General features: G+C 68.3%; 44 protein-coding genes and 1 pseudogene (2 of these 45 only partly in view). 20 read left to right on the top strand and 25 right to left on the bottom strand.

The features are described 5' to 3' along the window. The 3 genes from ABZ345_RS00755 to ABZ345_RS00745 form a co-directional block, all read right to left on the bottom strand. Window positions 1-1090, bottom strand: the 5' portion of a protein-coding gene (locus ABZ345_RS00755) for a S8 family serine peptidase (protein ID WP_359841498.1). It extends 722 nt beyond the left edge of the window; only the first 1090 of its 1812 coding nucleotides appear in the window; its start codon is at window positions 1088-1090; its stop codon lies off the left edge, out of view. A 163-nt stretch (window positions 1091-1253) separates the two neighbouring features. Continuing rightward, the gene (locus ABZ345_RS00750) at window positions 1254-2192 is read right to left on the bottom strand and encodes a sigma-70 family RNA polymerase sigma factor (protein ID WP_359841496.1); all 939 of its coding nucleotides are present in this window, start codon (window positions 2190-2192) and stop codon (window positions 1254-1256) included. A gap of 78 nt (window positions 2193-2270) precedes the next feature. Further along, on the bottom strand, window positions 2271-3572 hold the full coding sequence (locus ABZ345_RS00745) for a hemolysin family protein (protein WP_359841494.1): 1302 nt from the start codon (window positions 3570-3572) through the stop codon (window positions 2271-2273). A gap of 93 nt (window positions 3573-3665) precedes the next feature. On the opposite strand from ABZ345_RS00745, the gene ABZ345_RS00740 reads away from it, so the two are divergent. From ABZ345_RS00740 to ABZ345_RS00720, 5 genes and pseudogenes are all read left to right on the top strand, one after another. Beyond that, window positions 3666-4061 (top strand): ATP-binding protein, encoded by a 396-nt coding sequence (locus tag ABZ345_RS00740; protein WP_359841492.1) that lies wholly within the window; start codon window positions 3666-3668, stop codon window positions 4059-4061. Window positions 4062-4140: 79 nt separating this feature from the next. After that, on the top strand, window positions 4141-4548 hold the full coding sequence (locus tag ABZ345_RS00735; RefSeq protein ID WP_359841490.1) for a hypothetical protein: 408 nt from the start codon (window positions 4141-4143) through the stop codon (window positions 4546-4548). Window positions 4549-4558: 10 nt separating this feature from the next. Beyond that, a complete protein-coding gene (locus ABZ345_RS00730; RefSeq protein ID WP_359841488.1) occupies window positions 4559-5620 on the top strand; it encodes a histidine kinase in 1062 nt (353 codons plus the stop codon). After that, complete coding sequence (locus ABZ345_RS00725) at window positions 5617-6222, top strand: response regulator transcription factor (protein ID WP_359841487.1); 606 nt, start codon at window positions 5617-5619, stop codon at window positions 6220-6222. The genes ABZ345_RS00730 and ABZ345_RS00725 overlap by 4 nt, the downstream gene beginning before the upstream one ends. A gap of 25 nt (window positions 6223-6247) precedes the next feature. Continuing rightward, window positions 6248-6394 (top strand): annotated as a pseudogene (locus ABZ345_RS00720) (LuxR C-terminal-related transcriptional regulator); the annotation flags it as partial. Between the two features lie 41 nt (window positions 6395-6435). Here the strand turns inward: ABZ345_RS00720 and ABZ345_RS00715 are convergent. Beyond that, window positions 6436-7083, bottom strand: coding sequence for a GntR family transcriptional regulator (locus tag ABZ345_RS00715; protein WP_359841485.1), 648 nt, complete (start codon window positions 7081-7083; stop codon window positions 6436-6438). Between the two features lie 80 nt (window positions 7084-7163). Here ABZ345_RS00715 and ABZ345_RS00710 point away from each other — a divergent pair, with 80 nt between their 5' ends. After that, window positions 7164-7595, top strand: coding sequence for a VOC family protein (locus ABZ345_RS00710; protein WP_359841483.1), 432 nt, complete (start codon window positions 7164-7166; stop codon window positions 7593-7595). Between the two features lie 167 nt (window positions 7596-7762). Beyond that, complete coding sequence (locus tag ABZ345_RS00705; protein ID WP_359841481.1) at window positions 7763-9004, top strand: cytochrome P450; 1242 nt, start codon at window positions 7763-7765, stop codon at window positions 9002-9004. Here ABZ345_RS00705 and ABZ345_RS00700 read toward each other — a convergent pair. Then, a complete protein-coding gene (locus ABZ345_RS00700) occupies window positions 8994-9584 on the bottom strand; it encodes a TetR family transcriptional regulator (protein WP_359841479.1) in 591 nt (196 codons plus the stop codon). The genes ABZ345_RS00705 and ABZ345_RS00700 overlap by 11 nt on opposite strands. A 137-nt stretch (window positions 9585-9721) precedes the next feature. Between ABZ345_RS00700 and ABZ345_RS00695 the strand changes: the two genes are divergently transcribed. The 3 genes from ABZ345_RS00695 (at window position 9722) to ABZ345_RS00685 (ending at window position 13870) form a co-directional block, all read left to right on the top strand. Continuing rightward, window positions 9722-12796, top strand: coding sequence for a S8 family peptidase (locus ABZ345_RS00695; RefSeq protein ID WP_359841477.1), 3075 nt, complete (start codon window positions 9722-9724; stop codon window positions 12794-12796). Window positions 12797-12864: 68 nt separating this feature from the next. After that, the gene (locus ABZ345_RS00690) at window positions 12865-13710 is read left to right on the top strand and encodes a helix-turn-helix transcriptional regulator (protein WP_359841475.1); all 846 of its coding nucleotides are present in this window, start codon (window positions 12865-12867) and stop codon (window positions 13708-13710) included. Then, a complete protein-coding gene (locus ABZ345_RS00685) occupies window positions 13685-13870 on the top strand; it encodes a DUF397 domain-containing protein (protein WP_359841473.1) in 186 nt (61 codons plus the stop codon). Before ABZ345_RS00690 ends, ABZ345_RS00685 begins: the two co-directional genes overlap by 26 nt. Here the strand turns inward: ABZ345_RS00685 and ABZ345_RS00680 are convergent. From ABZ345_RS00680 to ABZ345_RS00625, 12 genes are all read right to left on the bottom strand, one after another. Then, the gene (locus ABZ345_RS00680; protein WP_359841471.1) at window positions 13853-14509 is read right to left on the bottom strand and encodes a GntR family transcriptional regulator; all 657 of its coding nucleotides are present in this window, start codon (window positions 14507-14509) and stop codon (window positions 13853-13855) included. The two genes, ABZ345_RS00685 and ABZ345_RS00680, sit on opposite strands and share 18 nt — an antisense overlap. A 14-nt stretch (window positions 14510-14523) precedes the next feature. After that, on the bottom strand, window positions 14524-15840 hold the full coding sequence (locus tag ABZ345_RS00675; RefSeq protein ID WP_359842226.1) for a sugar ABC transporter substrate-binding protein: 1317 nt from the start codon (window positions 15838-15840) through the stop codon (window positions 14524-14526). A gap of 20 nt (window positions 15841-15860) precedes the next feature. Then, window positions 15861-16766, bottom strand: coding sequence for an acetylxylan esterase (locus ABZ345_RS00670; RefSeq protein ID WP_359841469.1), 906 nt, complete (start codon window positions 16764-16766; stop codon window positions 15861-15863). After that, window positions 16760-18916, bottom strand: coding sequence for a glycoside hydrolase N-terminal domain-containing protein (locus ABZ345_RS00665; RefSeq protein ID WP_359841467.1), 2157 nt, complete (start codon window positions 18914-18916; stop codon window positions 16760-16762). The genes ABZ345_RS00670 and ABZ345_RS00665 overlap by 7 nt, the downstream gene beginning before the upstream one ends. After that, window positions 18913-19794, bottom strand: a complete 882-nt coding sequence (locus tag ABZ345_RS00660) for a carbohydrate ABC transporter permease (protein ID WP_359841466.1) — start codon at window positions 19792-19794, stop codon at window positions 18913-18915. Before ABZ345_RS00660 ends, ABZ345_RS00665 begins: the two co-directional genes overlap by 4 nt. A 10-nt stretch (window positions 19795-19804) precedes the next feature. Continuing rightward, window positions 19805-20758 carry a sugar ABC transporter permease gene (locus ABZ345_RS00655; RefSeq protein ID WP_359841464.1) on the bottom strand — a complete coding sequence of 318 codons (954 nt, stop codon included), beginning with the start codon at window positions 20756-20758 and terminating at the stop codon, window positions 19805-19807. A gap of 33 nt (window positions 20759-20791) precedes the next feature. Beyond that, complete coding sequence (locus ABZ345_RS00650) at window positions 20792-22741, bottom strand: hypothetical protein (protein WP_359841462.1); 1950 nt, start codon at window positions 22739-22741, stop codon at window positions 20792-20794. Window positions 22742-22772: 31 nt separating this feature from the next. Further along, the gene (locus tag ABZ345_RS00645) at window positions 22773-23861 is read right to left on the bottom strand and encodes a mandelate racemase/muconate lactonizing enzyme family protein (RefSeq protein WP_359841460.1); all 1089 of its coding nucleotides are present in this window, start codon (window positions 23859-23861) and stop codon (window positions 22773-22775) included. A gap of 253 nt (window positions 23862-24114) precedes the next feature. Further along, window positions 24115-24570, bottom strand: a complete 456-nt coding sequence (locus ABZ345_RS00640) for an SRPBCC family protein (protein ID WP_359841458.1) — start codon at window positions 24568-24570, stop codon at window positions 24115-24117. Window positions 24571-24617: 47 nt separating this feature from the next. Next, the gene (locus ABZ345_RS00635; protein WP_359841456.1) at window positions 24618-35006 is read right to left on the bottom strand and encodes a calcium-binding protein; all 10389 of its coding nucleotides are present in this window, start codon (window positions 35004-35006) and stop codon (window positions 24618-24620) included. 176 nt (window positions 35007-35182) lie between these two features. Next, window positions 35183-36124 (bottom strand): D-2-hydroxyacid dehydrogenase family protein, encoded by a 942-nt coding sequence (locus tag ABZ345_RS00630; RefSeq protein WP_359841454.1) that lies wholly within the window; start codon window positions 36122-36124, stop codon window positions 35183-35185. 7 nt (window positions 36125-36131) lie between these two features. Further along, a complete protein-coding gene (locus ABZ345_RS00625) occupies window positions 36132-36671 on the bottom strand; it encodes a TetR family transcriptional regulator C-terminal domain-containing protein (RefSeq protein ID WP_359842224.1) in 540 nt (179 codons plus the stop codon). A 57-nt stretch (window positions 36672-36728) separates the two neighbouring features. On the opposite strand from ABZ345_RS00625, the gene ABZ345_RS00620 reads away from it, so the two are divergent. Continuing rightward, entirely contained in the window at window positions 36729-37121 is a 393-nt protein-coding gene (locus tag ABZ345_RS00620; RefSeq protein ID WP_359841452.1) for a hypothetical protein, read from the top strand. On the opposite strand, the gene ABZ345_RS00615 is transcribed toward ABZ345_RS00620, so the two are convergent. The 3 genes from ABZ345_RS00615 to ABZ345_RS00605 form a co-directional block, all read right to left on the bottom strand. Then, window positions 37111-38241 carry a lipase family protein gene (locus ABZ345_RS00615; protein ID WP_359841450.1) on the bottom strand — a complete coding sequence of 377 codons (1131 nt, stop codon included), beginning with the start codon at window positions 38239-38241 and terminating at the stop codon, window positions 37111-37113. The genes ABZ345_RS00620 and ABZ345_RS00615 overlap by 11 nt on opposite strands. A gap of 78 nt (window positions 38242-38319) precedes the next feature. Beyond that, entirely contained in the window at window positions 38320-39417 is a 1098-nt protein-coding gene (locus ABZ345_RS00610; protein ID WP_359841448.1) for an ionic transporter y4hA, read from the bottom strand. Window positions 39418-39536: 119 nt separating this feature from the next. Beyond that, window positions 39537-39926: an SSI family serine proteinase inhibitor gene (locus tag ABZ345_RS00605; protein WP_359841447.1), complete on the bottom strand. Its 390-nt coding sequence runs from the start codon at window positions 39924-39926 to the stop codon at window positions 39537-39539. 244 nt (window positions 39927-40170) lie between these two features. Between ABZ345_RS00605 and ABZ345_RS00600 the strand changes: the two genes are divergently transcribed. From ABZ345_RS00600 to ABZ345_RS00585, 4 genes are all read left to right on the top strand, one after another. Beyond that, window positions 40171-40758, top strand: a complete 588-nt coding sequence (locus ABZ345_RS00600) for a D-alanyl-D-alanine carboxypeptidase family protein (protein ID WP_359841445.1) — start codon at window positions 40171-40173, stop codon at window positions 40756-40758. A 91-nt stretch (window positions 40759-40849) separates the two neighbouring features. Beyond that, window positions 40850-41467: a TetR/AcrR family transcriptional regulator gene (locus ABZ345_RS00595; protein ID WP_359841443.1), complete on the top strand. Its 618-nt coding sequence runs from the start codon at window positions 40850-40852 to the stop codon at window positions 41465-41467. A 9-nt stretch (window positions 41468-41476) separates the two neighbouring features. Beyond that, on the top strand, window positions 41477-41935 hold the full coding sequence (locus ABZ345_RS00590) for a GNAT family N-acetyltransferase (RefSeq protein WP_359841441.1): 459 nt from the start codon (window positions 41477-41479) through the stop codon (window positions 41933-41935). Next, window positions 41932-43356 (top strand): hypothetical protein, encoded by a 1425-nt coding sequence (locus ABZ345_RS00585; RefSeq protein ID WP_359841439.1) that lies wholly within the window; start codon window positions 41932-41934, stop codon window positions 43354-43356. Before ABZ345_RS00590 ends, ABZ345_RS00585 begins: the two co-directional genes overlap by 4 nt. On the opposite strand, the gene ABZ345_RS00580 is transcribed toward ABZ345_RS00585, so the two are convergent. Next, window positions 43348-45273 (bottom strand): alpha-L-fucosidase, encoded by a 1926-nt coding sequence (locus tag ABZ345_RS00580; protein WP_359841438.1) that lies wholly within the window; start codon window positions 45271-45273, stop codon window positions 43348-43350. The two genes, ABZ345_RS00585 and ABZ345_RS00580, sit on opposite strands and share 9 nt — an antisense overlap. Continuing rightward, the gene (locus ABZ345_RS00575) at window positions 45270-47636 is read right to left on the bottom strand and encodes an RICIN domain-containing protein (protein WP_359841436.1); all 2367 of its coding nucleotides are present in this window, start codon (window positions 47634-47636) and stop codon (window positions 45270-45272) included. The genes ABZ345_RS00580 and ABZ345_RS00575 overlap by 4 nt, the downstream gene beginning before the upstream one ends. 322 nt (window positions 47637-47958) lie before the next feature. On the opposite strand from ABZ345_RS00575, the gene ABZ345_RS00570 reads away from it, so the two are divergent. Beyond that, window positions 47959-51048: a S8 family serine peptidase gene (locus ABZ345_RS00570; RefSeq protein ID WP_359841434.1), complete on the top strand. Its 3090-nt coding sequence runs from the start codon at window positions 47959-47961 to the stop codon at window positions 51046-51048. Here ABZ345_RS00570 and ABZ345_RS00565 read toward each other — a convergent pair. After that, a complete protein-coding gene (locus tag ABZ345_RS00565; protein WP_359841432.1) occupies window positions 51033-52439 on the bottom strand; it encodes an asparagine synthase-related protein in 1407 nt (468 codons plus the stop codon). The two genes, ABZ345_RS00570 and ABZ345_RS00565, sit on opposite strands and share 16 nt — an antisense overlap. A 63-nt stretch (window positions 52440-52502) precedes the next feature. Here ABZ345_RS00565 and ABZ345_RS00560 point away from each other — a divergent pair, with 63 nt between their 5' ends. After that, window positions 52503-53003: a hypothetical protein gene (locus tag ABZ345_RS00560; RefSeq protein ID WP_359841430.1), complete on the top strand. Its 501-nt coding sequence runs from the start codon at window positions 52503-52505 to the stop codon at window positions 53001-53003. Between the two features lie 396 nt (window positions 53004-53399). Here the strand turns inward: ABZ345_RS00560 and ABZ345_RS00555 are convergent, their stop codons facing one another. Next, window positions 53400-54041, bottom strand: coding sequence for a response regulator transcription factor (locus ABZ345_RS00555; protein WP_359841428.1), 642 nt, complete (start codon window positions 54039-54041; stop codon window positions 53400-53402). Next, complete coding sequence (locus ABZ345_RS00550; protein ID WP_359841426.1) at window positions 54038-55924, bottom strand: sensor histidine kinase; 1887 nt, start codon at window positions 55922-55924, stop codon at window positions 54038-54040. The genes ABZ345_RS00555 and ABZ345_RS00550 overlap by 4 nt, the downstream gene beginning before the upstream one ends. Before the next feature lie 151 nt (window positions 55925-56075). On the opposite strand from ABZ345_RS00550, the gene ABZ345_RS00545 reads away from it, so the two are divergent. The 3 genes from ABZ345_RS00545 to ABZ345_RS00535 all read left to right on the top strand — a co-directional run. Further along, window positions 56076-56414: a hypothetical protein gene (locus tag ABZ345_RS00545; RefSeq protein ID WP_359841424.1), complete on the top strand. Its 339-nt coding sequence runs from the start codon at window positions 56076-56078 to the stop codon at window positions 56412-56414. Next, window positions 56411-57040: a hypothetical protein gene (locus tag ABZ345_RS00540; protein ID WP_359841423.1), complete on the top strand. Its 630-nt coding sequence runs from the start codon at window positions 56411-56413 to the stop codon at window positions 57038-57040. Before ABZ345_RS00545 ends, ABZ345_RS00540 begins: the two co-directional genes overlap by 4 nt. A gap of 132 nt (window positions 57041-57172) precedes the next feature. Further along, on the top strand, window positions 57173-57671 hold the 5' portion of the coding sequence (locus ABZ345_RS00535) for a glycoside hydrolase family 3 N-terminal domain-containing protein (protein WP_359841421.1). It continues 1733 nt past the right edge of the window; 499 of the gene's 2232 nt are visible here — the first part of the coding sequence; its start codon is at window positions 57173-57175; the stop codon falls past the right edge of the window.

Genomic DNA, 57671 nt, shown 5'->3' with positions numbered 1-57671 from the left:
GGTTGTCCGCCAGGTACAACGCCGCCGCGCCCGCAACGTGCGGGGACGCCATCGACGTGCCGCTCATCGTGGCCGAGCCGGTGTTGTTGTTGTAGGACGCGGAAATGATGTCCTGTCCGGGAGCGAACAGGTCGCTGCACGTGCCGAACGAGGAGAACGACGCGCGGGCGTCGGTGCGAGCGGTCGCCATCACGTTGATCGTCTCGGTGACGCGCTGCGGCGAGTACTGGCACGAGTCGTCGTTGAAGTTGCCCGCTGCCACGACGTACGTGACACCACCGCGGATCGACGCGCGCACGGCGTCGTCCAGCACGCGGCTCGGCTCGTTCCTGGTGCCGGTGTAGAGGCTCATGTTCGCGACCGCCGGCAGGACGGCGTTCGCGGTCACCCAGTCCACACCCGCCGCCTCGGTGGCGACAGAGCCGCCACCGGCGCAGTTGAGCACGCGGACCGCCTTGAGCTTCACGTTCTTCGCCACGCCGAACGTCGCGCCGCCAACGGTTCCGGACACGTGGGTGCCGTGACCCATGCAGTCCTTGCCGTTCTGGCCGTCGGTGAACGCGTCGAACCCGAACGTCGCGCGCCCGCCGAAGTCCGTGTGGCTGTAGTTGATGCCGGTGTCGATCACGTACGCGGTGACGTTCGACGCGTCCGTGCTGTAGCTGTACTTGTTGTCCAGCGGCAGATTTGCCTGGTCGACGCGGTCCAGCCCCCACGACGGCGGGTTGGGCTGGTCGGCCAGGACCTGGACGGTCCGGTCCTGCTCCACGTAGGCCACGGCCGGGTCTGCGGCGAGGCGCTTGGCCTGCTTGGCCGACATCGTGGCGGAGAAACCCTTGAACGCGGCGCGGTAGGTGAACCCGATCTTGGCGCCGTACCGTCCCGACAGGTCACCGGCGCGGCCGCCGACCTCCGAGCGGGTCATGGTGTCCTTCAGGACCACGATGTAGCTGTCCTGGACGGCGTTCGGCGCGCTTTCCGCGACGATCGGTCCCTCCGGCTGCGCAACCGCGGCCTGTGGGAGCGCTATCACCGTGCCGACGGCGGCAATCGCCGCCACACCGAGCGTGCGCAGGGTGCGTTGTCTCATCACTGCTCCTTGATCGCAGGGAACCGCGCGCGAACGCGGGCCGGCCCTCGACGGCCCATGCAGGTGCGTTCACACGCGGTTGCGAAACAGCGTTAGTCCGTTATCGGACGTGATGAGTCTTTAGTTGCGACAACGATGAGTACAAGCGACTTTCGTACGGTCCTCAGCCCGCGAGCGCGAAAAGCTCGTCCGGCCGGCCAGACTGCTTCAGCACGGCCAGCGACTGCTTCTCGAGCTGACGGATCCGCTCACGGGTCAGGCCGAGCTCCTCCGCGACCTCCTGGAGCGTGCGCTCACGCCCGTCCTCCAGTCCGAAGCGCAGGCGCATGATCCGGCCCTGCCGCTCGGGCAGCACGTCCAGCAACGACCGGACGCCGTCGGTGAACTCCTGCTGCTCCACCATGTCCGGCGCCGACACGCCGTCCGAGTCCTGGATCAGGTCGCCCAGCACCGAACCGCCGTCGTCACCGACCGGCGTCTCCAGCGAGACGCAGGTGCGGGCGGCGTCGCGAAGATCCTGCACGCGCGTCGGCGAACACTTGGCCTCGGCGGCGATCTCCTCGATCGTCGCCTCGCGGCCCAGTGCGGCCGAGAGCTTCTGCCCGATCTTCTTGAGCTTGTTGACCTCTTCGACGACGTGCACCGGCAGACGGACCGTGCGGGTCTGTTCGGCCAGACCGCGTTCGATCGCCTGACGGATCCACCACATCGCGTAGGTGGAGAACTTGTAGCCCTTGGCGTAGTCGAACTTCTCGACCGCGCGGATCAGGCCGAGGTTGCCTTCCTGGACCACGTCGCCGAACGGCAGGCCGCGGAAGGAGTGCTTCTTCGCGACCGACACGACCAGACGCAGGTTCGCGCGGATCATGTGGTCCTTGGCGCGCTCGCCCTGAGCCGCGATCCTCCGCAGCGAGCGGCGATCACGGGTGGTGTCGCCGATCTGCAGGAGGTGCGCGGCGTAGACACCGGCCTCGATGCGCTTGGCCAGGTCGACCTCCTCGGACGCCGTGAGCAGCGGTGTGCGCCCGACGTCGCGCAGGTACTGGCCGACCGAGTCGGCGTCCTTCTGCCCGGACGCGCGGTTCTTCAGATCTGCAGGCATGACAAATCCCCCCGTTTCCGTTGGCAGGAGTGGCAGCTGGAACTAGCTGCACGTGGTGTAACGGTTCAGTGGTCCATTTCATTCCGCGGTTTCGCCTGTGACGTCAGCCTCATTCATCCGCGACTTCGCCTGAGACCTCAGCCTCACCTGCGTGATCGCGTGGTGCTCCACCGCCAGGACCTCGATCTCCCAGCCGGACACCTCGACCACGTCACCAGGTTCTTCCGGGATGCGGCCGAGCAGCACCAGCACCAGACCGGCGATCGTCGCGTACGACCCAGGCGGTCCCGTCAGCTCGACGCCCACGTCCACCAGGTCGTGCACCGGGAACGTGCCCGGCAGCTCGATCGACCCGTCGGCCTCGGCCTTGATGGCCACCACGTCCGAGTCGGTCTCGTCGTAGATCTCACCGACGACCTCCTCGAGCAGGTCCTCCAGCGTCACGATGCCGTCGACGGCGCCGTGCTCGTCGACCACCAGCGCCAACTGCTCGCGCTCGGCTTTCATGCGCCGCAACGCGTCCGTCACGCGCAGCGAGTCCGGCAGGAACATCGGCGCGCGACCGACTTCGGACAACCGCCGCTCATCGTCGAGCAGGTCCCGCAGGTGCACCACCCCGACCACGTCGTCGAGGTGACCGTCCTTCGTCACCGGCGCCCGCGAATGTCCGGACCTCGCCAGGATTTCCCGCGCGGCGGGGATGGTCAAACCTTCCTCCAGCACTGTGACCGACATCCGCGGCACCAGGACCTCGCGCAACCGTCGTTCGTGGATCTCCAGCGCGCCGGTCATGATCGTGCGCTGTTCCGGGTTCAGATGCTGTTGCACCTCAACGAGATCACGCAGCTCCTCCGGCGACATCTGTTCTTCGTCGACGTCCGGGTCGCCGCCGAAGATCCGCACCACGAGGTCGGTCGACTTGCTGAGCAACCACACCGCCGGCCTGGACACGGTGGACAGGAGGTCGAGCGGACGCGCGATGATCTTCGCCCAGTGCACCGCGTACTGCATCGCCAGCCGCTTCGGCGCCAGTTCCCCGAACACCAGCGTGAAAAACGTGAGAACTATCGTCACCAGCGCGATCGCGACCCCGTCGGCGGCACCGTCGAGAAACCCGAACAGCGGTACGAGCGGCTGCGCCAGCGAGACCGCCGCGGTGGCCGAAGCGAGGAACCCGGACAGCGTGATGCCGATCTGGATCGTCGCGAAAAACCTGTTCGGATCACGTGCGAGGCGGACGAGCGTGCGGTGCCCGTCGCGTTCCAGCGAACGCAGCTGACCCTCGCGCAACGACACCAAAGCCATCTCGCTGCCCGCGAAAGCCGCGTTGACCAACACCAGGACCGCGACCAGCGCGAGGTTGAAGCCGTACCCATCCACACGTTTGGGGTAGCACGTTGGGTGGTAATTCGCACCCTGACGGCCATCTTGAGCAGCCAGGAGGGCTTGAACCCGAACGAGGTGGGGATCCAGATGGACACTCCAGAGGTGCTCAGCGCCTCAGTGAGGACACAGCACACCCTGCCGGAGGATCAGCCTGATCTCGCGGCCATGCGGGCGTGGGTCGGCACGCTGGTGAGAGACCTACCTGACGACGTCAGGCTCGACGTGCTGCTCGTGTGCACAGAACTGGCCAGCAACGCCTACGAACACGCGATCGGTCCACGGGTCTTGCGGGTGCGACGGCACGATGACGTCATACGGGTCGAGGTCGAAGACCACACACCGGCGGACCTTCCGCATCTGGGTGAGTCACGGCTCGGAAGTTCACGAGGCCGGGGGCTGATGCTGATCGCCGCGCTGTCCCGGTGCTGGGGCACGCGGGAGATGGTGGGCGGCAAGACGGTCTGGGCCGAAGTCAGCGCATAGTTCGTCTGTGCGTTTCGCACAGAAATGTCGTGACACGGCACGGATGGGTTCTGCGGAGAGTTTCTTCGACTCTCGATGCATGACAACTTCGCAGACGCCGTCCGCAGCCGGAACAACACTGGTGCGGACCTTGGTCGATCGCTGGCCGATGGTGCTCGCACTGGTGGTGTCGTTCGACTTCTGGGAAGCACCGCTGGTGCCTCCCGTTTGGACGCTCCTGCTGTGCCAGGCGGCCTATCTCCTGTGGGGCTGGCGGGCGCCGCGGGTGCAGCTCGCGGTGTTCAGCCTGTACGCGGCGCTGGCCGTCGTGGTGATCATGGCGTCGCCTCGCGCCGGAGTCCTGATGATCGCGCTCGGGTGGGGCGCACACGCCGTGTGGGATCTCGTGCACCACCTCCGCAACGCTGTCGTGCCGCGGTGGTGGTCGGAGTTCTGCGGTGTGTTCGACCTGGTCATCGCCGTCACGATCCTGCTGAAGTGGTTCTAGGCTGATGGCGATGAACGATCTTCCGCACACCGCGCTGCGCGGCACCCTGCACCTGCTGTGGGTGGCCACGCTCGCCGTGCCGCTGATGTCGGTGCTGCGCGAGCCGTCCGCCACCCGCTGGCTCGGGGTACTGGGCCTGCTGATCGTGGCCGTGGCGTACGCGGTGGCGCTGCGGGAGGCCAAGCTGTGGGTGCTCGTGGCCGCGACCCTCGTGTCGATCCCGCTGGTGGCACCGGTCGGGCCGGACGAGCTGTCGACGTGGGCGTGGATCGGCGGCGGCGCGGCCGGGTTCGCCCCGCTGCTGCTCAGTGGCGTCTGGCGGTGGATGGCCGCTCTCGGCGCGGTGGTGCTGTCGGGGCTGGTCGGGTTCTTCGTGACCCGTGACCACACGACGTACCAGATGATCGCGGCCGCGGTGGGACTGACGATCGTCGCGATGGCCGGGCTGCCGATGTGGTTCGCCGGACTGCTGGCGCAGGCACGGGCCGGGCGCGAGGCACGGGCGGAGCTGGCGGTCAGCGAGGAACGGCTGCGGTTCGCCCGTGACGTCCACGACCTGCTCGGGCACCGGCTCACCGTGATCGCGCTGAAGGCCGAACTGGCCGGGCGGCTGGTGTCGTCGGATCCCGAACAGGCGGCTTCGGAGGCGTTCGAGGCCCAGCGGCTCGCGTCCTCGGCGCTGGAGGAGATCCGGGACGCCGTGCACGGCTACCGCTCGGTCGACTTCCCCGAGCAGCTCGAAGCGGTGCGGAACGTGCTCCAGGAGGCCGGCATCCGCTGCACCGTTTCGGACGTCCCCGTCGAGGGCGAGGGCGCCACCCAGCTCGCGCTGGCGTTGCGGGAGGCGTGCACCAACGTCCTGCGTCACAGCCACGCGACGTGGTGCATGATCGACATCAAGCGCGAGGACGGGGAGGTGCGGATGACCGTCACGAACGACGGCAACGAGAAGCCGTCCGGCGAGGGCAACGGCATCCGGGGCATGAGCGAACGACTGGCAGCGGTCGGCGGCCAGGTGACCGTCGAGCGCTCCGCCGACGTGTTCACCCTGGAGGTCGTGGTGCCCGCGTGATCAGAGTTCTGCTGGCCGACGACGAGGAGCTCATCCGCGACGCACTCGCGGCACTGCTCGACCTGGAACCGGACCTCGAGGTGGTGGCACGAGCCGGAGACGGCCGAGCCGCCGTCGAGGCCGCGCGGGCCCACCGCCCGGACGTGGCCGTCGTGGACCTGCAGATGCCCGAGCTGGACGGCCTGGAGGTGACCGAGGAGCTGGCGCGCGTGCTGCCGTCGTGCGCGGTCGTGATCCTGACCGGTCGTGGCCGTCCACCACACCTGCAGCAGGCGCTGCACGCGGGCGCGAAGGGCTTCCTGCCCAAGGGATCTCCCGGCGGCACGCTGGCCGACGTGATCCGCCGCGTGCACGGCGGTTCGCGCTGGGTCGACCCCGCACTGGCCGCCGACGCGCTGGCCGCTCCCCCGTGCCCGCTGACCCAGCGCGAGCTCGAAGTGTTGCGGCTGACCGAGTTCGGCACACCGGTCGCCGAGATCGCCTCCCGCACATCGCTGTCCGCTGGGACCGTGCGCAACCACCTGTCGGCCGCCGTGGCCAAGCTGGGGGTGGCTCACCGGGCCGAGGCCTTCCAGTTGGCGCACGAACACGGGTGGCTTTGAGGTTGCGACCGCCGAGCGGTTCGGGGTGCCCGTTGTGGACTTCCGCGCTGGGTCGGCGGCCTCGTGCCCACTGACCCAGCGCGAGCTCGAGGTGTTGCGGCTGACCGAGTTCGGCACACCGGTCACGGAGATCGCGTCCCGCACATCGCTGTCCGCCGGGACCGTGCGCAACCATCTGTCGGCCGCCGACCGCATCGTGCGGCCCGGGGTGGTTCAGTTCGAGGTCAGCACGTCGAACGCGTGCTTGCGGTGTTCCGCGAACAACTTCAGCGCACCGTCCACATTGGCCAGTCGCAGCGCCGCCACCAGGTCGCGGTGCTCGTGGCGGATCTGTTCCAGGTAGCCGTCGGTGCTGACGTTGACGCGCGTGATCAGGAACAGGTGCACCTGCGACCGGATCGCCTCCCACGCCTGAAGCAGCCGTGAGTGGTGCGCGGCGGCGTACACGGCGTCGTGGAACGCGATGTCGCAGCGCACCATCTCGTGCGGCGTCTCGGCGCGGTCCATCGAGGCGGCGATCTTCTCGATCGACGACAGGTCCGCGTCCGTCGCCTGGTCCACCACCTGGCGCACGGCCAGGACCTCCAGGGCACCGCGCAGGCTGTCGAGCTCGGCCACGTCCTGCGCTGACAACGCCGTCACCGTCGCGCCCCGGTGCCACTCGGTGTGGACGATGCCCTCGCGTTCGAGCTTCTGCAGCGCCTCGCGAACCGGGCCTCGACTGACCTCCAGAGCCTCCGACAGCTCCACCTCGCGCAGTGCCTCTCCCGGCGCGTACCGGCCGTCGAAGATCGCCTCGCGGATCGCGTCGGCCACCTCAGTGCTCAGACCCCGGCGGCGGGCAGGCCCCATCTTCGTCATGACGCAATGTTAACAAGCGCATTGTTAACAAGGACACAAGACGCAGCTGCCTCAGCTTGTCGCAATGTTAACATTCCTACATGCCTAACATCCCTCGCTTCCACCTCGCCATGCCGGTCGACGACCTCGACGCCGCCCGCCGCTTCTACGGCGAGACGCTCGGCCTCGAACAGGGCCGCAGCTCCGACACGTGGATCGACTGGAACCTGCACGGCCACCAGTTCGTCACGCACCTGGCGCCCCAGGAGTCGGCACAGAAGGCCGATCGGGTCCACAACCCCGTCGACGGCCACGACGTGCCGGTCCCCCACTTCGGCCTGGTCCTGACCGTCGGCGAGTTCGAGAAGCTGGCCGGAAAGCTCCAGGAGGCGGGCACGAAGTTCGTCATCGAGCCGTACGTGCGGTTCAAGGGTGAACCAGGCGAGCAGTGGACGATGTTCCTGCTGGACCCGGCCGGCAACGCGCTGGAGTTCAAGGCGTTCGCGGACGACTCCCAGGTGTTCGCGGTCTGACGACCCCAGGGCGTTCGCGGCCTGACGACCCTCATGCGCCCACGGTCCCAGGTGTTCGCGATCTAAAGCCCACCTAAAAATCTTGCACAACGCGCAAGTTTCGGTAGCGTGGAGGTGACCCCGAGCCACGACCCGGTCACACCGGGTCAGACAGGGAGAAGGCCACCATGACCACGGCAGAGCGGCAGCGCAGCGCTCAGGAGCTCATCCGTCCGCCACTGCCCGCCGAGCTCACGAAGCGCGGCGAGTGCCCGTTCGACCCGGCCGGCGGGCTGACCGAGTTGAGCGGGCAGGGGCGGATTCACCGCATCGACCACAACGGCGAGTCCGTCTGGCTCGTCACCGGGCACGACGAGGCGCGGGCGGTGCTCTCCGACCCGCGGATGAGCTCGGACCGGATCAACAGCCCGCGGGCGCGCAGGCTCATCTCGCCCGAGCTGCACGCGAAGATGTTCCCGCCGGAGCGGCAGGCCGGGTCGTTCATCTTCATGGACGCGCCCGAGCACACCCGCTACCGCAGGCTGCTGACCGGCCAGTTCACCGTGCGGCGGATGCGGGACCTGACGCCGCGCATCCACGAGATCGTCACCGCCCAGCTCGACGCGATGATCGAGAAAGGCCCGCCGGCGGACTTGGTGCGCGACTTCGCGTTGCCGGTGCCGTCACTGGTCATCTGCGAGCTGCTGGGCGTCGACTACGGCGACCGCGAGGAGTTCCAGCAGCGCACCGCCAAGCTGCTCAGCCTCAAGACGACGATCGACGAGCAGATCGAGGTGGGCACCGCGCTGCGGATGTTCATGCTGGGACTCGTGCGGGACAAGCAGCGCGATCCTGGCGACGACCTGCTGTCCGGCCTGGTCCGCGACACCGACCTGAACGAGCTGGAGCTCGCGGGCATCGCGAACCTGCTGCTCATCGCGGGCCACGAGACGACGGCGAACATGCTCGCGCTCGGCACGTTCGCGCTGCTCGAGCACCCGGAGGAGTTCACGAAGCTCCGCGAGCACCCCGAGCTGACCGAGAACGCGGTCGAGGAGCTGCTGCGCTACCTGTCGATCATCTCCATGGGCGTCTCGCGGCACGCGAAGGCGGACGTCGAGATCGGCGGCACCACCATCCGCGAGGGCGAGACCGTCGTGGTGTCGGTGCCGGCGGTCAACCGCGACGAGAGCCAGTACTCGGAGCCGCACGAGCTGCGCGTCGACCGTCCGCGCGGGCACCACGTGGCGTTCGGGCACGGCATCCACCAGTGCCTCGGTCAGCAGCTGGCCCGCGTCGAGATGACGGTGGCCTTCGCCGAGCTGCTGCGCAGGCTGCCCACCCTGAAGCTGGCCGTGCCCGCGGACGAAGTGCCGTTGCGCACCGACATGTCGATCTACGGCGTGCACTCGCTGCCAGTTACCTGGTGAAACCGGCGCCGAGCTGGTCGATCATCTTCCCGACCAGCTCGGCCGCCGTGTACTTCTCGGACGCGGACGGCGTGTCCAGCCACCACTGCACGACCGCGCGCAACGTCGCCAGGATCGTGGAGGCCGCGACCGCCGGGTACGGGTCCACCGAGGCGTCGAGCCCGCACCGGTCCGCGATCACCGCGGTCAGCTCCTGCTCACGGGCGGAGTAGGCGGCGAACACGTGCGGCAGCAGCGCCGGGTGCCGTCGCAGCTCGCGCGACTGACGAAGGCGCTCCAGGTCGACGTACTGCGGGTAGATCGACTTCAACGCCCCGCGCAACGCGACCAGCACCGGCTCGTCCGGCGGCCGGGCCGCGAAGGCCCGCACGAACGTCTCGGCCGTCTGCCGGTCGCCGGCCATGACCGCTTCCTCTTTCGAGGGGAAGTAGTTGAAGAACGTCCGCAGTGACACCCCGGCGGCCCGCGCGACCTGCTCGACCGTCACCCCGTCGTAGCCGCGCTCGACGCACAGGCTCCACGCGGCTTCCCCCAGTGCCGCCTTGGTCGCCGCTTTCTTGCGTTCGCGCAGGCCTGTCATGGCGCACAGGTTAATGCGCTGGTCCCGAACGCACGTGCTGAGACGCCCGGTACCGGAAATTGGTTTAGACCTTGCCACCTGGTGATCATCTCACTACGGTCCGTGAGAACGCTCTCACAGACCCCACGGAGGATCGGGTGCGTCTACTCGGAGTCGTCGTCCTGGCCGGTGCCCTGCTCACCACCGGACAGGCACATGCCTCTCCCCCACGAGCGGAGAACGCGCCCACCGTCACCCTCATCACGGGCGACCAGGTGCTCACCGGCCAGCGCGCCGTCAAACCGGCGCCGGGCCGCGAGCACGTCCTGTTCACCACCTACACCGCCCAGGGCCACGAGTACGTGGTGCCGCACGACGCCGTGCCGATGATCGCGGACGGCCGTCTCGACGAGCGCCTGTTCGACGTCACCGAGCTCGCCACGTACGGCGGCGCCCTGCCAGTGATCGTCACCTACCCCGCGGGCATCCTCAGCGCGCAGTCCGGCCTCCAACTGCACAGCATCAACGGCGTGGCCTTCGACGCCGCCAAGACGCCACTGCTGGGCGGCCTGTCGACCTCCGGCGCGCGGAAGATCTGGCTCGACGCCAAGCGCAAGGCGAACCTCGACCGCAGCGTCGTCCAGATCAACGCCCCCGCGGCGTACGAGGCGGGCTTCACCGGAAAGGGCGTCACGGTCGCCGTCCTCGACACGGGCGTCGACAACACCCACCCGGACTTGAAGGACCGCGAGATCGGCGAGCGCAACTTCACGAGCTCCCCGGACGCGGGCGATCACTACGGCCACGGCACGCACGTCGCGTCGATCATCGCAGGCACCGCCGCGAAGAGCGGTGGCAAGTACCACGGCGTCGCACCGGGCGCGAGCATCCTCGATGTGAAGGTGCTGGGAGACAACGGTTCCGGCCAGGACAGCGGCATCATCGCCGGCATGGAGTGGGCGGTCGAACAGGGCGCCCAGATCATCAACATGAGCCTCGGCGGCTACGACACCCCCGAGATCGAGCCCCTCGAGGAGGCCGTCAACCGGCTGTCCGCCGAGAAGGGCACGCTGTTCGTGATCGCGGCCGGCAACAGCGGCCCGAACGCGAGCACCATCGGCTCCCCCGGCACCGCCGACGCGGCGCTGACCGTCGGCGCTGTCGACCACGAGAACCGGATCGCGGACTTCTCGAGCCGCGGCCCGACCAAGGCCGGCACGCTCAAGCCCGACCTCACCGCGCCGGGCGTGGGCATCGTCGCCGCCCTGCACTCCGACGGCAGGATCGGCCCGCCGGTGGTCGAGGGCTACACCTCGCTGGACGGCACCTCGATGGCCACCCCGCACGTCGCGGGCGCGGCAGCACTTCTGCGCCAGCAACACCCGGAACTCAAGGGCAGCGAGCTCAAGGCCCGTCTCACCGGCAGCACCACGCCGACCGCGAAGCTGACCCCGTTCGAGCAGGGCTCCGGCCGCGTCGACGTCGCCAAGCTGATCAAGCAGAACGTGACGTCCTCACCGACCAGCCTCAGCTTCGGCTCGCACCAGTGGCCGCACACCGGCTCACCGGCGCTCACCAAGGAGATCACCTACTCCAACGCGGGCTCCGAGCCGGTCACCCTCGGCCTCACCACCGAGACGAACGGCTCGCTGTTCACCGTCTCGCCCGCCCGGCTGACCGTGCCCGCGGGTGGTTCCGCCACCGCCACGGTCACCGCGGACATCGCCCAGCAGCCGGGCGGTGGCGTCATGGGCGGCGCGATCGTCGCAAGTGGACTGCGCACCGCCGTCGTGGTCGACCTGGAGACCGAGAGCTACGACGTCAAGATCACCGGCACCGAACGGTCCGGCGCCTCGACCACCTCGACGTTCGCGTTTCTGATCAACGTCGACACCGGCGCCCGCGTGTGGCCCAGCTCCGAGACGGGCGTGGCACGCCTCGCCAAGGGCCGCTACATCCTCAACGGCAGCGTCATGTCGTCGTCCGGCGCCTACACCCACGACGTCGTCAACTACCCGAACCTGACCATCACCGGCGCGACGACCATCAACCTCAACGCGCGCCAGGCCAGGCCGGTCCAGGTGAAGCTGCCCGTCACCGCGCAACTCTCGTTGCTGCAGACCGGTTTCGAGCGGGTCGTCAACGGCACCGCCTACACCATCGGCAACTTCTCCGTCGGTGGCGTGATCGACCATCTCGGCGTCGCGAGCCTCGGCCCGGACTCTCCCGAGGTCACCGGCAAGACCGCCACGTTCTGGACCGCCGGCGCCGACTTCTACGGCCTCGCCTGGTACCAGAAGGGCCACGCGCCGAACGGCCTGACCAAGACCATCACCAGCAAGGACCTCGCCACCGTCAAGGTCGCCATGCCCGCCCTGAAGCCCGGCGAGAACGCCACGATCGGCCACACCTCGTCACCCGAGGGCCGCGCCGACTGGGGCTACGGCTCGCTGGACAACCTGGCCACCGGCCCGCGCACCGAGTACTACGGCGGCGAGGGCGGTGACTGGTCGCGCAGGTTCAACCTGTTCAACGAGAACGGATTCGCCAGCTCCCTCGTCACTCCCCTGCGGCACTACAAGCCGGGCAGGTCCTATGTGGAACAGCTCAACCACGCGGTGTTCGGCCCGGCGTTGCCCGAGACTCGCGACATCCCGCACACGTTCCGCACCGGCGACCTGATGCGCGTCACGGTTCCCCTGTTCGGCGACAACGCGGGCAACGAGGGCTACAGCCCTGTCACCTCCGCGCTCACCACGGTGTACCGCGACAACGTCAAGGCCTGCGAGACGGCGGAGGCGGGCTGGTGCCTGGCCGACGTCCAGCCCGGCGCCGCGAACTACCGCGTCGAGACCACGGCTACCCGTGACACCTCGTTGAGCACCAAGGTGTCCGGCGTCTGGACGTTCCGCAGCGACACAACACCGCGCCAGACCGCCCTGCCGCTGAGCGTCATCCGCTACACCCCGCAACTCGACGACGAAGGCTTCTCCGCGGCCGGCCGCATGATCGCCGTCCCGATCTCGACCCAGTCGCAGACCGGCTCGGTGCGCATCACGTCCGTCGAGGTCTCCTACGACGGCGGCACCACGTGGCGCCACACGCCCATGAGCAGTGGTCGCGTGCTGCTCGCCCACCCGCAGAACGCGAAGTCGGTCTCCTTGCGCGCCAAGGCGTCCGGCTACGGCCAGACCGTGGAGCAGACCATCCTCAACGCCTACCTGCTCCGCTGATGGGCCAGCTACGTTTTCACCCGAACGAGCAGGTTCGTGGACTGAGGCCAAGCTCTAGCTTCGAACGCATGACTTCCATACCCTCCACCGCTTACAGCAGGGACCTGGGCGACGAGCTGCGCCGGTTGCGCGAGACCTGCACCGGGCTGAACGGCAACGCGCTCGCCATCAAGCTCGGCTGGGACCCCAGCAAGGTGTCCACCATAGAGCACGGCAAAGCGCGCGCGAGTGAGATCGCCCTGGTCCAGTACATCTCGATGTGCGGAAAGGACATCGACTTCTACGAAGAGTTCAAGCAGCGCTACCGATACGCGTTCGACGAGTACATCGTCCAGGTGAACGGAAACCTGCGCACCGTCGCGATGGCTGAGTCGACGGCAACGATGATCACGAGTTACTCGCCGCAGTCCGTGCCGGGTTTGGTGCAGACGCCGGAGTACGCCGACGGCATCTACCGGATGACCGGCATGGTCACCGAGGAGCGCATCCCCGACCTCGTCCAGTTCCGGAACGACCGTCAGGCGATCCTGCGGCGGCACAATCGGCCGACTTGCTTGTTCTACGTCCATGAGCATGCGTTGGAGCTGCAGGTCGGCAACAGCCAGATCATGAAGGACCAGTACGCGCGGATGCTGCACAAGACGCACACCATCCGGATCGTGCCCGCGGACGCTCCGCTGGCCGCATCGGGCTGTGTGCTGTGGGAATTCGAGAAGGCGCACCCCGTCGCCTTTAGCGAGACCGATCTGACGCACGTGTTCGTGCAGGATCTGGGCGCCATCGCACGGACCAGGCTCCTCTTCGACCGTCTGGATCAGGTCGCGATGGATGCGGAACAATCGCGGAGCATGCTGACGGAGTACGTCGGCGCACCGCGAGAGGAACCTGATGATGCAGGACCGCACCTGGCGTAAGAGCAGCTACAGCAACGGGACGGAAGAGGGTGAGTGCGTCGAGGTGTCGCTTGGCCTCGACGCACTGGTGAGGGACTCGAAGAACGCGGGCGGCGACGTGCTCGCGTTCTCGACCCCGGCATGGCGTGCGCTGGTCAGCTGGCTACATCCGGTCCAGTAAGCGAGACCGCGCGACTTCCAGGTGAGCGGCCATGGCCGCGCTGGCCGCCACCTCGTCGCGAGCGATCAGCGCGTCCACGATCGCGCGGTGTTCGGTGATGGTCTGCACCCCGAACGGCTGCTGGAAGTTCAGCCGGAACAGGTGCAGGTGGCAGTGCGTCTTGGCGAACGACTGGAGCACGGCCTCGTTTCCGGCGATGCGCAGGATGAGCTCGTGCAGTCGTTGGTCGTGAGCGGTCAGGTTCTTGTAGTCGTCGTAGGCGTTATCGGCAGGAGCAGCCGGGCAGGTCGCCAGCTCCTCCTCGATGAGCCGGATGTTCTCAGGGGTCATACGGCCTGCCGCCAGAGCCGCAGAGGGCGGCTCCAGCAGCAGTCGCAGCGCGTACAGGTCGTCGACCTGCTTGCGGTTCAGCAGGTCCGTCACGCGGTAGCCGCGCAACGGGAGCCTGCTGACCAGCTCTTCTGACTCGAGGCGGGCCAGGGCCTCCCGGACCGGCGTTGGGGACACCTCGAGCTGGCGCGCCAGCTCGTCGATGTTGACTCGGGCGCCCGGTTTCATGCCGTCGCTCATGATCAGCGCGCGGATCTGCTCGTAGACGTCATCCGCGAGCACGCGCCTGGTCGGTATCCGCAACACCACTCCTGGGCTCCTGTTCAGTTCTTGGCCAGTATCTCCTGAGAGACGCGTTCCATCTCGGCGAACACGTCATCCTGCCGCTGTCCGCCGAAGTAGGCCTCCATGAGGGGCTGTTCGGCCGACTGCACCGCGGAGCCGTTGGCGTAGGCGCTGGACGGGTAGAGCACGCCGTCCTTCACGTACTGGTTGTAGACCGAGAGGTCGACGCCCTGCGACTTCATCGAGGTGACGGTGTTGTCCATGGCGGCGGGAATCGACGGGAAGAACGTACCGGTGGCGCCCGCCTTGGTCTGGCACTCCTCGCTGCCCATGTAGCTGACCCACTTCCAGGTCAGGTCCGGGTTCCTGGTGCCCGCCCAGATGTTGTTGCCGTTGGAGTTGGAGAGCACCGAACGCTTGCCGTTCGGGCCCAGAGGCGTCGGCGCGATGCCCACGGGCACGCCGGGGATCTTGCCGAACGACGGCGCGGACCAGGAGCCTCCGATGGTCATCGCGGTCTTGCCGGAGCCGACCAGGTCGATGTCGGAGATGGTCGACTGGTTGCCCGTGGTGAACGTGCCCAGCTTCGGGGAGAAGCCCTTCTCGGTCAGCGCCGTCACCCACTTCATCGTCTTCACGAACCGGGGGTCGGTGTAGTTGAACTTGGTGGGCCACTGGTCCTTGTCGCCCATCTTCCAGCCCAGCGTCGAGACGAGCGGGGCCCACGTGGTCTCGCCGATGAAGCTGCGGCCCGCGATGGCGCCGACGCCGTAGGTGGCGATCGCGTTCTTGTCGAAGCCGGGCTCGTCGCCGCGCTTGCCGTTCTTGTCGACGGTCAGCCGCGCCACGATCTTCTCGAAGGTGCCGCCGTCGTCGGGGTTCCAGGTCATCTTGGCGACGTCGGCCTCGGCGACACCGGCCTTGGTCAGGGCGTCCTTGCTGTAGTAGATGCCGGCGGCGGCCCAGTCGAGCGGCAGGGCGTACTGCTTGCCGTCGGTGAACTTCCAGGTGTCGACGCCGACCGAGTACTTCTTCAGGTCCACCGACGACTTCGCGATGAGGTCGTCCAGGGGCATGAGCTGGTGCTGTCCGGCGTAAGCCTGGAGGAACTGCACGGAGTTCTGGAACGCGTCGGGCGCGGTGCCCGCGACGAAACCGGCGGTGAGCTTGGTGAAGTAGTCGTCGACGTTGTAGCGGGTGATCTTCACGTCGGTGCCGGGGTTGGCGGCCTCGAACGCCTTCTCGCACTCGCCATACGCGACTGCCTGTTTGTCGTCCCAGGTCCACCAGTTCACGGTGTTGCTGCCGGAGCCCGAGTCGGAACTCCCGCAGCCCGCGACCACGAGCGCTGTCACTGCTGCCAAGGCGGCGATTTTCATGGCTTCTCCAGTAGACGGGAACGGAAGGCGTCGAGTGCGATGTCGAGGTCGTCGGAGCCGCCCGCCTCGTGGGCGCTGTGCTCCCAGACCTGGATCTGACGAGGGCCCGCGTAGGCGTGGTAGGCGCCGAACACGGTGGACGGCGGCACGATGTCGTCCATCAGGCCGATCGAGAACCAGGCCGGGGCCACGGCTCGAGCGGCGAACCCCACACCGTCGAAATAGGACAGTGTCGGGAAGATGTCAGAGCGGCGGTTCTCCGCGATGTAGGTCGTGAGCTCGGTGTAGGGCGGCTTGCCGCAGACGTTCAGGGCCCGGCGGAAGTCGCACAGGAACGGTGCCTGCGCGTGCACGGCGGCCAGGTCGGGGACGAGACCCGCGACCGCCAGGGCGATTCCGCCGCCCTGGCTGTTGCCGATCACGGCCACGTCCTTCGAACCCAGCGCTCGTGCGGCGTCGACCGCGCGCACGGCGTCGGTGAACACGCGGCGGTAGAAGTAGGTGTCGCGGTCGGCGATCCCGCGGGTCATGAACCCGGCGCCGCCGCGCTGGTCCCGCACCTCGACCTGCAGGTGCGCGAACCCGGCGCTGGCCCAGGTCAGGTTCTCGACCGCGCTCCCTCGGTTGCTGCCGTAGCCGTGGTACTGCACCACAGCGGGCAGGCCCGAGACACCGCGAGGAGTGCGCAGCCAGGCGCGGATCCGGTCGCCGCCGAAGCCCGAGAACGTCACGTCGTAGACGTCGAGGGTCTGCAACGGCGTGTCGACCGCGATGGCCTCGACCTTGATCGGAAGCGAGCGGGCCTCGGCCAGGGTCGCGTCCCAGAACGAGTCGAAGTCGCCCGGCCGGATGTAGGAACTGCGGTAGTCCCACAGGTCGTCCAGGCCCAGGTCCGTCAGCACGAAATCCTCCCGCGCACGTCCACGACGTCACTCACGACGACCTCGGTGACCTCTCCGCCGATGCTCACCGGCACGACCTCCGAGGCGTCACCGGACAACCGCCGCACCCGCACGAGGACCTCGCCGTCGTCCCAGGTGACGTCGACCGCGAGCCCGCCCCGGCAGCGCAGACCGCGTGCCGAGCCGCGTGACCAGCCCGAAGGCAGCGCGGGCAAGATGTCGATCACGCCCGTGTGGCTCTGCACGACGACTTCCGCGAGTGCCGCGGTGAAGCCGTAGTTGCCGTCGATCTGGAACGGCGGATGCGTGCTGAACAGGTTCGGCAGCAGGCCGCCCCACTCCGAGCCGTCGAACGGCGCGTCGCGGTGCCGGTCGCCGGTGAACGCCTGCGAGGCCTCGGACAGCAGTGACCGCACGGTCTCGCCGTCGCCCAAACGGGCCCGCAGCGCCATCTTCCAGGCCCACGACCAGCCCATCGCGCCGTTGCCGCGCCGGTCCATCGTGGCGATGGCCGCGTCGCCGAGCGGAGTGCCGGCGACGATCTGGCCGAGCGGGTAGACGGACACCATGTGCGACATGTGCCGGTGCGTCGGATCTTGCTCCGGCAGGTCGGAGACCCACTCGCCGATCCGGTCGCCGAACACCGGGACCGGGCGCAGGCGGGGCAGCGCGGCCGTGATCTCCGCGAGCAGCGGATCGACGCGGCCCGAGGCCAGTGCCAGCGCCAGCGTCCGTTCGAACACGGCACGGATCAGCATCACGTCCATGGTCACCGACCACGTCAGCGCCTGAGGCTCGCCGTCGACCAGGAACCAGTTCTCCGGCGAGGTCGACGGACACGTGTCGAGGTAGCCGTCCGGGCCCTCGACCAGCCAGTCGAGGCAGAACTCGGCACAGCCGCGCAGCAACGGCCACGCACGCTCCAAAGTGGACCAGGTGCGGGCGAAGTCGTAGTGGTCCCAGGCGTGCTGGACGAGCCAGGCGCCGCCCATCTGCCAGAGCGCCCAGGACACCGCGCCCTTGCCCATGCCGACCGGCAACGACCAGCCCCACGCGTCGGTGTTGTGGTGGGCCACCCAGCCGCGCGCGCCGTACAGCTCCCGAGCCACCTCGGCGCCCGTCGCGGAGAGCTTCTCCAGCAGTTCCAGCAACGGTTCGTGGCACTCGGCGAGCCCGGTGACCTCGGCCGCCCAGTAGTTCATCTGGGTGTTGATGTTGATCGTGTAGTTGGACGACCAGGCCGGGCGCAGTTCGCCGTTCCAGATGCCCTGCAGGTTCGCGGGCGGCGCACCGGGCCGCGACGACGACACCAGCAGGTAGCGCCCGAACGCGAACAACACCGAGGCGGTCAGCTGTTCGTCCTTACCGGCCAACAACTCCGGCACGTCGACCACGTCCGGCAGATCGCCGAACCGCACGTCACACGCGTCCATCAGCGTCATGTGGTTGCCGCGGCGCTTGCCGGTCCACCGCGACTCGGTCGTGGTGGAACTGGTCAACGTGAGCAGCCAGCGATCACCTTCGTCGATCTTGGCGGTCACCGTTCCGCGCTCGCCGGAGCCGTAGACCGGCGCGTCGACCTGCGGTTCGTGCCTGGGTGCCGAGTCGACCGGGATGTCGATCACGAGGAAGAGCCCGTCCCGCGACACTTCGCGCAACGGTGTCGTCAGTTCGACTTCCAGCGGCACGGCACCGGTGATCTCCACACACAGCGCGGTTTCCGACGCCCAGACCTTCCGGACGACCTCTGCGCCGTCGATGGTCAGCCGCTCGGTGACCACACCCGTGTTCAGGTCCAAGGTGCGGCCATGCGACTCGCCCTCGGGCAGCGTGATCCACAGGTCCACGTACGGCAGGAAGGTCTGGCTGTACGGGCCCTCGAACGACATCAGCAGGTCGGTCGCCCGCTGCAAATCGCCGCCGAAGATCGCCTCACGCACCTCGACGAGTCGCTCAGGACCGGCTCCGGCGGCCAGGACCTCCGCCAGGGCTTTCGAAGGCCCGTCCGCGGTCCCCGACCACACCGTCGCGTCGTTGACCTGCACGCGAGACCGGCCGGCCCCGCCGAACACCATCGCGCCGAGGCGTCCGTTGCCCACGGGCAAGGCCTCGGTCCACTCCGCCGCCTCGGACGGCCACTGCAGTTTCACTTGATCCCCGTGAAGCCGATGGAGTTGACCAGCCGCCGCCCGAAGACCACGAACAGCAGCAGCATCGGCAGCGCCGCGACCAGCGTCGCCGCCATCAGGCCGGCCCAGTCCAGCGACGCCTGCGGTGAGGACTGCTTGAACACCGCGAGCGCGAGGGTGAGCGGGCGGACCGACTCGTCGTTGGTGACGAGCAACGGCCAGAAGTAGTCGTTCCAGGTGGTGATGAACGTCAGCAGCGTCAACGTCGCCATCGGCGCGACGCTCATCGGCAGCACTATTCGGAAGCACACGCGCAACGGCCCGGCGCCGTCGATGATCGCGGCCTCCTCGACCTCGTTGCTGAGCCCGAGCATGAACTGCCGCAGGAAGAAGATGTTGAAGGCGGAGAAGAACGCGCCCGGCAGGATCATGCCGCCGAACGTGTTGAGCAGCCCCAGGTCCTTCATCAGCACGAAGTTCGGCAGCAGCGTGAACACCGACGGCACCATGAGCGCGGTCAGCAGGATGCCGAAGACGACGTCCCGGCCCTTCCACCGCAGCCGGGCGAACGCGTAAGCCGCCAGAGCCGAGAACACGACCGTGCAGAGCGTCAGAAGCCCCGCGTACACAATGGAGTTCCACAAAGCCAGTGCGAGGTCGATCTTGGCACCCGAACCACCCTCGGCAGCGGCTTCGGCGGGCGTCGCTAGACCCAGTGCCCGCTTGAACGGGCCCCACGTGAAGTGCACCGGCAGCAGCGAGGACGGGTCCGTGGACATCGCGAAGTTGTTGGACAGCGCGGTGCGCACGATCCAGTAGAACGGGAAGATCGTTACCAGCAGGACGACGATGATGTGGCCCCAGGCCACGCCTCGGCCGAGTCTCACGGAGAGATTCACCTACAGCTCCTCAGTTCGTGTCCGACTCGCCCGCACGTGCCATCCGCATCTGCGTGAAGGTCACCGTGACGAGCATCAGGAACAGGGCGAGCGACATGGTGGCGGCGTAGCCGAAGTCGAACTGGCCGAAAGCCTTGTCGTAGATGTACATCTGCAGCACGAGCGAGGCGTCCGCCGGGCCGCCCTTGGTGCTGACCTGGACGATGTCGAAGACCTGGGTCGCGCTGATCACGTTGAGGATCACGACCATCACCAGGATCGGCCGCAGCAACGGCAGGGTGAGCGAACGGAACATCTGCCACTCCGACGCGCCGTCGATCCGCCCCGCCTCGTAGATCGACGCGGGGATCGTCTGCAGGCCGGCGAACAGGAGAACCGCGTTGTAGCCCATGGACTTCCACACGTTCAGCGCGGCCAGCGTCGGCACGGCCCAGGCGTCGGAGCCGAAGAACTTGACCGGCTCGCCGGTGACCCACGTGATCAGCTGGTTCACGATGCCCAACTGCGGGTCGAGCATCCACGTCCACACCAGCGCCGTGACGACGCCGGAGATGAGGAACGGCAGGATCATCAGCCCGCGCACGGTCGTGTTGACGCCCAGGCGGTGCAGCACGACTGCGGTGATCAGCGAGACGCCGACACCCAGAACCGTGGACAGCACGACGAAGTACGCCGTGACGCCGAGCGAGTGCCAGAACCTGCCGTCGTTGACGAGCTCCTGGATGTTCTTCAGCCCGGTGAACACCGGCGGGGTGAGGATGTGGAACTCGGTGAAGCTGAGGTAGACGCCGCGCAGCATCGGGTAGGCGAAGAACACGCCGAACCCGAGGAGGGCGGGCGCGACGAGCAGCCACGCGACCCACGTGTCGTTGCGGCGCGAGGCGGGGCCCTTGCGCCGCCGGACTGTGGGTGGAGGCGCCGTGGTGGCAGGTCCACGCACGACATGGGCGCTGGAGTCTTGCATAGTTGCCACCACGACGCCTCCTGTTCTTGGGGGTTAGATGCGGATGCTGTCGATGTCGAACACGGAGTCGTCGGGGTTGCCGAAGCGAATCGTGTTGTTCCCGGCCAGCAGGTAGATCGGGACAGTGACCTTCTGCGGCAGGCTCCAGTTGTCGTCGTTCGCACCGGCGACGGGCAGCTTGAAGCTGGTGCCGTTCACCGTGACGATGCCGGTCCTGCTGGAGCTGGCGTCCACATAGGACAGCTCGACCAGGTAGGTGCCCTCCGTCGGCACGGTCACCGTCGGCATCGTGAGAACGCCACTACCGCCGACGAACCCGACCTTGTTGCCGCCTGAGCACTCGCAGCCGTAGACGGTCGCGCCGCCGCCGGTGCTGCCCTTCTCGGCCTCGTAGGTGACCGAATCCTTCGGCGTGACGTACGAGATCGGCTTCGAGCGGTTCCCGTTCTGCACCACGGTGAACTCGTAGGAGGTCGCCGGGGTGAGGCCGGTGACGGTCGCGTTGGTGTTCGTGGTCGTCGCGACCTTCTTGCTGCCCGCGTAGACGTCGTAGCGGACGCCGGTCTTGCCCTGCCACTTCAGCGAGACGCTGGTCGGCGTGGCGCCGGTGCCCTGCACGACGGCCGGTGAGACGGCGGAGCGCGGGGTGATCTTCAGCAGCTTCGTGCCGTGCACCGGCAGGTCGGCGCTGAACGAGCTCTTGGCCTGGCCGATGTCCTTGCGGTCCCACACGTCGCGGACCTTGGCGGTGCCGTTGATGCCGAGCTGCGCGAAGTCCGCCGTGACGGTGGCGGGCTTGGAGCCGAGGTTGAACAGCGCCACGGTGAAGCTGCCGTCGGCGTTGCGGGCGTACCAGACCTGCTGGTCGGAGAACTGGTCGACCGGTCGGGCGGGCACGCCGGCCTGGTTGATGCCGATGACCTCGTCGTTGGTGAGCAGCCGGTAGCCGTAGTCGTCGATCTTGGTGAGGTCGTCGCCCAGGTACAGCGGGGAGTTCGAGATCGCCCACAGCGTCATGTAGCTCTTGCGCTCGGCCTCGGTGATGCCGTCCATCTCGCCGACGCCGACGTTGAGGCTGTCGAGGTTGTTCCAGCGGCCGGGCCCGGCGTCGTCGATCCACTGCACGACGTCGTTGAACCGCTGTTTCACCGAGTTGTTCCAGGTGACGAGCGTCGGGCAGTAGCACTCGACGTCGGTGTCGACGCGCCAGCCGTTGGTGTTGGCCTTCCACACGTCGGCCTGGCGGTGGCTCAGCGCCCACGAGATCAGGAACTCGATCGGCCGGCCGGTGTTCTTGAGGGCGATGTTCCACGCCTTGACGTCGCTGGTGTTGTCGAACCGCTCGCCGCCCTTGAAGCTGCCGGGGCCGACGCCGTCGAGCTTGAGGAAGTCGACCCCGTAGCCCGCGATGACCTGCGCGATGGAGTCGATGTACTTCTGCGAGCACGGGTTGTCGAAGTTCATCTTGTAGGCCATCTCCCACCCGTTGGTCTTGCGCAGGTCCGGGTAGACGATGTCCTTGGTGGTGCAGCCAGGAGCGTTGTAGATCGGCGTCTTGCCGTCGTTGTAGGCCTTGAGGTCCAGCCCGACCGCGAGGTACGAGCCGTACTTCAGGCCCTTGCCGTGCACGTAGTCGCCGAGCCACTTCATGCCGTGCGGGAACTTCTTGGCGTCCGCGACCGGGCGGCCGTACTCGTCGAACGAACTGAGCCAGCCCGCGTCGACGTTGACGTGGTTGTAGCCGTGGCTCTTGAACCGCGCCGCGAGAACGTCCGTCTGCTGAAGGACGTTCTTCTCGTTGAGGAAGCTCGCGGGACCGTCCGGGTTCACGCCGGGGTAGTTGGTCGCCTGCAGGCTCCAGCTGCTCCAGCCCATGTACGGCTTGTCGGCGATCTTCTGGGCTTGTGCTTCCGGTGCTTGGGCTGACGCAGGGACCGCGATCAGCGACGCGAGCAGGCCGGCAACGACACCTAACGCTCTCAAGACCACTCCTTTGTGATTTCCGGCGGGTATTTCAGGCGACCCTGAGGTCTTCCATCGCATCGCGGTCCCAGTCGATACCGAGACCTGGCGTGTCAGGCGCGAGCGCGTGTCCGTTGTGGACGGTCATCTCGCCCTTGGTGATGGCGCGCAGCTGTGGGATGTGTTCCACGTACTTGCCGTTGGGCAGCGCGGCGGCGAGGCTGACGTGCAGCTCCATCAGGAAGTGCGGGCAGACGTCGGCGTTGAACGCCTCCGCGGTGTGCGCGACCTTGAGAAACGGCGTGATGCCGCCGATCCGCGCCGCGTCGACCTGGATGATCGAGGCGGCACCGCGTTCGAGGTACTCGCGGAACTGGGCCACCGAGTACAGCGACTCCCCCACCGCGATCGGGATCGTGGTCTTCCGGGCGAGCTTCACGTGCCCGCTCACGTCATCGGCGGGCAACGGTTCTTCCAGCCACGTCAGGTTGACGTTCCTGAACGCCTCCGCGCGCCTGATGGCCTCCGCCGCAGTCATGGACTGGTTGGCGTCGACCATGATCGCGAACCGCTCGCCAACGGCTTCCCGCACCGCTTCGAGCCGTTCGACGTCCTCGGTCAGGTCGGGCTTGCCGACCTTCATCTTGATGCCCTGCCAGCCCTGTTGAGCCGTCTCCTTGGCGCCCCTGACGAGCTCCTCGGTCGACAGGTGCAGCCAGCCACCCTCGGTGTCGTAGAGCGGCACCTCCTGCTTGTGGCCGCCTGCCATGCGCCACAACGGTTCCCCGGCCCTGATGCAGCGCAGGTCCCACAACGCGGTGTCCACACCGGCCAGCGCGAGCGAGGTGATGGCGCCGACCGTGGTGCTCCGCGTGCTCGCGAACAGGTCCTGCCAGACCTGCTCGATCCGACGCGTGTCCATGCTGATGAGGCGGGGCAGCAGGTGATCCTTCAGGAGAGCGAGGACCGAGCTGCCGCCCGTGCCGATCGTGTAGGCGTAGCCCAGCCCGGTGGCGCCGTCGTCGGTCGTGATCTCGACGAAAACGGTCTCCTGCTTGACGAACTGCTGGACCGCGTCCGTGCGCAACGTCTCGACGGGGACGTCCACCTGGAACGCCTCGGCACGCTGGACCTTTGCCACGCCAACTCCTCGGATCTCTGATCCTATAGGATATTTGACGGGCATTGAACGCGGCCGTTACGAGGGTGTCAACCGTCGTTCGGGCAGCGTCCCACGCTGGTGAGAGCGTTTACAACGGACTCGGAGGACCGGAACTAGTTCCGGTCCTCCGATGTTTGCAGCTCACGGACGTGGTGGCTGCTGTTCATGCCTGTTGGAGTGCGAGTGAAGACGTGAGCGTTTCTGTCCGGTTGTCAAACAGGACGACAACGGCTCACGCCGACTCGGCGGCCTCTTTGAGTCGCTGCAACGTGGCCTCGATGTTGGCCTGGTTCGTCACGGCGCGGTCCTTCACCCCGGTGGCCAGCACCGTGATCGGCTTGTACCAGGACGGTCGACGGTCCCACGTGGACTCGGTGACCCGGCAGCCCGAGGGCGTCTCCTCGATGTCGTACTGCCAGCGCGACACCGCCATGCCGAGCGACTTCACCTCGAACGCGAACCGCGAGGCCGAGCAGTCGGTGACCGTGGACGTCGTCGGCCACACCCGCCAGCCCCGGCGATTCAGACCGCGGAACCGGGCTCCAATGGCAGGGCCGGCGGCACCCAGCCACCGGCCTCCCGAGTACTCCTCGGCGACTCCGCTCAGCCCGCGCAGATCGCTGACCAGGTCGAACACTCGCTGCGGCGAGGCGGCGACGTCGATGTGCGCGGAGGCGTCAGGGGTCATGCCGCCGAACCTACTACGAGTAGGTTCGGCGATCCAGGGTGCTCCTCTCAGTCCGTGCAGGACACCGGCGAGTCGAAGTGACCCGGTGTCGTGGGATAGGCGGGGCCGACGCCGTGCTGGTTGTTGTCGGACGGGTAGACCAGTGCGAGCTCGCGGAATGCCGAGGTGCCGCTGGTCAGAGCGTCGTTCACGGTCTGGCCCGCACCCGAGCCCCAGGCCAGCTTCTGCAGGAAGGTCTGCATGCCCGGGCTGTGCTGGCGGATGTCGTTGAAGCCGCCGTACGACGCGGGACAGTGCGTGTACAGGTTGTACGCGCCGTTCCAGTCGATCAGGCGGTCACCGGGGTTCGGGCCGTTCTGCGCGCGGTCGGCTTGCAGGACGTCGCGGTCCCAGCCGCCGTAGATCCAGTCGGTGCCGTCGTGGTGCTGGTTGTCCGCGAGCGTCGAAGGCACCGCGGGGTTGTCGTTGGTCTTCTCGGTCATCTCGAACCACAGGCACGGGTCGATCGCGCCACTGCCGAGCGTCTGCGGCCACAGGCCCTGCGCGCAGTTGCCCGGGTAGGAGCCGCGCGGGTTGAAGTCGAGGACGTCGGAGCCGAGGATGCCCTGCTGCGAGGCCGGCGAGGTGCCGCCGACGCCGCCGAAGGTGTGGTCGACGAACCTGTCGTTCGTGCCGCGCGAGGAGGCGTCGAACGTGCCGTTCACCAAACAGTCCGGCGTTGCCGCGTTGACCACCTGGTCGCAGCCCTTGCCGCCCCACAGGACGTCCGCGCCGTCGCCGCCGAACGTCTGGTCGCCGCCGCTGTCGGCGTTGACCAGGTCGTCGCCGAAGCCGGCGTGGATGTTGTCGTTGCCCTGGCCGCCGCGCATGCGGTCGTTGCCACCTTCGGCGATGCCGTTGTGCGGCATCGAAGGCGTGGAAGGCCCGCCGGCGAACTGGTCGCCGTTGACGTCGTGCAGCAGGTCGATCCGGCGGTCGTAAGCACCCGCGCGGAAGCCCGTGTACGACTCCTGCGGCACCGAGCTCAAGCTCGTCGTGAAGCCCTTCGAGGCCACGTCGTTGGCGTTCATGTACTCGTTGACCACGCCACCGCGGTCGCCGAGCATCGCGTCCTCGCCGTCGCCGCCGAACATCACGTCGTCGCCGAGCTCGCCGTACATGTCGTCGTCGCCGTTCTGGCCGTACATGGTGTCGTTGCCGTCCTGACCCCACATACCGTCGTTGCCGTCGTCGCCGTACATCGTGTCGTTGCCGAACGCGCTAAGCACCTCACACGTGGCCTGGGCCGTGGTGCAGAAGCGAGTCGACGGACCGATGTCGGCCACACGCGAGACCGTTGCGTTCGAAGGAACCGCACCGGACTTGTAGCGCTCGGCGTAGACCTGCTCGGTCATCGACCCCGGCTGGCCCTGCAAAGTGCGCTTCAGGGACCCGTTGTCACCGAGCTGGACGTCGTCCTCGCCGTTGCCCTCGAACGCGTCACCACCGTCGCGGAAGCCCTGGATGGTGCTGCCGCCGATCATGTCGTCCTGGCCGTCGGGTGCGTCGCCCACGAGCTCGGCACTCGGCGTTCCAGGCCAGCCGGGATCGGCCAGCGGCACGACGGTGGTCTCGGACGACGGGGAGCCGAGCCCGCGGTCACCACGCAGCACGTCCGCGCCGCCGTTGCCCTCGAGGTAGTCGGCGTTGCCGTCGCCGGCGAGGAAGTCCACGCCGTCCTGGCCCCACAGCACGTCCACGCCGGCGCCACCGGACATCCGGTCGTCGCCGAAGCGGTCGGCCGGGCCGGACTGCAAGTCGTAGCGCTGCACGATCCGTTGTGCAGCAGGGTTTCCACCGGCGGACGACAGCCTGACCGTGGCGCGGGTCGGGGTCTCCCCCGCAGCCGGCCTGAGCACGACGCCGTTGTCACCGATGGCCACGTCGTCGCCACGGCCGCCGAACATCGCGTCGGCCGCGTCGAGCTGTCCGACGGTCGTGTCGCCTGTCCCGGACAACGGGGTGCTGTTGCCACCGACGAGATCGTCGTCGCCGTCGTCGCCCTCGATCCAGTCGACGCCCTGCGAACCTTCGACGTAGTCGTCGGAACCGTTGCCCTTCAAGCGGTCCGGTCCGGCCTGGCCGATGATCACGTCGTTGCCGTCGTCACCGTCGAGCTCGTCCGGGCCGGACGAGCCGGCGTGCGGGGTGAGACCGAGGTCGTAGAGGAAGATCGCGCGCCCGGTCATGCCGCGTTCCAGCGTGATCCGGTTGAGCGTTCCACCGCGCACGAGCCGGCCGTTGTCGCCGAGCACGACGTCCTGCGCTCCGTTGCCGTGGATGACGTCACCGACGTCGGGCTGGCCGACACCCGGTGAGTCCTCGGTCGACGAGCCACCGACCAGGTCGTCCTGGCCGTCGTTGCCGCCGATCTTGTCGCGCGCCGGGCCGCCCTCGGCGTAGTCGTCCGCGCCGTCACCGGTGATGGTGTCCTCGTCCCCCTGACCGTAGATCACGTCCGAGTCGTCGCCACCGCTGATCTTGTCGCCACCTGACGTGCCGGCCTTGGGCGTGTAGCCGAGGTCGAGCAGCTCGACCTTGTGCGCCTTGGCGAAGCCACGTCCGAGCGTGACCGGCGTGGCCTGCACTCCGTCCACAAGGGACAGCACCGCGTTGTCGCCGGCGATCAGGTCGTGACCCGCGTCGCCGAACAGGGTGTCACCGGCGTCCGGGCGTCCGGAACCGGCAGAGATCTCGGAGCTGCCGCCCACGATCCGGTCCTCGTCACCGTCACCGTGCACGAGGTCTGCGGCGTTGTTGCCCTCCAGGTAGTCGTCCTTCGGGCCACCGAACACCTCGTCGTGCGCGAGACCGCCGAACGCCCGGTCGTCGCCGTCGCCACCGAAGACGAAGTCCTCACCACCAGCGGCAGCGTTCGCGCCGTCGAGGTCGAACGGGCCGTCAACGCCGTTGTCGCCGATGACGATGTCGTTGCCCGCGTCGCCGTAGAGGACGTCGCCGACGTCAGGCTCACCGGCCTTGCGCGTGCCACCGATGACCCGGTCGTTGTCCGGGCCGCCGAACGCGTGGTCGACACCGTTGTTGCCCTCGATGATGTCGTCCTGAGAGCCACCGTAGAGAGTGTCGTCGTCGTTGTTGCCGTAGACGTTGTCGACACCGGCGTCACCGTAAGCAACGTCCTTGCCGCCACCGCCGTAGATGGTGTCGTCGTCGTTGCCACCGGCCAGCACGTCGTCACCGAGCTGACCGCACACGCGGTCCTTGCCGGACTTGGCGTCCACGTTGTCCGCGGCACCACCGGCGGCGACGATCTCCACCCCGGTACCACCGGTGATCAGGTCGCGGCCGTCCAGAGCGTCGAGCGGCTCGGCGGGCGGCATCGACGCCGGGTCGTTGCTCGGCGGCGTGCACGGGTTCGCGTTCTTGTCACCGAAGATCTCCGCGCCGCCGTCACCACCGATGACGTGGTCGTTGCCGTAGCCGCCGACCAGCAGCTTCGGTTGCGGGCTCACGCCGGCGGGCAGGACGCGGTGCGCGACGTTGCGGATCGGCCCGAAGACACCGGATCCAACGACGTCACCCACGTCCGACGGTTCCGCGATGACGTAGTCGTCGTCCGGACCGCCGTACACCTTGTCCTTGCCGTAGCCACCGGTCAGCACGTCGTTGGCGCTACCGCCGCGGATGTCGTCGACCTGGCTGAGCAGCGAGTGGCCGGTCACGAAGTCGACGCCCTTGCTGCCGTACACGGTGTCGGTGCCCGTGCCGGTGTCCACGACGTTGACCGCGATCTTGGTCAGGTCGCCGTTGACGCCGTTGTCGTCGGGGCCGTCCTCGTCGACGCCGGTCGCGACCTCGGTGCCGGTGTAGATGGTGTCGTCGCCGGAGCCACCGGAGATCCGGTCGCTGCCACCGCCACCGATGATCACGTTGGCCTGCGCCACGTACTCCGGCTTGCCCGGGTTGCTCGCCGCGAGCGGGCTGTCGGAGCCGATGCCGATGTTGTCGTCACCGTCGCCGCCGTCGATCCGGTTCTTGCCGAGCCCGGCGGCGATGCGGTCCTTGCCGCCGCCACCGGTCACGGTGTCGCCGGCCCCGCCAACGGTGATCGTGTCGTCGTCGTCCCCACCGTTGACCGTGGCGTTGCCCTTGCCACCAAAGGCAGCCGCGAGGTCGCCGGTCGTGATCTGGTCCTTGCCGGGACCGCCGTTCACCACGGACCTGCCGATGCCGGTCTTGATCGAGTCGTCGCCGGAACCACCGGTGACCTCGACCTCCTTGTCGAACGGCTTGGCCTCGGCCTTGGCGTCGTTCTTGGCACCGCTCTTGTCGCCGTCACCCTGGAACACCATGATCCGCTTGCCGGTGTCACCGGTGGCGTTGCCGTACACCTTGGTCAGGTTCGGGTCGCGGAACTCCTCGCGGAAGCCCAGCGCGCTCACGGCGAAGCCGTCGAACCTGCCGCCGTCCTTGACGAGCTGCGTGACCGTCCACTTCTCCTCGTTGCCCTGTCCGGTCCACGCGGAGTGGCCGCGCTTGCCGATGTCGCCGTTGCCCATGTGCAGCACCAGCGTCGAGCCGTCCTTGTGCGCGAGGACGGGTGGCGGCGGCGAGCAGTCGGGTTTCACGGAGAAGTCGAGCAACGTGATGTCGGCCAGCGTGAAGTCGAACGTGACGCTGAAGATCGAGAACCCGAGGGTGATGTACACCTTGAGGAACAGGCTCAGCCGTCCGTCCATGTTGAACAGACACATCGGGTTGTTCAGCGCCACCTTGGAGAACTCGAAGAACCGGAACTTGCCGTCGTTGTTCGGGTCCGCCCAGGTGAGGTTGATCGTCAGGGCGACGCCGCCCTTGATGCCGACCTCGATCAGCACCACGCTCACCGCGGCGCCCGCGGCCAGTTCACCGCGGAACGTCACGACGGGCAGCGGCTTGCCGGACTCGTCCTGGGTCACCAGGTAGATCGAGTCCAGAATGGACGCGGCCTTGCCCGACTCGATCGCCTTGCGGATGCCGAACGTGTCGAAGCCCGCGCGGAACCTGGCCTCCACCGACGCGCTGCCGGAGATCGTCACCAACACCGGCGGCGGCGCGTACACCGGGCCGAACGACTGGCTGTAGGAGAAGCCGAGGCGCAACGGGCCGGAGTCGAACCGGATCAGGTCCACGTCCTGGCCCATGATCAGGCCGAACAGCTGGGCGGGGTCCTTGAGGATCGGGAACGAGAAGCCCGCCTTGTTCCCCTCCTCGCCGTCGGACACGATCTTCCCGCCACCGGCCGAGGCGTCGATCTTCGACGCCAGGTCACCCGGTGCCAGTGTCTTCGTGCCGATCAGCGACGACGCGTTGTCCGGCGAGTTCGTCGTGGTCTTGGCCTTGTCGCCCAGCACCGCGAAGCTGCCGATGTCGATCGCCCCGCCGTTCTGGGTGATCTTGCCGATCAGCTGGATCGCCCGCAGGACCTTGTCCACGAACTCGAGGTCCGGGCCGCCCGCGATGGTCGAGAACTCCTTGGCGATCGTGACCAGGTTGACGTCACCGCCGCCCACTGCCCGCGAAAGATCCGAGAGCACCGGGATCGGCGCGTAGAGCTGGTCGATGATCGGCTGGATCGGCTTGGTGAACAGCGCGATCTTCTCGACGATCGGCTTGAGCACCTCGCCGAGGAACTTGCCCGCGTTGAGCTGGACGTTGTTGAACGCGATCTCCGGCGTCCCGTCACCGGGCTTGCCGCCGAACGCGTTCCACTCCCACTTGAGGTGGAACCAGCCGTTGATGCCCGGAAGCGGGCCGGCGGACACGTCGAAGTCCCAGTCGATGCCGACCTTGGCCTTCAGCGAGACGCTCGTGACCTGGCCGATGTCGGCGAGATCGGCCAGCGTGATCCGGTCGTCGTTGGCCGCGCCGCAGTTCTCGAAGCACGCCGCCTGCCCCTTCTTGTGCAGGTCGACGACGAACGTGCCGGCGAACAGGTCGGTCGCGCCGCCCGCGTGCTGCTTCAGGTCCACGTCGAGGAACGCCAGGCGTGCCTTCATCGCGTCGGGCAGCGTGAAGCTCAGCTTGACCCCGAGCTCGGGGTTCGCGCCGTCGTGGGTGGCGACGTAGAAGCCGCTGCTCTTGTCGACGCCCACCTTGACGTGCAGGTGATAACCCAGTGCTGCCTTCATCTTCGGCGCGCCCTCGGCGGCCTTCAACGAGAGACCCGGGATGCCGATGTCGAGCGGGCTCTCCAGTGCCAGCGTTTCCTTGGTGCAGTCGTCACCGAAGACGTCGCCGTCGCACACGTCGAACGTGAACGTGGCACCGGTGATGTCGACCAGCGACGCCGCCGCCGGGCAGTCCGTCAGCTTCGGGTTCGACGTGGCGGGCACGTAGGCCGCGCCGTTGGGTGTCGCCTTGTCGTCGAACTGCACGTCGTTCGCGGTCAGGTCACCCTTGATCACGACCCAGTTGTTCGCGTTCGGGTCGGTCTTGCGGATGATCTTGTACCCGGTGGCGTACTGCGACTTCGTCCACGTGATGCGGTTGAAGTTGCCGCCGGTCAACGGATCCGCGCCGGTGGTCACCTCGGCGACCGCGGGTGGCGCGTCCTTGTTCTGAGCAGTCGCGACCACGCCGTAGACGTACTTCTTCGTCCCGGCCGTGCCCTGGGTGACGGCTTTGGCGCTGGTCGCGGGCAGAAGCGTTGCGTCACAGGTGAATCCGACCGTGACAGCACTGCCGACCGCGTCCTTGAGGTGGTCGTTGACCCACGTCTGGAGCTCGCCGGTGTTGTTGACCCGGCCGCCGCCCGGCAGGTGGGTCATCGCTTCCTGGATCTTGGCTCGCAGCTGGCCGAACTTGTCGGCTCCCTGCTGGATGTCGTCGCCGACCAGCGGCAGCTTGCCGTCGAACGCGGCTGTTCTCAACGCGCGTTCGATCATCGCGAGGTACTTCTCGATGCCGTCACCGAACTGCGAGAAGTCCAGCAGCGCGTCGAGGATCTTCTGCCCGATGTCCGTGGGCATCTCGAACCGCTTGACGTTGTTCGGCAGGTCGGGGGTGAAAGAGAACGCCTCGTTGAGGTTGCCGACCTGTCGTGGCAGCCGGACGATGAACGAGTCACCGGGGCTGGCCAGCTTGGTCCAGTTCGTGTTGTCGGAGCTGACGAACACGGGCATGACCGCGCACAACGCGAGGTCGGTGCCCTGCGCCGGGTCGCCCTGGCACGTCACGGGCTGGTTGTCGCCGTTGAGAGTCAGCGACACGCCCTTGACGAAGTCGCTCAACGACACCGGGTTCTGCCCGGAATAGCCGAGATGCGCGTTGTAGTGCGCGTTCGCGACGGCCTTCTCCGGCCCCTTGGGATTGCCCAGCGCGATCGACAGCGGCCCGACCGACGACTTCACGACACCGGTGATCCCGCCGTGCGCGGTGATGTCCACAGTGGAGTCGGGCAGGACCTTGAGACCGCCGGCGTCGTTCGGCCCGTCGCCTGCCTCCAGCGGCAGCACGAACCCGATCTTGGTGGACCCGGTCAGCGCGAGGTCGGCGGTGGCCTCACCCTCGGCGCCGACCAGCGAGCGCGCCGTTCCCTTGTCGTCGGTGAACGAGAACCGGACCGGTTGCGAGGTCGCGACCTTCCGCTTCACGTCGATCTTGAGCACGACCGACGGCTTGCTGTCGACGACCTGGTAGCCGAACGAGAGGCCGCTGCCGGTGGGCAGCGCGGCGTTGAGCTGCGTGACCAGGTCCTGCAGGTAGTCCGGTGGCGCGGCGGTCAGCTTGTCGACCGCGTCCTCCAACGGGCTGCGGAACGCGTACGCCGTGCCGTCCGCGGGCACGTTGGCCCACGTCTCGGCCAGCAGCACCCGGTTGTTCGCCGGGTCGGCGGCAGCGACGACCATGACCTGGGTGCCGACCAGCACGGCCCGGCCGCGCAGGTCGGCACCGAACGCCTTGTCGCCGGTCCTGCTGTCGTCACGCAGGAAGCCGACGTTCACGCCGTTGACCGTGGTGTTGCCGTACTTGCCGGTGCCCGCGTCGGCACTGCCGAGCAGGTCGGTCAGCGACTTGCCGACGACCGGCAGCGGCGTGGTCAGCGCGGTCTTCACGGTGCCGTCGCCGTCGACGGTCTGCAGCGAGCTGTTGAGGACCTGCAGCGCCTTGATGATCTGGCCGAACATGGCGCGCGGGTTGTTCGGGTCGAAGTCGAACGCCTTGGCCTTGTCCAGCGCGTCGAGGCCGGTGAACTGGACGCCTCCGGGGTCGGTGATGTCGGGCATGGTGACGCCGACCTGCACCGGACCGCCGAAGAAGTCGGTGATGCCGGGGACGTCGAGCTTCACCGTCGCGGTGGCCTTGGCGCCGACGTCGACGGTGAGCAGGTTCTCCGGTTCCAGAGCGGCGGTGTCCGGGTTGTCGACGACCTTGGCGAAGACCTGCGACAGCGGCAGGTCGCCGTCCGCGTCACCGACCTTCTTCAGGCTGATCGACAGCATGTCCGCCGAGCCGTCCTTTGTGGACATGTGCAGGTCGCCGGACATGTGCACCTTGAGGTAGCCGACGCTGCCGTTCACGTCGACGTTCGTGTCGACAGCGGCGGAAGCCTTGAGCAGCTGGCCGCCGGTGCGCAGCAGGAATCGGTCGGGCGTGCGCGGCAGGCTGGACACCAGCGTCGTGGTGCCGTCGGGGTTCTTGTCCGCGAACGGGCAGCCGGTGGCCGCCGCGTCGGGGTCGAGCGGCTTGCACGCGTCACCCTTGATCGGGTCGCGCAGGTCCAGCACGAGCGTCGCCTTCGCCTCGTACGACGGTTTCACGGAAGCGGTGGCGTTCAAGGCGTTGGCGCCCTTGAGGCCCTTGCTCGAGAAGATGTCGCCAAACGTGACCTGGCCGGTCATCGGGTCCGGCGCGTTGACCTTGTACGGCGAGTGGTCGGCCGGTTTCCCGCCCTGCCAGCCTTCTTCGAGCGTGATCTCGTCAGCGGTGTTGCTCTTCACGACACCCTGCGAGGTGCCCGCGGACACGATGCGCCCCTTGAACCCGTCCACGGTCCACGGCTTGGCCTTGCCGACGTGCTTGAGCGTCGTGTCGGTGTAGGTGACGTTGTCGCCCTGGCCGGACGTCAACTCGGCGACGACATCGAGGGGTTTGCCGTCTTGGGGAGCGTCCTGCTTCATGGTCAGCGTGAACTCGAGCTTCTTGACGTCGTCGCGGTAGTTCACGCCCGTCACGGCGATCGGGCCGGCGTTGAGCTTGGTGAAGAGGTCCTGGATCGAGCTGAACTTCGGCAGCCCGGCCTTGGCCGGATCCTCCTCGGGCTTGAACACGTTGTCGTCGACGAACTTCGCGAGCGCGCTGCCCGCCTTGACCGCGTCGGCGACCGTGCCGCGCATGAACGGCAGGTTCACGTTGCCGACCGGGTCCGCCGTCGAACCCCACTGCGCCCGTTGCACGGCTTCGATCGAGTTGACCAGGTGGCTCAGGCCTTCGAGCAGATCACGGGGACTGAGCGTGGTGAACCGCTGGAGCTGGGCCAGGTCCGGGCCGCTGACGTTGATCGACGGCGCGCCGCTCGCGATGTCCGGCCACTGCACGCCGATCGTGCCGGTGAGTCCGCCGACGTTCGCGCCGGCGAGCTGCTGCGAGGTGAACTTGAGGCCGGCGTCGACCTTGCCGGCCGGGGCGCCGAGCCCGATGTGGAAAAGCCCCGCCGCCGCACCGGGTTCGGACAGCTCGGTGAGCTTGCCGTCGCCGTTGGGGTCGTCGGCGGACGCGGTGATGTTCGCTTCGACGGTGACGTGCGACGCGCCCTTGTCGAGGTCTACGCCGAGAATGCCGAAGCCCGCGGTGGGGGTCGCCGAGGGGTCGAGCTCGCCCTTCGCGCCCACGGTGAACTTCGGCGAGTCGCCGTCCTTCACGACCCAGAACGAGTCGGTGGACTCCTGGTAGGCGAAGTGGAACTGGGCGTCGAACGTGAAATTCACGTCCACGGCACCAGACGTGGTGAAGCTGACCGACGGGTCGGCGACGCTGATCGGCTGCTTGTCCGCGACGGTCGTGACGTGCAGCGTTGCGTCGACGCGCTTGACTCCGTTGGTGTCACTCGTCTGCACGGTCAGGGTGCCAGGTCTGCTGTCGCCGAGCTGGTAGGTGCCCGCGAGGTCGGGGAAGTTCTGCTTGTCCTTCAACGGGTCGTGCACCGTCTTGGCGACCAGATCGCCGAAGCCGAGCGCCGCGCCCGGACTGACGCCGAGGAACGGCAGCGCCTCCCCCAGCTTGCCGACACCGGCGAGCTGTTTCGAGAAGTCACCGAACGCGCTGATCCCCGCGAGGATCTTCTGCACGTCGGGTGCTTGCGCGATCGCCGGTGGACTCACGACCACCAGTCCGAGCAGTGCCAACGCACCGCTGGTGAACGCCGCTACCGCACGCCTGGTCCGCGAATACCGCATGGCCGACCCGCCCTCTTGACGGCGTGGCCCCCGACGCCTCGCTGCCAGGTCAGATGTCCGATATGGAGTGACGCAGGGCACACTTGTGCCGCCACCGAGTAGTCGGCGGTCCAGAAGGAGGCGTTACCCGTGGATCGGCCGGTCGCCGCTATTCACCCGTTCGGTTGACCGGAGGGCTACTGGGAGTGGGTCAGCTCCCGAAGCGGCGTGCCCTGGATGAACGCGTGAATGTCCTCAACGGCCTCTTGAAAGTACGTCCGGTAGTTGGTCTGCGTGACGTAACCGAGGTGCGGGGTCGCCAGGACGTTCGGCAACGCGCGGAGCTCGTCGTTCAGCGGCAGCGGTTCAGTGTCGAACACGTCGAGCCCGGCGCCCGCGATCCTGTTGTCCCGCAACACGTCCAGCAGGGCGTTCCGGTCGACGATCGCCGCACGCGAGGTGTTGACCAGGAACGCGGTGGGCTTCATCGCGCTGAGGGCCTTCGCGTCGACCAGGCCTCGGGTGCGGTCGCCCAGCACGAGGTGGATGGACGCGAAGTCGGACTGTTCGAGCAGGTCGTGCAGGGACGAGGCAATGCGCACGCCCTCGGCGGCGGTGCGGTCCTCGGTCAGGTTCTGGCTCCACGCGACGACGTCCATGCCGAACGCCTTGCCGACGCGGCCGACGGCCTTGCCGAGGTTGCCGAAGCCGACCAGGCCGAGGGTGGCGCCCGCGAGGTCGATGCCGACGGTGCTCTGCCACGGGCCGCCGTCGTGGAAGGCCGCGTTCTCGACCGCGATGTGCCGCGCCAGTCCGAGAATGAGTGCCCAGGTCAGCTCGGTCGGCGGGGTCTTGGCGCTGCCGGTGCCGCAGACCGTGACGCCGTGGTCCTTCGCGGCCTGGAGGTCGATCGAGGCGTTGCGCATGCCGCTGGTGATCAGCAGCCGCAGCTCGGGCAGTTTCCCGAACAGCTCTGCCGTGAACGGGGTGCGCTCGCGCATGATCACCGCGCACTCGGCCTCGGCCAGTGCTTCCGCGGGGTCGTCGAGGTGCTCCCGAAGCACGGTCACGTCGAGACCTGACCAGTCTGCGTTCGAGAGAGCCACACCCTGGTAGTCGTCCAGCACCACGCACTTCATGGCCCGATCATGTCAGAGCACCTCTCACGATGATCTCCACCAGCGGCCGCGGGTCGATCGCCTCGTCGCGGGCGAACTGCTGCAGGAACAGACCCTGCACGCATGCCCCGAGCGTGTCCGAGGCAGCCAGCGGATCGCGCGCGCCGAGAGCGGCGAGAGCCGGCACGAGCATCGACGACATCGTGGCGCGACCACGCAGCAACGCCTGGCGCACCTGGGGATTCGTCGCGGCCTCCACCCACAGCACCATGCGCGCCTTGACCGTGACGGCGTTCGAGCCGGTCATGAACTCGTAGAGCCGGCACATCTGGTCGACCAGGTCTTCCGGTGACTCCGGCTTGAGGGTGGCGTCGACCCGCGGGGTCTCCAGGCGCACCATCCACTCCACGACGCCGTCGAGCAGAGCGGCGCGGCTGCGGAAGTAGTTCGACGTGGAGCCCTTCGGCAGTTCGGCGCGGTCGTCCACCCTCGCGTGGGTGAGCCCCCGCAGGCCTTCGGTGCCCAGCAACTCGACCGCGGCGGCGAGAGCGCGGTCCCGGTTCGACATCACGCGGTCCACTATAAACGTAGTGACAAGGCACTACGATCGTAGTACCGTCGATCCATGACAGCGACAATCGCCCTGGTGGCGTGGGTGGTCAACATCGTGGTCGGACTGGTGCTGCTGGCGCGTGTCCTCCGAGCACGAAGACAGGTGCCACCGCTCGCCTGGTATCACTTCGCGACGGCCGTGATCGGGCTCGGCTTCTGGATCGCCTTCATGGCGGCAGGCTCGGCTCTGCTGGCGTGGACCGGCTTCGCCGTGCTCACGCTGCACAACACCCTCGGCGACACCATGCTGGTGAGGGGCTGGCGCAAGCGCAATCCCGACGCGCGGGGCATCGTCTACTTCCGGGCAGTGATGTCCCTGCTGAAGAGGCCACTGCCACTGGCGCACGCGTGGATCGCGCCAGTGGCCTGGTTCCCGGCTCTCGCCGCCGCGATCATCAGCAGTTAGGACGCGTGGCCTTGCCCGCGAAGCGGTCGCCGAGCCAGTTCAGCGCGTTGCTGCCCCACGCACTGACCGCGCTCACGTGGCCCAGCAACGGAAGCGCCGTCCACTGCACGTCGGCTCCGAGCGAGCACCACTGCGAGCGCAGCTTCTGCCCGACGGCGAACGGAATGAGCTCGTCGATCGTTCCGTGGTAGAGGTACACGGGTGCGGCGGGTTTGACCGAGCCGAGCGTGTTCTCCTTCAACCTGTTCTGCCACAACGGGTTCTGGATGACGTCCGGTTGCGTGGTCAGGGAGTTGAGCCGCGTGAACGGTGCCACCAGGGCGATCTCGGCGACGCACGAGTTGCGGATCTGGTCGATCACCTGCTTGCCGCGGGCGTTGAGCACGTCCGTCAGCGGCAGTTCGGGGTAGGCCGCGGCGTATCCGGCGGCGGCCGCGAACACCAGGCCCGAACCGGCGTTGCCGTCGTTGAACTTCGCGACCGCGTTCAGGTCGGCCGGCACACCACCGGCGGCGACACCGACGACGTTCAGCGAAGGCGCGTAGGACTTCCACTGCTCGGCGGCGGCTGACGCGGCCTGACCACCTTGCGAGTAACCGAAAACGCCCACCGGTGCGTCAGCGGACAGACCGGGGATCTCGCTCGCGGCCCGTGCGACGTCCAGCAGCGCGCGGCCTTCCGACCTCGCCACCGCGTAGGTGTGATCCCCTGGCGTGCCCAGGCCCTCGTAGTCGGTGACGGCGACCGCCCAGCCGTTGAACATGGCCTGCGCCAGGAACGCGATCTCGACCTCGGAGCCGTTCTCCAGCTGCTGCGACGGCGCGCACCGGTCGGCCATGCCCTGCGTGCCCATCGCGTACGCCACGATCGGGCGCGGGCCGTTGGTCCACGGCAGCGGCGAGACCAGGACCATGCCCGACACGACGTTGCCGCCGCCCGTGGCCGACGTCGAGCGGTAGCGGATGTCGTAGGCCTTCACCGGAGCGGGCAGCACCCTCAGCGGCTCCGGGTGCCACGCCACCTCCTGACTGCTGACCAGGTCGCCCGGAGCGGCCGCCGCAGCGGGCGTGACCAGGGCGGATAAGAGCAGAACGGCGGCGAGCACGGTGCGGAGCTGCATCGTTGGACCCCTTTGTGGTAACCGGCGTTACCGCAACGTAGGGCCAAACGTTCTAACGGAGCAATAGCCCGATCGGCTTTATGGATTCACGGCGAGGAACAGGAACGCCGCCAGCAGCACAAGGTGCACGCCGCCCTGAAGCCTCGTCGCACGGCCGGGCACGATCGTTAGCACGCTGACGAGAACCGTCAGCAGCAGCAGGATCATCTGGGTCGCGCCGAGGCCGAGCATCAGCGGGCCGTCCAGCCAGACCGTGGCGAGCGCGATGGTCGGGATCGTCAGGCCGATGCTCGCGATCGCCGAGCCGTAGCCGAGGTTGAGGCTGGTCTGGATGCGGTCGCGCAGCGCCGCCCGTGCGGCGGCGATCGTCTCGGGCAGCAGCACCAGCAGTGCGATCACGACGCCGACGAACGACTGCGGGAACCCCGCCGCCCGCACGCCCGCCTCGATCGCGGGTGACTCGATCTTCGCGAGGCCGACCACCGCGACCAGGGCGACGACCAGGAACCCGAGCGACGCCAGCGCGGCTTTGCCGGACGGCGCCTCGGCGTGCACCTCGGTCTCGATCACGCCCTCCTCGGTGACGGGGAGGAAGAAGTCGCGGTGCCGGACGGTCTGGGTGAACACGAACATCGCGTACAGGGCAAGGGAAGCGAGCGCGGCGAACGTCAGCTGCGGGCCGGAGAACTCGGGGCCGGGCGTGGTCGTGGTGAACGTCGGCAGCACCAGCGTGAGGGCGGCGAGCGTGATCACCGTGGCCAGCGCGCCGCCGCTGCCCTCAGCGTTGAAGAGCGTGGTGCCGCGCTTGAGCGCGCCGAGGAGGAGGGCGACGCCGACCATGCCGTTCGTCGTGATCATGACCGCGGCGAACACGGTGTCGCGAGCCAGAGACGACGCTTCCGGGCCGCCGGACACCATCAGCGTGACGATCAGGGCCACCTCGATGATCGTGACCGCGACCGCGAGGACCAGCGATCCGAACGGCTCCCCCACCCGCAGTGCAACGACCTCGGCGTGGTGCACGGCGGCCAGCACGGTCGCGGCGAGCACGACCGCGACCAGCGCGACGAGCACGGGTGCGAGGTCACGCCCCCAGGCCAGGACGAGCAGCAGCACGCCGAGCACGGGGGTGATGGTCGTCCAGGACAGCAGCGGGAAGCGCGAGGTGGCGGCCATGATCTCACCCTCGCACACCGATCAGGCGAGCCGCCATTCGGCGCAACACCCATTCCGGGTACGAGAAAATGTGCAGCGGAGCGCCCCTGCCGCGCCCCGCTGCACATTATTTTCCGGTGCTAGAAATCAAACAGAGCACCGGTGTGCGCCAGCATGACGCACGAGTTCGGGTAGGTGTGAACCTGGTTCACCGGCTCACCTCGCCAGAAGCCGAACATGCTCACCTCGACCGGCGCGTAGATGAACGTGCAGGCGCGGTCGTCGGACCGCATGGACTGCAGATCGGCACCGGTGGACGCCAGCGTCGCGCAGGCGAGGGCCCTGCGCGGGTGGTGGTCGCCTCGTTCGCAGGTCAGGACGGTCGCCTTGAAGGCGTTGTCCTCGACATCCGAGTACTGCACGGTGAGCACGAGCGCGGTCCCCTGGCGTGCCGGAGCGGCCTGGGCGTTGCCGGCGAAGGCGAAAAGCGACACGAACACTGCAACGAACGCAAGAATGCGGCCGGACATGAAAGCGGTCCTCCTGAGACCTCACAAAAACGGGCCGGTTCTCGGCCGCCGCAGATGTTGCCATCATGTTTCGTCGTCGCGAAAGGGGCCAGCAAACGTTCACCGATCACATTCACAGGCTCCGCCGAAAGCGTGATTGGGCCGAATGGATGTGTCGCTCGCCACGTTCGCCGGGACACAGCCGCCGAGAGACTGTTACGGGTTGCTGACAGACACCGTTGCGCGAGTACGTATTATCGGAATCATGTCCAAGACCTCCAGACGTGTCGTGTTCGGCGCGCTGCTGATCGTCACACTCGTGGTTTCCACCGGCGCGGCGCTGGGTTACCTGGGTAGATTGACGCTCGTGTTCGATCGGCATCCGGGAAAGCCGCTCGCGATCATCGAAGAAGTGCCTGGACCGCTCGACGGACCGAAGTGCGCAATCGACGCCCGCTACCTCGACGAGGCTCCGACCGGTTTGCGCCCCGAGGTGCTGCAGGCCTGGAAGTCTCTTCGCGCCAAGGCCTCTGAGCGGGGCGTTCAGCTCTGCCTGAACGACGGCAAGCGCAGCCGCCAGCAACAGCAGAAGGAGTTCGACGAGGCGGTGCAGAAGTTCGGCACCAAAGAACTCGCGTCGCGCTATGTGCTGAACCCACCCGACCGTTCGATGCACGTCATCGGATTCGCCGTCGACATTCAGCCGATCGAATCGGCGCAATGGGTCGAGAAAAACGGCAGCACCCTCGGCTGGTGCCGCCGTTACGAAAACGAGCAGTGGCATTTCGAGTACAACGCCCGCTACCCCACCGGGGGCTGCCCGCCACTCGAGAAGAGCGCGACCGGCAGCTGAGTGCCCAGGTAAAGGTCTAGACGCCTGGGGTGCGCGCGAGGTTGCGCCGACGTAATCTGACAACCAGAGTTACCAGATTGGAGCCCTTCTCGTGGCCCGTGCCTACGGCGGTGTGTCACCCGAGCAGCGCAGAGCAGAACGCCGCGCTCGGTTGCTGCAGGCCGGTCTGGCGCTCTTCACCAGCACGGGCTTCGCGGCTACCAAGATCACCGAGCTGTGCACCGAGGCCGGCGTCTCCACGCGGAACTTCTACGAGGAGTTCGGTTCCAAGGAGGACCTGCTCCGCGAGCTGCACGACCTGATCAACGCCACGGCGTTCACCGAGGTCCGCACGGCGCTCACCGAACTGGAGACCGCAGACCTCGGCGCGCGCGTCGCGACCCTGCTGGACGTGTTCGTGCGCACCGTGACCGCCGACCCCCGTGCGCCGCGCCTCAACTACGTGGAGGCGGTCGGGGTGAACGCGGAGATCGAGCAGCAGCACGTGCAGTGGGTGAACACGTGGGCGGAGTTCATCGAGTCCGAGGCTTTGCGGGCAGCGGCCGCCGGTGTGGCGCCGCAACGGTCCTACCGGCTCACGGCGATCGCGCTCGTCGGGGCGATCACCGGGCTGCTGCGGGAGTGGCAGGCGCACGAGCCACCGCTCGCGGCGGACGAGATCGCCGCGGAGATCCGCGAACTGATGCTGGCGGCGATCACCCGGCCGTAACGTGGGTGCGTGACGATCCTGCGACGCGCTCTGCCGGACGAGGCGGGCACGCTCACCGAACTCGCATTGGCCGCCAAGGCTTTCTGGGGTTACGACGAGGACTTCATCGAGGCGTGCCGGGACGAGCTGACGTTCCACCCGGAGGACGTCGGCCGGCGGCACATCGTGGTCGCCGAGGTTTCCGGTGCGGTCGCGGGGTTCTACAGCGTCGACGGCACGCCGCCGGTGGGCGAGCTCGGCAACCTGTGGGTCAGGCCGGACACGATCGGCACCGGACTGGGCCGCGTGCTGTGGGAGGACGCGCTGGCCACCGCGCGGGACCTGGGGCACGAGCAGCTCGACATCGACGCCGAACCGTTCGCGGAGGGCTTCTACCTGAAGATGGGGGCCGAACGCGTCGGCGAGATCGCCTCCGGCTCCGTTCCCGGACGGATGCTGCCGCAGCTCAGAGTGAGAGTCCCGGCGTGAGAACGCTGAACCGGATCGTCACGGCGACCGCGTCCGTCGTCACCTACGTGGCGCTGCTGCTGGCCATCACCGCGGGCATAGACCTGAGAGAGCGCAACGCCTACCACGACGCGCCGGCCCAGTACGCCGCCTTCCTCGCCGCCCTCGACAGCCGTTCGCCCGACGACGCCCACGCGGTCGACAGCTGGTTCAGAGCCCACACGCAGGCCAGCAGCAGAGCGGACGCCTCGATCTCCCTCGGTACCGATGCCGTCGACGACGGCGACTACGACCTCGCCCGCCGGTTCACCGACGACGTGGCCGAGAAGATCGCGGAGGACCAGCAGGGGTTCGACAGGAGGTTCGCCGAAGCCTGGGCACGCGCGCTGCCGTGGCTGGTGATCGGCGCGATCCTCACCGCCGCCGCGCTCGCGCTCCGGCACTGGCGCCGCAAGCAGAACGCCGACGTCGTCGAGGTGGTCAACCAGTTCGTGCCGCCGCGACCGTGGTGGCGGCGTCCCGTCTTCCTCGTCGTCAGCGGGATCGGCTACACGTTCCTGGTGTCCGGATTCTTCGCGTTCATCACGGCGACCCGGGCCTACGAACTCCCTTGGGCCGTAAGAGGACTTGTCTTCGTGGGCGGTTTCGTGACGTGGCCCATCGCGTACTTCCTCCTGAAGCACTCGCGTCCCCGGTCCACGCGCAGTGCGGCGCAGGCACTGCGGACCGACTGGCGCAAGCCGGTGCTGTACCTGCGCGGCTTCGGTGACGATCCCGAGGCGGCGGTCGTCGACGAGCAGCCCGCACTGACGTCGAGCGGTCTGCTGAGCATCCATTCGCGAGAGGAACACCTCATCGGCGCGCTCAGGGCGTTCGGTCCCGTCGTCGCGGTCGGCAGGCCCGGTGAACAGCTGCCGCACCTCGGCGCGGCGCGGTTCTACCTGCCGGGCGACGACTGGCAGTCCGGTGTCCTGCGGCTGATGGAGCTGTCACAACTGATCGTGCTGCGGCTCGGTGACGGCGACGGGGTGTGGTGGGAGGTCGACCAGGCGCGCGACACCCAGCCACCGGGCAAGCTCGTCCTGCTGATCCCCGGTGGCAGGCCCGACCTCGCCGAACGGCTGGACGCCCACCTGCCGAAGCCCGCGAAGGTCGCGGCGCACTCTGACAGGTGGACGTCCGATGTCGTCGTGTTCAAGGAGGACTGGACCCCGCACGTACAGCCCGTGGGGCCCTTTCCCGGCGACAAGAAGTCGCCGGCCCCGGCCATGTTCTACGTGGCCCAGGCGATGCAGGCGGCGCTGCGGGAGATCGGCGTGCGGAGGCGCGCAATGGGTCCGCGGACCAACAGCCTCCCCCTCGCGATCATCGGCAAGGTACTGCTGCTGATCCCCGCGTTCGTCCTGGTCGTCTACTTCCTGAGGCTGCTCCTCCTATGGTGAGGTCCACTTCTGGTTGGCGCCGCCGTTGCAGTCCCACAGCACGAGCTGCGTGCCGTTGGTGGAGTTGAAGCCCGGCACGTCGAGGCACCGCCCGGACTGCGGGTTGACCAGCGCTCCCCCGCTCGCCGACCACTTCTGGTGGCCGAGTCCGTTGCACGCGTAGAGCTGCACCACCGCGCCGTTCGCGCTGGATCCGCCGTAGATGTCCAGGCACCTGCCCGAGTTCTGCAACGACCCGTCCGGTGCGGCGGTCCAGTTCTGCGCGGTGGTGCCGTTGCAGTCCCAGATCTGGGCGCGCGAACCGTCTGTGTCGAGACATTTCCCGGCCAGTCCGGACACCACCGGGCCAGAACGCGTTCCGCGGTTGTGCAGGCCGAACGTCGCGATCGCCGGTGCCGCACGGGATCCGGTGATGCGCAGCCGAACCCGGTTCGTGGTCACCGGTGACGCGAGCCTCACGAGCTTCTTGTAGCCGACCGTGGTGTCGGCGGCGATCTGCGTCCACGCACTGCCGGTCCAGCTGTCGACGACGAAGCTCTGTGTGCGCATGCCGACTGCCATGTCCTCCTGGATGTTGACCACGTTGAACGTCCGGTCGCCGCCTAGGTCCAGAACCAGTTCGCCGGTGGTGGACGACAGCTGCCACGACGTGTCCGGATTGCCGTCGACCGCCGCCGGAGCGGAAGTCGTGGCACCACGAGCGAAATCGGTGCCGAACGTCGACGAGATCGTGTTGCCGAACGTGGTCAGCGCGGCGACGGTCGGCCCGTCCAACAGCCCGTGAGCGTCCGGACCGACGTTGAGCAGCAGCTGGCAGTTGCGGCCGACCGACGTGTAGTAGGTGTCTTCGAGCTGCGCAGGCGTCTTGATCGAGGTGTACGGGTAGAACCAGCCGTCCGGGTAGATCGACGTGTCGCACTCGGCGGGCGTCCAGCGCACCACGTCCCACTTGCTGGTGCCATCCGAGTCACGTTGCGCGAGAACGGAGTCGCCGCCGATGTCGGTGGCGCGCTCGTCCTCCGGCTCCAGGAACCGGTCGGCCGCGGTCGATGCGTCGCCGCGCAACGGGATCGGCGACCACTCGCTCTGGCGGCCGACGCCGTCCTCGTTGCCGACCCAGCGGTTGTCGATGTCCTGGAACATCACTGCCTGCGGCTGCAGCGTGCGGACGATCCGGATCCAGTCGGTGTAGTTGTACGGGTTGCTCTTGCCGGTCGGGTTGGCGCCGTCCCACCACACCTCGTCGACCACGCCGTACCGCGTGAGCAACTCGTACAGGTTGTTCATGAAGTAGGTGTTGTAGTCGTCGGCGGTCACCGCGAACGTCCGTCCGCCCACGACGTCCGCCGCGTTCGACGGGATCGTGCGCGCGACGGCCGCGCTCCCGCTGCCGAACCGGCCACCGGGCTGGGCCTCGTGCAGGTCCGACGGCGAGATGTAGACGCCGACCTTCATCCCCTGTGCCCGTACGGCGTCCGAGAACTCCCGCACGACATCGCCCGTGCCGCCACGCCAGGAGCTCGACGCGACACCGAACGACGAGTAGCGCGACGGGAACAGCAGGAACCCGTCGTGGTGCTTCACGGTGAGGATGACGAGCTTGAAACCGGCTGACTTCAACGCCGAGGCCCACTGACCGGGGTTGAGCTGGTCAGGCTGGAAGTCATTCGGGTTCTCGGTGCCGGTGCCGTGCTCACGGCCGGTGTAGGTGTTGATTCCGAAGTGGACGAACGCGGTGAGCTCCAGCCGTTGCCAGGCCAGCTGCCGTGCGGACGGCGTCACGGACGCGGCCTTCTGCCTGATCTGCGCGGGTGTGTCGTTCGGTGAGACCGCGACGGTGGATGAGGCGATCTGGACATCCGCTGCCGCCACACCGCCGAACAACAACATCAGGACAGCGAACAGGGCGATTTTCACCTGAGCTCCCACTGTTGGTTGAGGCCACCGTTGGACGGCCACTGGACGACAGCGGCGTTGTCGGCGGTCGAGGCACCGGAGACGTCGGCGAGCATGCCGCTGTGCCGGTTGGTCAGCGTGCCGCCGGAGATCGTCCACTGCTGGTTGGCGCCCGCGTTCGGCGTCCACTGCACGAGCTGGGTGCCCTGGGTGGTGGAGAATCCGGGCACGTCCAGGGCTTTGCCGCTGCCGACGTTGATCAGCTGCGAACCGACGACCTTCCACCGCTGCAACGACGACCCGGAATCGGTCTGCTGGACGACGAGAGCGCCTTCGCCTGCGGAGGAGGCCGCGAGGAGCTTGCCGCTGTTGCGGTTCACCACCCGATACTCGGAGATCGCGCTGCCGGGCGTGATCGACAGGTTGTCGAACTGCGGTGTGCGCCACCGCGTCGCGATGTTCGTCTCCCCCACCCCGACCGCGATTCCGGCCGGACCGGCGCCGTACGTGCCGTCAGTCGCCGAACCCAGCGTCACCCCGTCGACGATGGCGGTCAACGTCGTGCCGTCCAGCCTGAACGCGACGGTGTGCCAGGTGTTGACGCCCATCGACGCGCGGGTCCCGGAAGCCAGCACGGTCAGCGCACCCGCGGTGTTGCCGCGCAGGATCTGCCACGCTCCGCCCTGGCCGACCCTGAGGTGGTAGGCGTTGATCTGCCCGACCTGCCAGTAGTCCCGCGCTCCGAATCTGCCCAGCAGGGCGACGGAACCGCCGGACTGCTCGAACAGCACGTCGGTCTGCACGGTGTAGTTGATCATCGAGTTGTCGCCGATCAACGCGTACGAGTAGCTCTGGTGCGGATGCCACGGAATGGGCGCGACCGGAGCCATCTGCCGCAGGCACAACCCGCGACCGGCGCAGTCGACCGCCTCGAACGAGCCGTGCTGGTCAGCCAGGAACCGGGCCTCGCGGGAGACGCCGTACGAGTCGAAGCTGTCGTTGTGCGGCAAGGGGAACGGCGTCGCCGCGTTACCGGACGCCGTTCCCCTGCCCTGACCGTTCGTGGTGCTGAACGAGTAGATCCTGCCCGGCTGCAGGGTGACCGACCAGGTCCCGTTCACCGGCGTGACGTCCGGTTGCCGCACGAACCAGTCAGCGGGGTTCTCCGAGCTCAGGTTGCTGGACCAGGCCCGGAGCGCCCCGGTGGGAAGGCCACCCGTCACGGTGGCGGTGAAGGTCTCGGGCGCGGTGGCGCGGGTCGTCTCGATGATCGTCGTGTACTGGCCGTCGCCCTTCAGGGTCACGTAGCTGCCGACGTCGCGGTTGCCGGAGAGATAGCCGCTGGCGGAGTCGATGAACTGCCAGCCCGGTCGCGCGAACTGGTTCCAGTGCGCCTGCACCCACAGCGATTTGCCCTCGCTGTACTGGCCGGACCACGGCTGCGGCGCGACCATCAGGCCGGTCGTCTGGAACGGCAGGCCGGGCGGCAGCGAGGCGATCAGGGGCCAGTTCATGTACGCGGTCATGCGGGCGTCGATGTACCCGCGGTTGAGCTGCCGGGCCATCACCGCGCCGCCGGTGCGGTAGTCCTGCGAACCGTTCTCGCTGGCCCACAACGGTTTGCCGATCGCCTGGGCTTCCGGCGTCGAGTCGCAGTAGTCGCCCGTCGACTCGGACACGCCACGGCACGGGTAGTGCGCGCCGACGACGTCGACCGCGTTGCGGAACGCCGTGTTGGACCGCATGTCGTCGACGACGTCCCAGCCGCCGTCCGCGCCGACGATCTTGACGTTGCCGAACCCGTTGGCGTTCAAGGCGTTGCGCAGATCGACGAACCACTGGACGCTGTAGCCGTTCTCGTTCCACCCGCCCAGGTAGTCGATCGTCAGCCCGTGCACGTCCCGCGCGCCCCGCAGGTAGTTCAGCAGGTAGGTGATCATGTTGGACGTCCACACGTCGGACGTGCCGATCCATCCCGGCGCCGCCCACGCCAGCGCGGCGAGCTTGATCGAGGGGTTGCGGGACTTGGCCTCCTTCATCAGCCACCACTCGTAGCCGCGCTGGTAGTTCTGGTCGGTCGCGGTGTGCATGTGGCTGGGTTCGGCGCCGTCGGTGGAGTTCGCGTCGCCGCCGACCTCGACCTTCAGCAACGACAGCGCGGCGCCGTAGCCGGGCTTGAACAGGTAGTCGAGGATCTGCGAGCGCTGCGGTTCTGCGTAGTCGTGGAGCAGCTTGGTGTTGCCGCCACCGCCGCTCACCGCGCCGACGCCGTCGAACACGCGCCCGGTGCCGTTTCCGTTGATGGTGATGCTGGTCGCCGCGTGGGCCGGGCTCGCGACCAGTAGCGCTCCGAGCAGGATCAGAACGCCGAACGCACGTTTCATACCAGGGCTCCCTTGCGGTCGACAACGTTGTCACGCAGGCAGGGTGGTGCGGTGGAGCCATGTTGGGGGTGGGCCAGAACCCGGTCAACGCATCGCGGCGACCTTGTCCGGTACCGGGCACGCGTGGGAGGACCACGTGCGCCCGGAAGGACCGTGGGATCAGCAGCTCGCGACGGCGGACCACAACCACTAGCACCACACGCGACCGGTCCGGTCCCGTTGTCTTCCCGAGTCAAGTTTTCTTCCGTTGTGTGACAGCGCATCGGAAGATCGCTAGCGTCAGGCCGTCCGCCGCCACGCCCTGCCAGCGAACGGACTTCCCATGCGCAGATTCGTCGCCGCGTTCTCGGCGATCGCCCTGCTCGCACTCCCTTCTCCCGCCCAGGCCTCGCCATCGCCGGGGACACCTCGGCAACAGACCGACGTCATCACGCTGATCACCGGTGACACCGTGTTCGTGCACGGCGCCGACGTCGAGGTGAAAGCCGCCGACGGCCGGGAGAAGGTCGAGTTCGTCCGGCTGACCGAGGACGGTGACGCGTTCGTCTTCCCCGCCGACACCGTTGACGACGTGGCGTCCGGCAGGGTCGACCGGCGGCTGTTCAACGTCACCGAACTGGTCAGGGAGGGGTTCGCGGGCAGGCCGCTACCGTTGATCGTCAGCCACGACGGCCCGCGAATCATGGGCGGCCGTTACCTGAGCAGCATCAACGCCACCGCCGTCACCGCGTCCGAGGCGATCTTCGCGGCGAGCTCGGTGAAGAAGATCTGGCTCGACGCCAACGCCCGGCTCATCGACGACGAGAGCAACGACCAGATCGGCGCGCCGGCCGCGTGGCGGGCGGGCTTCACCGGCAAGGGCGTGACCGTCGCCGACCTCGACTCCGGTTACGACCCGGCGCACCCGGACTTCCAGGGCGTCGTCGTGGGGCACAAGGACTTCCTCACCGACGGCGGCGCGAGCGTCGACCAGCACGGGCACGGCAGCCACACCGCGAGCATCATCGCCGGGTCCGGCGCGGCCAGCGCCGGCAAATACCGCGGCGTCGCGCCGGACGCGAAACTGCTGGTGGGCAAGGTGTGCGACGCGTCGGGCAGCTGCCCGAACTCCGCGATCATCGAGGGCATGGAGTGGGCCGCGAGCAACGGGGCGCGGGTGGTGAACCTCAGCCTCGGCGGCGGCGCGACCGACGGCACGGACCCGATGTCGCAGGCGGTCAACAGTCTGACCGCGCAGACCGGCACGCTGTTCGTGATCGCGGCGGGCAACTCGGGCGCGGCGGGGACGGTCGCGTCACCGGGTGCCGCCGATGCCGCGCTGACCGTCGGCAGTGTCACGAAGGCCGACGCGCTGAGCTCGTTCTCCAGCCGTGGCCCGCGCGTGGGTGACGGTGCGATCAAGCCCGACATCGCGGCGCCCGGCTCGGCGATCGTCGCGGCACGGGCGGCGGGCACGTCGATGGGCACGCCCGTCGACGCCAACTACACCACCGCTTCCGGCACGTCGATGGCCACACCGCACGTGACCGGAGCGGCGGCTGTGCTCGCCCAGCAGCACCCCGAGTGGAAGGCTTCGCAGCTCAAGGCCGCGTTGATGGCCGCGAGCAAGCCGTTGAACCTCTCGGTGTACGCGCAGGGTGCCGGGCGGCTCGACGTGGGCAAGGCGGTCAATGCGACTTTGACGTCATCTCCGGCGAGCCTGTCGTTCGGGCTGATGAAGTGGCCGCACAACGGTCCGATCACCAAGACGCTGACCTACCGCAACGACGGCGAGGCGGCGCTCGAACTGGACGTCACCGTGCCCGCACCGTACACAGTGGACACTACGAAGATCACCGTTCCCGCGCACGGCACCGCGTCGGTCAACGTCACGCTGACGCCCGGCGCCGAGGGCGAGTTCACCGGCCGGGTCGTGGCGTCCGGCGCCGGAGCGTCGCTGAGCACGGCGATCGGCGGCCAGGTGGAGGGCGAGCGGTACAGCCTCAAGATCACCACCGTGGGCCGCGCCGGCAACGTCCCGCAACTCTCGACCGGTGTCCTCGTGAACGCCGCCACCGGGTCCGGTGCCGGGTCGATCTTCGGGTTCAACCAGGGCGAGTTCGCCTACCGGCTGCCGCCCGGCACCTACGACGTCCAGGCCGCGCTCGCCGACCCGTACGCCGGCAACATCTCCGGTGCCAGGTCGATCGTCGCGAAGGTCGGGCTGAAACTCGACAAGGACACCTCGCTCTCCCTGGACGCGCGCACGGCGAGCCCTGTCACCTCCGCGGTGCAGGGTGTGCGGACCACGTCCGAGTCCAACGACTTCGGTGTCAGCGTGGGCAAGTCGGGCATCACCTACGTCGCCGACCCGACCGCACCGCTCTACGCCACGCCGACCGGCAGGATCACCGACCGGGTCTACACGTTCCACCTCTCCCCCGCGCTGGTCGCCGGAGCCGACCTGTGGCGGCCGATCTTCTGGGACGAGCACGGCATTCCGGGCAAGCTCGACTTCGTGGCGGGGCAACGCGAGTTCGCCAAGGTACGTGCCGACTACGCCGCGGACGTGCCGGGCGCGGTGGGTTCACGCGGGGTCTACGGATCCTTCCCCCGCTCCAGCGGAACGATCGTCCCGTTGCGCAGTACGACGTTGCCCTTGCGGCGCAACGAGTACTTCCACGCCTCGAAGGACATCGTCTGGAGCAACACGATGTACCTCATGCAGACCCAGCCGGTCTACCGGTACGAGGTCGAGACGATGCTGCGCCGCACGTTCGACCGCCGCACCTACGACGTGCGCTGGAACCGGGCCCCGGTGAGCCCCGCGACCGGTCCGGTCGGCCTGGGCTGGGGTGCGCAGCGCAAGGCGGGCAAGCTGGACGTCTACATCCCGCTGTTCTCCACGGCGGGCAAGGACACCTACCGGCAGTCGCAGAACGCGATGCTGAAGGCGAGCACGACCTTGTCCAAGGACGGCAAGGTGATCGGCTCGTCGGCCTACCCGGGCTGGGGATCGTTCGCCGCTCCGGACGCCGGTACGTACGAGATCAGGTCCCAGGCCACGCGGGAGCTGCCGTGGACGACGCTCGGCACGTCGGCCGAGGCGGTGTGGACCGTTGCCGACAAGCTGGTCGACGGACCGTTGCCGCTGTTGGTGGTGCGGACCTCTGCTGACCAGGAGGCTCGGGCCGGGCGGGTGCACTGCTTGAAGGTCGAGGTGCAGAAGCCCGCCGGGTCGCGGATCACCAGGCTGGGCGTCGAGGTGTCGTTCGACGACGGCAAGACCTGGCGGCGCGTACCGGTCGTCGCCGGCCACGCGTTGATCCTGCACCCCGCCGCGCCGGGGTTCGTGTCGGTGCGGTCGGAGGCTCGTGACCAGGCAGGCAACTCGGTCAGCCAGACCGTGTTGCGGTCCTACAGCTTCAGGTGAGGCTGGTGGACTTCCAGCCAGGCGGCGAGGTCCAGCACCTGGTCGAGGTGTCCGGCCACGCGTGACCGGTCGACCAGCTCGAACACGGGGTGGTCGCTGGTGAGCTCCTCTGTTCGAGTCCGCAGCGCCGCGAGCGTGCCGTCGGTCCGCACGCTCGTGGCGCTCGGCTGCCGTGCGTTGTAGAGGTACTCGACCAGCCGGTGGTCGGTGAACGGCAGCCGCACCTCCAGTCCGACGGCCATGCTCAGCCGGTCCGCGCGGTCGAGCATCACCTTGATCGTCCGGGTGAGGTGCAGATACGCCGCCTTTCGTTGTTGCCACTCGTCTTCTGTCTCTCCTGGGAGTCTCGCGATCTCGTTGACGGCACTGGCGTACGTGTCCGCCGCGTGGACCTCTAGGTCGAGGGTTTTGACGACATCCTCGCGGAAGAAGGTGCTGGACATCGGGCGATGGCCGCCGAACAGGTGGTCCGCGCCTTCTTCCGGCAGCACGACGGTGAAGTGTTCGCGCGCGGCTCTGAAGAGTTGCAGCAGCGGGAAGTCCATGTCGCCCGCGCTCTGCGGCAGGTCTCTGATCGTGACCAGTTCCCGCCGCAGCACGGTGCTTCGCTCACCGAACGGTGCGGCGAGCCGGCCAATCGGGACGTCCGCGACCAGCTGGCGGGCCACGATGTCCTGCCGGAGCCTGCGGATCTCCTTGGCGGTCTCCTCGGCGTCGTCCAGGTGGGGTGCGGTTTCCAGGCGCCAGTAGAAGTGTTCCCTTGTGCCCGTGCGGTCGGCGGTGAGGATGGTGCCGGGCCGCACCTCGTGCAGTCCCTTGTAGACCGTGTGCCCGGGGGTGTGGGTGAACAGCTCGCGCAGGCCGTCGGCGTCGATCTCCCGGCGGGTCCCGGGATGCGCGAAGACCGCCTTGGGCTCACTGCCGAACAACACGCCGTTGCCGGTCGGGTAGTAGTACAACGGCTTGACGCCGAGCCGGTCGCGCACGAGCACGAGCCGTTGCGCGCGGCCGTCCCACAACGCGAAGGCGAACATGCCGTTGAGCCGTTCCGCGACGCCGAGCCCCCACTCGAGGTAGCCGCGCAGCACGACCTCGGTGTCCGTGCCCGTGGTGAACCGGTGGCCGCGTCCGCGCAGGTCAGCGCGCAACTCCTGGAAGTTGAAGACCTCGCCGTTGTAGGTGATGGTCACGTGCCCTGCCGACATCGGCTGGGTACCGTTCGCGGGGTCGAGCACCGCGAGCCGCCGGTTCCCGAGCGCCGCGTGCTCGGAGGTCCACAGCCCGCCCGCGTCGGGTCCGCGCGGGAGCAGCGTCGCGGTCATGGCCGCGAGAACGTCGTGCCGGATGGTGAGGTCGTGGCCGAAGTCGACCCATCCGGTGATGCCACACATGAAGGAAGTGAAGCGGCTATCGCGCGTGTGAACGCCTAGAGTTCGCCGTCCGTAGTTCCTGACGTGAGCCGATTCGCCGTTTTCGCATTGGTCCTCTTCCTCGGTGCCTGTTCCACCGCCGCGCCCGAGGAGACAGCGACACCGGAGGAGTTGGAGGCGGCGTCCGGTCCCGCCGCCGGCCCGACCCCGGTGCTGCCGGGGGACGTAGCGATGCTGCGTGTCGAAGAGTCGGCCGCGGTCGGCCCCGTCGTCGCCGACCGCGACCACTACACCCTCTACTTCGACGAGAAGGACGGCACGAACCCGCCGTCGTCGGTGTGCGTCGAGGCCGAGTGCACGCTGGTGTGGATTCCGCTGCTGGCCGCGGGTGGCCAGGTCGAGGCGCCTACCGTCGACGCCAAGCTGGTGGGGACGTTCAAGCGGCCGGACGGGCTGGATCAGGTCACGATCGGCGGGCATCCCGTGTACCGGTACGTCGATGATGAGCAGGCTGGGGACGCGGTGGGGCACGGGGTGGACGGGCGGTTCGCCATCGCGCCCAACGGTGCCAAGGCTTCGCGCTGATGCCGGGTCGCCAGCGCGGCCCGTGGGCGGTGGTGGCGTGGGGTGCTGGCGGGTGGCTGTGGTGCGGTGGGGGCGACGGCTGGGTGGTGGCGGGTGGCTGCGGCCTCGTGGGGCGGCGACTGGGCCCTAGCGGGATGCCGTGGTCCCGTTGGGCCGCGGTGACGACCGGACGCTAGCGAGTGGCCGCGGTGCTGCGGAGGGCGACCGGGCGCCAGCGGGAGACCGTGGCGCCGTAGGAGCGGCGACCGGGCGTTGGCGACAGGCCGCGGTGCCGTTTCAGCACGGCCTGGGCGCGACGTCGACCGTGCCGACGCTGTCGATCGTGCTCACCACGCCCCGACGGCACCTGAGCCACCCATTAGCGCCCAGCCGCCACCACGCGACCACCTCCGCCCGCTAACGACCGAGCCCCGCGTCCCGAGCCCGGATGATCGCGGCCGCCCTGTCCGCCACCTGGAGCTTCGCGAAGATGGCGGACACGTTGTTGGCCACCGTCTTCGAGGCCACACCGAGCTTCGCCGCGATGGCACCGTTGGGCAGCCCGGCGGCGAGCAGGTCGAGGATCTGGCGTTCGCGGCCGGTCAGTTCGGGGAACGGAACGTCCGGTGTGGACGATCCGGTCAGGAAGCCGAGCACCCGTTGCGCCACGGCCGGGCCGAAGATCGCCTCGCCGGCCGCCACCGCGCGGATGGCCCTGGCTATCTCGTCCTGCTCGGCGCCCTTGACCAGGTAGCCGCGGGCGCCGGCGCGCATGGCGGCGAAGACCGAGTCGTCGTCGGCGAACATCGTGAGCACCAGGACGGCTACGTCTGGTGCGGCTCGGGCGATCTCCTTGGTGGCGTTGATGCCGTCGAGGTCGGGCATCTGCAGGTCCAGGACGGCTACGTCCGGGCGGGTGGTGACGACTTCGCGCACGGCCTCGCGGCCCGTTTTGGCCACGCCGACCACGTCGAAGCCCGGGAGGGAGGTGAGCAGGGCGCTCATGCCCTCGCGGACGATGGGGTGGTCGTCGGCGATCACGACTCGGATGGCGGTCACGGCACCTCCACCGGCAAGCGTGCCCACACCCGTCCGCCTCCCTCGATCGGGCCGGCCTCCAAGCCGCCACCCAGCTCGGCCGCGCGCTCTCTCATCGCCTGCATTCCGACGCCGGGACTCCACGGGCCGTTCGGTGCGCCGTCGTCGGTGACCTCTACTTCGAGTTCGTCTCCGCAGGTCAGGCGCACAACGACCAGCGACGCTCCGGAGTGGCGGACCACGTTGGTCAGCGCTTCGGTCGCGATGCGGTAGGCGGCGACCTCGACTGCTGCGGAGAGGGCCGGGACGGTGTCGGGGACGTCGAGACGCAGCTGAAGTGGCGTGCGCACCAGGTGTTCGGCGCGTTGTCGCAACGCTCCGAGCAGGCCCAGTTCGTCGAGTGCGGGCGGGCGCAGGTCCTCCACCAGTCGGCGCACGTCGGCGATCGCCGTCCGCACGTCCGCGCTCACGCCTGTGATGAGGCTTCGAGTGCGGTCCGGGTCGGTGGCCAGCAGGTTCGTGGCGGCGTCCGCGCTCAGGGCCACGCCCGTCAGCGTTGGGCCCAGGCCGTCGTGCAGGTCTCGGCGGAGGCGGCGGCGTTCTTCTTCGCGGGCGGTCACTAGACGCTCGCGGGAGGCCTGCAGCTGTGTCGACAGCAACGTCGCGTGCACGGCCACGGCCAGAGGAGCGGCCACGAGGCTCAAGACATTGCGGTCGGCGGCACCGAGCGCGCTCGAGCCAGTGCGCACACCCACGTGCAGAGCGCCCACCACCGCGCCGTTGTACTGCAACGGAACTTCGACGACATGAGAAGGCCGCGTGCCGTCACTCGCCAACGTGACGTCAAAAGCTGTCAGAGCCACGTACGGCACACGCAACGCGACCCGCACCGCCTCCACAACGCCCGCCAGCCCCTCGCCCGCCAGGTGCTCGCTGACCTTCGAGACCACCCGAGCCGGGTCGCCGCGGTCACCGTACAAAGCGCGGTCGACGAGGCGTTGCAGGCGCGGCAACACCGGCGCGACCAGCAACGCGACCACCACCGTGGCGACGACCGGCCGGCCGAGCTGCGCGGAGACGAACCGGTCCAGCACCGCCACCAGCACGCCGTAGACGACCAGCACCACCGCCGACAGCAGCAGCCACGCCAGCACCCGCGACACCACGAGCCGGATGTCCAGCAGCTGGTTGCGCACGATCGCGATGGTCACCGCGATCGGGATCAACGGAATCGCGAGCAGCACGAACACCGGCGTGCCTGCCACGAACGACCACGGCACCACGAACGCCGCCGCCACACTCGCCGCCAGCAGCAGCCACAGCACCGAGTCCTCGCCCCGCCGGTACCGCACCGCCAGCGCCACGACCCCGGCCAGCAACGCCGCCAGCGTCCGCAGCTCCGACACGATCCACAACGGACCGAGCTCCGCGTACCCCGGCAGCTTCAGGTACCCAGGGCCTTCCGGATCCGCCCCCAGCTCCACCACGAACAACGGCGCCGTCACCACGATCGCGACCGCCACCGGCAGCCAGCGCCGGGACGGCAGCCGCCCGTCCGGGAAGAGCACCAGCGCCAGCGGCATGAACAGCCCGATCGACCACGGCCACGCGTACGACGAGATCGTCATGACCAGCGGGTCGTCGCTCGGCGCCCCCAGAGCCGTGATGGCGTGCCCGAGACTGTCGGCGAGGAACAGCCAGCCGATCGGGTTGCGCGGCCGGTGCCAGGCGAGGATCGCCCCGCAGATCGCGAACGCCAGCGCCATCGCGGAGTTCGTGACGACGAACGCGTCGAGCGCCTGCTGCCACGTCCAGCCCAGCCGCCACGCGATCACGGCGGCGGCCCCGATCGCGGCCACCACCAGGGCGCCGAGACCGGACGCGAGCACGCGGCCGATGGTCATGCCGATCAGTGTGGGCCGCGGACGGCCTGATGTCCCGGGATCGCGTTCCCGGCACGCCCGGGAAACCTCCCGCCCGCACCGGATCACGCACTCGTGTCCGAGGAACGCGCCCGGCCCGACAGTTGCTTCCAACCGAACCTGGAGGTGCCCGATGTTCCGCGCCGGACTGCTCGTCCTCGGCCTGCTCTCCGTGGCAGACCTGCTGCTCCCCCTGCTCACCGACGGCGAAGCCCCGCCGATGGCCGTCGCCCTGGTCGCCGCCGCGCTGGGTCTCGCGAGCCTCGTGCTCGTGATCTCGGCCTGGCGAGGCGCCCGAAAAGCGATCGTCCCGCTGGTCGTCCTGCGAGCCCTGTCGGCCGCGGCCGCCGTGCCCGCGTTCTTCGAACCCGGCGGCCCCGCACCGGCGATCGTCGCAGCCGCCGCCACCATCGCGCTGACCGCGGTGGGCGCGGGCCTCGTGCTCAAGGGCCGCACGGCGGTGGCGTCATGAGGTGGCTGCTGCCGATCGGGCCCATCGCGATCGCGATCCTCCGCCTGATCCTCCCCTACGACACGACCGACGACCCGGCCACCGTGCTGCAGAAGGTCGCCGCACACCCGGACGCGCAGAACTGGGTGATCTGGCTCGGTTTCGCCGGCATGCTGACCCTGGCCCCGGCGGTGATCTGGATCGCGCGAACGACCCGCGAGCACGCCCCGAAAACGTCCATCGCGGCCGCCGTCCTGCTGGTCCCCGCTTACCTGTCACTCGGTCTGCTCGTGGCCGAGGACGCCGCCGCGCTCAACGGGTACACCATCAGCCACCCCGCCCTCGACACGGCCACCGGGATCTTCGTTGCGGGACACGTCATCGGCACGGTTCTGCTGGGCGTCGCGATGTGGCGGTCAGGACTTCCCCGATGGGCCGCGGCAGCCACCGCGATCTCCCAGCCGTTGCACTTCGTCGCCGCCATCATCGTCGTCAGTCACGAGCTCGACTTCGCGGCGTGGGGCCTCAACGCGGTGGGCTTCGCGGCGGTCGCCGTTGCCACACGCCGAAATTTCGGCACTGACAAGGCGTCACGCTCGCAGCACACACTGTCCGGAAGGGCAGCCGGTTTGTCGCGTTCGGCCTAGTTGGGCGCCATCTCAACCGATTCGTTTGTACCGGAAATCCTGAAACCGGTTTCGCGTGGAACCGGTTTCAGGTACTAAGTGTGAGAGCGCTCCCACGAACGCTGCCGCCGCACGAGCCCTCTCGGAGACCACATGGATCGCGACGACGTGCCCTACCTCGACGCCACGCTGCCCACCGCGGAGCGGGTGGCCGACCTCCTGGCCCGCATGACGCTGCCGGAGAAGGTCGGGCAGATGATGCAGCTGGACTCGAGGGAGGACCTGGACGACCACGTGCTGAGCAAGCACGTCGGCTCGATCCTGCACACCTCGCCGGAACGGGTGCTGCGCGCGCACGACCTGACCAAGCAGACCCGGCTGGAAGTCCCGCTGCTCATCGCCGAGGACTGCATCCACGGCCACTCGTTCCACGAAGGCGCCACGATCTTCCCGACGCAGCTGGGCATGGCCGCGACGTGGGACCCGGAGCTGGTCGAGCAGGTCGCGCGGGTCACCGCAGTGGAGGCGTCGGCGACCGGCGTGCACTGGACGTTCTCGCCGGTGTTGTGCATCGCGCGCGACCTGCGCTGGGGCCGGGTCGACGAGACGTTCGGCGAGGACCCGGTGCTGATCGGCGAGCTCGCGGCGGCCA

This window comes from Lentzea sp. NPDC005914 (genome assembly GCF_040629405.1).
In the GTDB taxonomy this organism is placed as follows: domain Bacteria; phylum Actinomycetota; class Actinomycetes; order Mycobacteriales; family Pseudonocardiaceae; genus Lentzea.
This window is presented reverse-complemented; position numbering and strand designations above follow the sequence as displayed.

Excerpts from the sequence above, each read along its gene's own strand:
- ABZ345_RS00540 (WP_359841423.1), top strand. The coding sequence starts at position 56,411 with ATGAGGTGGCTGCTGCCGATCGGGCCCATCGCGATCGCGATCCTCCGC.
- ABZ345_RS00565 (WP_359841432.1), bottom strand. The coding sequence starts at position 52,439 with ATGTGTGGCATCACCGGATGGGTCGACTTCGGCCACGACCTCACCATC.
- ABZ345_RS00610 (WP_359841448.1), bottom strand. The coding sequence starts at position 39,417 with ATGGCCGCCACCTCGCGCTTCCCGCTGCTGTCCTGGACGACCATCACC.
- ABZ345_RS00655 (WP_359841464.1), bottom strand. The coding sequence starts at position 20,758 with ATGCAAGACTCCAGCGCCCATGTCGTGCGTGGACCTGCCACCACGGCG.
- ABZ345_RS00550 (WP_359841426.1), bottom strand. The coding sequence starts at position 55,924 with ATGACCATCGGCCGCGTGCTCGCGTCCGGTCTCGGCGCCCTGGTGGTG.
- ABZ345_RS00750 (WP_359841496.1), bottom strand. The coding sequence starts at position 2,192 with ATGCCTGCAGATCTGAAGAACCGCGCGTCCGGGCAGAAGGACGCCGAC.
- ABZ345_RS00685 (WP_359841473.1), top strand. The coding sequence starts at position 13,685 with ATGATGCAGGACCGCACCTGGCGTAAGAGCAGCTACAGCAACGGGACG.
- ABZ345_RS00710 (WP_359841483.1), top strand. The coding sequence starts at position 7,164 with ATGCCTAACATCCCTCGCTTCCACCTCGCCATGCCGGTCGACGACCTC.
- ABZ345_RS00715 (WP_359841485.1), bottom strand. The coding sequence starts at position 7,083 with ATGACGAAGATGGGGCCTGCCCGCCGCCGGGGTCTGAGCACTGAGGTG.
- ABZ345_RS00605 (WP_359841447.1), bottom strand. The coding sequence starts at position 39,926 with ATGTCCGGCCGCATTCTTGCGTTCGTTGCAGTGTTCGTGTCGCTTTTC.
- ABZ345_RS00545 (WP_359841424.1), top strand. The coding sequence starts at position 56,076 with ATGTTCCGCGCCGGACTGCTCGTCCTCGGCCTGCTCTCCGTGGCAGAC.
- ABZ345_RS00700 (WP_359841479.1), bottom strand. The coding sequence starts at position 9,584 with ATGACAGGCCTGCGCGAACGCAAGAAAGCGGCGACCAAGGCGGCACTG.
- ABZ345_RS00630 (WP_359841454.1), bottom strand. The coding sequence starts at position 36,124 with ATGAAGTGCGTGGTGCTGGACGACTACCAGGGTGTGGCTCTCTCGAAC.
- ABZ345_RS00730 (WP_359841488.1), top strand. The coding sequence starts at position 4,559 with ATGAACGATCTTCCGCACACCGCGCTGCGCGGCACCCTGCACCTGCTG.
- ABZ345_RS00735 (WP_359841490.1), top strand. The coding sequence starts at position 4,141 with ATGACAACTTCGCAGACGCCGTCCGCAGCCGGAACAACACTGGTGCGG.
- ABZ345_RS00625 (WP_359842224.1), bottom strand. The coding sequence starts at position 36,671 with ATGTCGAACCGGGACCGCGCTCTCGCCGCCGCGGTCGAGTTGCTGGGC.
- ABZ345_RS00635 (WP_359841456.1), bottom strand. The coding sequence starts at position 35,006 with ATGCGGTATTCGCGGACCAGGCGTGCGGTAGCGGCGTTCACCAGCGGT.
- ABZ345_RS00690 (WP_359841475.1), top strand. The coding sequence starts at position 12,865 with ATGACTTCCATACCCTCCACCGCTTACAGCAGGGACCTGGGCGACGAG.
- ABZ345_RS00740 (WP_359841492.1), top strand. The coding sequence starts at position 3,666 with ATGGACACTCCAGAGGTGCTCAGCGCCTCAGTGAGGACACAGCACACC.
- ABZ345_RS00600 (WP_359841445.1), top strand. The coding sequence starts at position 40,171 with ATGTCCAAGACCTCCAGACGTGTCGTGTTCGGCGCGCTGCTGATCGTC.
- ABZ345_RS00570 (WP_359841434.1), top strand. The coding sequence starts at position 47,959 with ATGCGCAGATTCGTCGCCGCGTTCTCGGCGATCGCCCTGCTCGCACTC.
- ABZ345_RS00615 (WP_359841450.1), bottom strand. The coding sequence starts at position 38,241 with ATGCAGCTCCGCACCGTGCTCGCCGCCGTTCTGCTCTTATCCGCCCTG.
- ABZ345_RS00575 (WP_359841436.1), bottom strand. The coding sequence starts at position 47,636 with ATGAAACGTGCGTTCGGCGTTCTGATCCTGCTCGGAGCGCTACTGGTC.
- ABZ345_RS00620 (WP_359841452.1), top strand. The coding sequence starts at position 36,729 with ATGACAGCGACAATCGCCCTGGTGGCGTGGGTGGTCAACATCGTGGTC.
- ABZ345_RS00705 (WP_359841481.1), top strand. The coding sequence starts at position 7,763 with ATGACCACGGCAGAGCGGCAGCGCAGCGCTCAGGAGCTCATCCGTCCG.
- ABZ345_RS00640 (WP_359841458.1), bottom strand. The coding sequence starts at position 24,570 with ATGACCCCTGACGCCTCCGCGCACATCGACGTCGCCGCCTCGCCGCAG.